The sequence below is a fragment of the Limoniibacter endophyticus genome (assembly GCF_014652835.1).
GTDB lineage: Bacteria > Pseudomonadota > Alphaproteobacteria > Rhizobiales > Rhizobiaceae > Limoniibacter > Limoniibacter endophyticus.
In genome coordinates, this window is record NZ_BMZO01000005.1 from 115535 (window position 1) to 172507 (window position 56973).

At 62.2% G+C, this 56973-nt stretch carries 57 protein-coding genes (1 of these 57 running past the window's edge); 54 read left to right on the plus strand and 3 right to left on the minus strand.

All coding sequences use genetic code 11. The annotated features are described in order from the left end of the window. Positions 1-71: 71 nt before the first annotated feature. From IE151_RS08530 to IE151_RS08555, 6 genes are all read left to right on the plus strand, one after another. Positions 72-1355 (plus strand): RsmB/NOP family class I SAM-dependent RNA methyltransferase, encoded by a 1284-nt coding sequence (locus IE151_RS08530; protein ID WP_189489586.1) that lies wholly within the window; start codon positions 72-74, stop codon positions 1353-1355. 56 nt (positions 1356-1411) lie between these two features. Continuing rightward, entirely contained in the window at positions 1412-1864 is a 453-nt protein-coding gene (locus tag IE151_RS08535; RefSeq protein ID WP_189489587.1) for a TspO/MBR family protein, read from the plus strand. 84 nt (positions 1865-1948) lie between these two features. Next, positions 1949-2407, plus strand: coding sequence for a PaaI family thioesterase (locus IE151_RS08540; RefSeq protein WP_189489758.1), 459 nt, complete (start codon positions 1949-1951; stop codon positions 2405-2407). Beyond that, on the plus strand, positions 2404-3066 hold the full coding sequence (locus IE151_RS08545) for a 5'-methylthioadenosine/S-adenosylhomocysteine nucleosidase (protein ID WP_189489588.1): 663 nt from the start codon (positions 2404-2406) through the stop codon (positions 3064-3066). Before IE151_RS08540 ends, IE151_RS08545 begins: the two co-directional genes overlap by 4 nt. 69 nt (positions 3067-3135) lie before the next feature. Then, the gene (gene guaA / locus IE151_RS08550) at positions 3136-4698 is read left to right on the plus strand and encodes a glutamine-hydrolyzing GMP synthase (protein WP_189489589.1); all 1563 of its coding nucleotides are present in this window, start codon (positions 3136-3138) and stop codon (positions 4696-4698) included. 293 nt (positions 4699-4991) lie between these two features. After that, positions 4992-6248 carry a tyrosine-type recombinase/integrase gene (locus IE151_RS08555; protein ID WP_104960301.1) on the plus strand — a complete coding sequence of 419 codons (1257 nt, stop codon included), beginning with the start codon at positions 4992-4994 and terminating at the stop codon, positions 6246-6248. On the opposite strand, the gene IE151_RS08560 is transcribed toward IE151_RS08555, so the two are convergent. Further along, positions 6220-6498: a helix-turn-helix transcriptional regulator gene (locus IE151_RS08560; RefSeq protein ID WP_121583338.1), complete on the minus strand. Its 279-nt coding sequence runs from the start codon at positions 6496-6498 to the stop codon at positions 6220-6222. The two genes, IE151_RS08555 and IE151_RS08560, sit on opposite strands and share 29 nt — an antisense overlap. Before the next feature lie 263 nt (positions 6499-6761). On the opposite strand from IE151_RS08560, the gene IE151_RS08565 reads away from it, so the two are divergent. The 12 genes from IE151_RS08565 (at position 6762) to IE151_RS08620 (ending at position 21230) form a co-directional block, all read left to right on the plus strand. Next, complete coding sequence (locus IE151_RS08565; RefSeq protein WP_189489590.1) at positions 6762-7721, plus strand: ArdC family protein; 960 nt, start codon at positions 6762-6764, stop codon at positions 7719-7721. Next, a complete protein-coding gene (locus IE151_RS08570; protein WP_189489591.1) occupies positions 7718-8122 on the plus strand; it encodes a DUF2958 domain-containing protein in 405 nt (134 codons plus the stop codon). Before IE151_RS08565 ends, IE151_RS08570 begins: the two co-directional genes overlap by 4 nt. 124 nt (positions 8123-8246) lie before the next feature. Beyond that, complete coding sequence (locus IE151_RS08575) at positions 8247-10373, plus strand: ParB/RepB/Spo0J family partition protein (protein ID WP_189489592.1); 2127 nt, start codon at positions 8247-8249, stop codon at positions 10371-10373. A 424-nt stretch (positions 10374-10797) separates the two neighbouring features. Then, the gene (locus IE151_RS08580; protein WP_104959421.1) at positions 10798-10962 is read left to right on the plus strand and encodes a hypothetical protein; all 165 of its coding nucleotides are present in this window, start codon (positions 10798-10800) and stop codon (positions 10960-10962) included. Positions 10963-11156: 194 nt separating this feature from the next. Continuing rightward, positions 11157-11705, plus strand: a complete 549-nt coding sequence (locus tag IE151_RS08585; RefSeq protein ID WP_104959420.1) for a hypothetical protein — start codon at positions 11157-11159, stop codon at positions 11703-11705. A gap of 64 nt (positions 11706-11769) precedes the next feature. Next, entirely contained in the window at positions 11770-12186 is a 417-nt protein-coding gene (locus tag IE151_RS08590) for a hypothetical protein (protein ID WP_104959419.1), read from the plus strand. Beyond that, a complete protein-coding gene (locus IE151_RS08595; protein WP_132010642.1) occupies positions 12179-12823 on the plus strand; it encodes an antitoxin of toxin-antitoxin stability system in 645 nt (214 codons plus the stop codon). Before IE151_RS08590 ends, IE151_RS08595 begins: the two co-directional genes overlap by 8 nt. Positions 12824-12973: 150 nt before the next feature. Beyond that, complete coding sequence (locus tag IE151_RS08600) at positions 12974-17293, plus strand: strawberry notch-like NTP hydrolase domain-containing protein (protein WP_189489593.1); 4320 nt, start codon at positions 12974-12976, stop codon at positions 17291-17293. Continuing rightward, positions 17293-18330, plus strand: coding sequence for a DUF7146 domain-containing protein (locus IE151_RS08605; RefSeq protein WP_189489594.1), 1038 nt, complete (start codon positions 17293-17295; stop codon positions 18328-18330). The genes IE151_RS08600 and IE151_RS08605 overlap by 1 nt, the downstream gene beginning before the upstream one ends. A 342-nt stretch (positions 18331-18672) precedes the next feature. Beyond that, entirely contained in the window at positions 18673-19599 is a 927-nt protein-coding gene (locus IE151_RS08610; protein ID WP_189489595.1) for a DUF2493 domain-containing protein, read from the plus strand. A gap of 266 nt (positions 19600-19865) precedes the next feature. Continuing rightward, positions 19866-20306 (plus strand): hypothetical protein, encoded by a 441-nt coding sequence (locus tag IE151_RS08615; protein ID WP_189489596.1) that lies wholly within the window; start codon positions 19866-19868, stop codon positions 20304-20306. 597 nt (positions 20307-20903) lie between these two features. After that, positions 20904-21230: a DUF736 domain-containing protein gene (locus tag IE151_RS08620; RefSeq protein WP_189489597.1), complete on the plus strand. Its 327-nt coding sequence runs from the start codon at positions 20904-20906 to the stop codon at positions 21228-21230. A gap of 65 nt (positions 21231-21295) precedes the next feature. On the opposite strand, the gene IE151_RS08625 is transcribed toward IE151_RS08620, so the two are convergent. Next, complete coding sequence (locus IE151_RS08625) at positions 21296-22537, minus strand: type II toxin-antitoxin system HipA family toxin (RefSeq protein WP_189489759.1); 1242 nt, start codon at positions 22535-22537, stop codon at positions 21296-21298. Continuing rightward, on the minus strand, positions 22530-22835 hold the full coding sequence (locus IE151_RS08630; protein ID WP_189489598.1) for a helix-turn-helix domain-containing protein: 306 nt from the start codon (positions 22833-22835) through the stop codon (positions 22530-22532). The genes IE151_RS08625 and IE151_RS08630 overlap by 8 nt, the downstream gene beginning before the upstream one ends. Before the next feature lie 307 nt (positions 22836-23142). Here IE151_RS08630 and IE151_RS08635 point away from each other — a divergent pair, with 307 nt between their 5' ends. From IE151_RS08635 to IE151_RS08810, 36 genes are all read left to right on the plus strand, one after another. After that, the gene (locus IE151_RS08635) at positions 23143-23391 is read left to right on the plus strand and encodes a helix-turn-helix domain-containing protein (protein ID WP_047166147.1); all 249 of its coding nucleotides are present in this window, start codon (positions 23143-23145) and stop codon (positions 23389-23391) included. 117 nt (positions 23392-23508) lie between these two features. Next, the gene (locus tag IE151_RS08640; RefSeq protein ID WP_189489599.1) at positions 23509-23769 is read left to right on the plus strand and encodes a DNA -binding domain-containing protein; all 261 of its coding nucleotides are present in this window, start codon (positions 23509-23511) and stop codon (positions 23767-23769) included. A gap of 176 nt (positions 23770-23945) precedes the next feature. After that, the gene (locus IE151_RS17715) at positions 23946-24221 is read left to right on the plus strand and encodes a transcriptional regulator domain-containing protein (protein WP_189489600.1); all 276 of its coding nucleotides are present in this window, start codon (positions 23946-23948) and stop codon (positions 24219-24221) included. A gap of 46 nt (positions 24222-24267) precedes the next feature. After that, positions 24268-24711: a DUF2285 domain-containing protein gene (locus IE151_RS08650; protein ID WP_244636666.1), complete on the plus strand. Its 444-nt coding sequence runs from the start codon at positions 24268-24270 to the stop codon at positions 24709-24711. Between the two features lie 135 nt (positions 24712-24846). Then, on the plus strand, positions 24847-25128 hold the full coding sequence (locus IE151_RS08655) for a helix-turn-helix transcriptional regulator (protein ID WP_189489601.1): 282 nt from the start codon (positions 24847-24849) through the stop codon (positions 25126-25128). Positions 25129-25148: 20 nt separating this feature from the next. Continuing rightward, positions 25149-26297: a replication initiator protein A gene (locus IE151_RS08660; RefSeq protein WP_189489602.1), complete on the plus strand. Its 1149-nt coding sequence runs from the start codon at positions 25149-25151 to the stop codon at positions 26295-26297. Further along, positions 26294-26947 carry a ParA family partition ATPase gene (gene parA / locus IE151_RS08665; RefSeq protein ID WP_189489603.1) on the plus strand — a complete coding sequence of 218 codons (654 nt, stop codon included), beginning with the start codon at positions 26294-26296 and terminating at the stop codon, positions 26945-26947. Before IE151_RS08660 ends, parA begins: the two co-directional genes overlap by 4 nt. Beyond that, positions 26944-27198: a ribbon-helix-helix protein gene (locus tag IE151_RS08670; RefSeq protein ID WP_189489604.1), complete on the plus strand. Its 255-nt coding sequence runs from the start codon at positions 26944-26946 to the stop codon at positions 27196-27198. The genes parA and IE151_RS08670 overlap by 4 nt, the downstream gene beginning before the upstream one ends. After that, positions 27195-27716: a DUF2840 domain-containing protein gene (locus IE151_RS08675; protein WP_189489605.1), complete on the plus strand. Its 522-nt coding sequence runs from the start codon at positions 27195-27197 to the stop codon at positions 27714-27716. The genes IE151_RS08670 and IE151_RS08675 overlap by 4 nt, the downstream gene beginning before the upstream one ends. Further along, positions 27713-28258: a S26 family signal peptidase gene (locus IE151_RS08680; protein ID WP_189489606.1), complete on the plus strand. Its 546-nt coding sequence runs from the start codon at positions 27713-27715 to the stop codon at positions 28256-28258. The genes IE151_RS08675 and IE151_RS08680 overlap by 4 nt, the downstream gene beginning before the upstream one ends. Before the next feature lie 66 nt (positions 28259-28324). Beyond that, positions 28325-28663 (plus strand): DUF736 domain-containing protein, encoded by a 339-nt coding sequence (locus IE151_RS08685; protein ID WP_189489607.1) that lies wholly within the window; start codon positions 28325-28327, stop codon positions 28661-28663. 3 nt (positions 28664-28666) lie between these two features. Continuing rightward, positions 28667-29443 (plus strand): lytic transglycosylase domain-containing protein, encoded by a 777-nt coding sequence (locus tag IE151_RS08690; RefSeq protein ID WP_189489608.1) that lies wholly within the window; start codon positions 28667-28669, stop codon positions 29441-29443. Between the two features lie 243 nt (positions 29444-29686). Then, positions 29687-31426, plus strand: coding sequence for a relaxase/mobilization nuclease domain-containing protein (locus IE151_RS08695; RefSeq protein ID WP_189489609.1), 1740 nt, complete (start codon positions 29687-29689; stop codon positions 31424-31426). A gap of 23 nt (positions 31427-31449) precedes the next feature. Further along, positions 31450-33432: a conjugal transfer protein TraG gene (locus IE151_RS08700; protein ID WP_189489610.1), complete on the plus strand. Its 1983-nt coding sequence runs from the start codon at positions 31450-31452 to the stop codon at positions 33430-33432. 5 nt (positions 33433-33437) lie between these two features. Beyond that, a complete protein-coding gene (locus tag IE151_RS08705) occupies positions 33438-33869 on the plus strand; it encodes a CopG family transcriptional regulator (RefSeq protein ID WP_189489611.1) in 432 nt (143 codons plus the stop codon). A gap of 405 nt (positions 33870-34274) precedes the next feature. Then, the gene (locus IE151_RS08710) at positions 34275-34715 is read left to right on the plus strand and encodes a MarR family winged helix-turn-helix transcriptional regulator (RefSeq protein WP_189489612.1); all 441 of its coding nucleotides are present in this window, start codon (positions 34275-34277) and stop codon (positions 34713-34715) included. A gap of 18 nt (positions 34716-34733) precedes the next feature. Further along, the gene (locus tag IE151_RS08715; protein WP_189489613.1) at positions 34734-35468 is read left to right on the plus strand and encodes an NADPH-dependent F420 reductase; all 735 of its coding nucleotides are present in this window, start codon (positions 34734-34736) and stop codon (positions 35466-35468) included. 94 nt (positions 35469-35562) lie between these two features. Continuing rightward, entirely contained in the window at positions 35563-37038 is a 1476-nt protein-coding gene (locus IE151_RS08720) for a DHA2 family efflux MFS transporter permease subunit (protein ID WP_244636667.1), read from the plus strand. A gap of 30 nt (positions 37039-37068) precedes the next feature. Continuing rightward, a complete protein-coding gene (locus IE151_RS08725; protein ID WP_189489614.1) occupies positions 37069-37638 on the plus strand; it encodes a flavin reductase family protein in 570 nt (189 codons plus the stop codon). After that, positions 37635-38951 carry an NtaA/DmoA family FMN-dependent monooxygenase gene (locus IE151_RS08730; RefSeq protein ID WP_189489615.1) on the plus strand — a complete coding sequence of 439 codons (1317 nt, stop codon included), beginning with the start codon at positions 37635-37637 and terminating at the stop codon, positions 38949-38951. The genes IE151_RS08725 and IE151_RS08730 overlap by 4 nt, the downstream gene beginning before the upstream one ends. 52 nt (positions 38952-39003) lie before the next feature. After that, positions 39004-40869, plus strand: coding sequence for a tannase/feruloyl esterase family alpha/beta hydrolase (locus IE151_RS08735; RefSeq protein WP_210310876.1), 1866 nt, complete (start codon positions 39004-39006; stop codon positions 40867-40869). Positions 40870-41339: 470 nt separating this feature from the next. Then, on the plus strand, positions 41340-42344 hold the full coding sequence (gene trbB / locus IE151_RS08740; protein WP_189489616.1) for a P-type conjugative transfer ATPase TrbB: 1005 nt from the start codon (positions 41340-41342) through the stop codon (positions 42342-42344). Next, positions 42341-42673, plus strand: coding sequence for a TrbC/VirB2 family type IV secretion system protein (locus IE151_RS08745; RefSeq protein ID WP_189489617.1), 333 nt, complete (start codon positions 42341-42343; stop codon positions 42671-42673). Before trbB ends, IE151_RS08745 begins: the two co-directional genes overlap by 4 nt. After that, positions 42673-42954 (plus strand): VirB3 family type IV secretion system protein, encoded by a 282-nt coding sequence (locus IE151_RS08750; protein WP_189489618.1) that lies wholly within the window; start codon positions 42673-42675, stop codon positions 42952-42954. Before IE151_RS08745 ends, IE151_RS08750 begins: the two co-directional genes overlap by 1 nt. Positions 42955-42963: 9 nt before the next feature. Next, the gene (gene trbE / locus IE151_RS08755) at positions 42964-45456 is read left to right on the plus strand and encodes a conjugal transfer protein TrbE (RefSeq protein WP_189489619.1); all 2493 of its coding nucleotides are present in this window, start codon (positions 42964-42966) and stop codon (positions 45454-45456) included. Then, entirely contained in the window at positions 45453-46235 is a 783-nt protein-coding gene (gene trbJ / locus IE151_RS08760) for a P-type conjugative transfer protein TrbJ (RefSeq protein ID WP_189489620.1), read from the plus strand. The genes trbE and trbJ overlap by 4 nt, the downstream gene beginning before the upstream one ends. A gap of 20 nt (positions 46236-46255) precedes the next feature. Then, positions 46256-46540, plus strand: a complete 285-nt coding sequence (gene trbK-alt / locus IE151_RS08765) for a putative entry exclusion protein TrbK-alt (RefSeq protein ID WP_189489621.1) — start codon at positions 46256-46258, stop codon at positions 46538-46540. 6 nt (positions 46541-46546) lie between these two features. Next, a complete protein-coding gene (gene trbL, locus IE151_RS08770) occupies positions 46547-47911 on the plus strand; it encodes a P-type conjugative transfer protein TrbL (protein WP_189489622.1) in 1365 nt (454 codons plus the stop codon). Beyond that, positions 47908-48597: a conjugal transfer protein TrbF gene (gene trbF, locus IE151_RS08775; RefSeq protein WP_189489623.1), complete on the plus strand. Its 690-nt coding sequence runs from the start codon at positions 47908-47910 to the stop codon at positions 48595-48597. The genes trbL and trbF overlap by 4 nt, the downstream gene beginning before the upstream one ends. Next, positions 48594-49610 (plus strand): P-type conjugative transfer protein TrbG, encoded by a 1017-nt coding sequence (gene trbG, locus IE151_RS08780; RefSeq protein ID WP_189489624.1) that lies wholly within the window; start codon positions 48594-48596, stop codon positions 49608-49610. Before trbF ends, trbG begins: the two co-directional genes overlap by 4 nt. Then, positions 49607-50746: a TraB/TrbI/VirB10 family type IV secretion system protein gene (locus tag IE151_RS08785; RefSeq protein ID WP_244636668.1), complete on the plus strand. Its 1140-nt coding sequence runs from the start codon at positions 49607-49609 to the stop codon at positions 50744-50746. Before trbG ends, IE151_RS08785 begins: the two co-directional genes overlap by 4 nt. Positions 50747-50748: 2 nt before the next feature. Beyond that, entirely contained in the window at positions 50749-50979 is a 231-nt protein-coding gene (locus tag IE151_RS08790; protein ID WP_132010913.1) for a DUF2274 domain-containing protein, read from the plus strand. Positions 50980-51116: 137 nt separating this feature from the next. After that, on the plus strand, positions 51117-51977 hold the full coding sequence (locus IE151_RS08795) for a BrxR family helix-turn-helix transcriptional regulator (RefSeq protein ID WP_189489625.1): 861 nt from the start codon (positions 51117-51119) through the stop codon (positions 51975-51977). Then, complete coding sequence (locus tag IE151_RS08800) at positions 51961-55233, plus strand: helicase-related protein (RefSeq protein WP_189489626.1); 3273 nt, start codon at positions 51961-51963, stop codon at positions 55231-55233. Before IE151_RS08795 ends, IE151_RS08800 begins: the two co-directional genes overlap by 17 nt. Further along, entirely contained in the window at positions 55230-55979 is a 750-nt protein-coding gene (locus IE151_RS08805) for a DUF4391 domain-containing protein (protein WP_189489627.1), read from the plus strand. Before IE151_RS08800 ends, IE151_RS08805 begins: the two co-directional genes overlap by 4 nt. 10 nt (positions 55980-55989) lie before the next feature. Continuing rightward, positions 55990-56973, plus strand: the 5' end (the start) of a protein-coding gene (locus IE151_RS08810; RefSeq protein WP_189489628.1) for a site-specific DNA-methyltransferase. Its footprint extends 1032 nt past the window's final position; 984 of the gene's 2016 nt are visible here — the first part of the coding sequence; its start codon is at positions 55990-55992; the stop codon falls past the right edge of the window.

A 56973-nucleotide genomic window follows, 5' to 3' on the forward strand; every position in this document is an offset into this window, starting at 1 on the left:
GCCATTCCCTAAGGTGAAAAATTACGCTAGCTAGGCGCTATCACGGTTCAACCGAAGAGGGGTAGCCCGACATGCGTATCGGCGGCAGGCTGGCAGCAGCCATTGAAATTCTCGAAGATATTGAAACACGGCATCGGCCGGCGTCAGATGCGTTGCGCGATTGGGGGCTGTCGCATCGTTTTGCCGGCTCCGGCGATCGTGCGGCTATAGGCAATATCGTCTACGATGCATTGCGCCATCGCCGCTCGGCAGCTTGGCTGCTGGACGATGCGAGTCCGCGGGGCCTGGCGCTTGGCGCGCTCCTGTTGGAATGGGGCTACGATGCAGATACGCTTGATGCGGAACTGGTGGATGACCGTTTCGCGCCATCGGCCCTGAGTGAGAAGGAGCGGGCAGCGATAGCTGAGCACTTCGGCAAACAGCCATCTGACGATATTCGCTCCGATGTGCCGGAATGGTGCGAACCACTGCTGCAAAAGACTTATGGTGATGATTGGGGGAAAGAAGGCGAGGCCTTCTCGCAGCGTCCGCCGCTCGATTTGCGCGTCAATCGGCTGAAATCGGACACGTCTAAAGTGTTGGCTGCGTTGCACGGAACAGGTGCCAGGAAGGCTGCGATCGCGCCTTTCGGCATCCGCATCGAGAAGGTCGAGGGTCGCGGTCGTCATCCGAATGTGCAGGCTGAGCCCGGTTTCCAGAAGGGCTGGTTCGAGGTGCAGGACGAGGGGTCGCAGATCGTCGCCGAGCTTGCCACGCCGGATCAGCCAAATCAGGTGCTCGACTATTGCGCTGGCGCGGGAGGCAAGACGCTGTCGCTCTCCGCCGCTTTCGACAACAAGGGGCAGATATTCGCCCATGATGCCGAGAAGGCGCGGCTGTCGCCTATTTTTGATCGTCTCAAACGTGCCGGTGCGCGTAATGTACAGGCCATCACGGCGCAGCCCGCTCTGGATGCACTGGAAAACCAGATGGACCTGGTTCTGGTCGATGTGCCCTGCACCGGTTCCGGCACGTGGCGTCGCAGGCCCGATGCGAAATGGCGCCTGACTGAGCGCCAGCTCGAAGTGCGTATGTCGGAACAGACCCAGATCCTGGATCATGTTACGCGTTATGTGAAACCGGGCGGCACACTGGTCTACATTACCTGCTCGATTTTCCGCGAGGAAAATCAAGAGCAGATCGAAGCATTCCTGACGCGCCACCCCGATTTTGTCGCCACCGATCACCACGCGCTGTGGGCCAAAAAGTTTCCGCACGCCAAAGAGCGTGCGATGGTCGATGCACATGGCATCATGCTGAGCGCTGCGACAAGCGGTACGGACGGCTTCTTCTTCTGCGCGATGACTCGCAACTGACGCGGGAACCAAACGGGTCGCATGCGAATTTCTCTCAACAGGTTCTGAGGAATAACATGCGGCGCGTTCTCTCCCTTATCATCTTTCTGGTCATAACCGTTGGTGGGGGGCTGGCCATCGGGCTCGCGACGCTTCCTGGCGAATGGTATGCGCAACTCGAAAAGCCTTTCTTCAACCCGCCGAGCTGGATTTTCTCGCCCGTCTGGACGGTTCTCTACGTTCTGATCGCTTTTGCCGGCTGGCGCACTTTCGAGCAGGCGCGCAGCTCCGCCGGTATGAAGCTTTGGTTTGCCCAGCTGGTGCTGAACTTTCTTTGGTCGCCTTCCTTCTTCGGTGCGCAGCGTATGGACCTCGCGCTTTTCGTCATCATCCTGTTGCTCATTACGATTCTTTTCTTCATTCGTGAGCGGTGGGGGAAGGACCGGATCGTCGCATACTGCTTCATGCCGTACGCCGCATGGGTGGCATTCGCTACACTTCTCAATGCATCGCTTTTGATCCTCAACTGAGGACGCACTCACTGATGCGGCAAACTTGTTTGCCGCATTTGCCTCTGCCATAGTCGAGCCGTTCAAATATGAAGGTTCATGTTTATGGCAGATGTCTTGACGCCCGATGCGAATTTTGAGCCGCGCGTGCGTAATTCCTTTGAGCGTCAGAAGGTGATGCACACACTGGGCGCGACGTTGACGCGTGTCGAGCAAGGCACCGTCGAAATTGAGTTGCCATTTTCCGAGGATCTAACTCAGCAGCATGGTTTCATCCATGCCGGGATCATTTCCACAGGCCTGGACAGCGCGTGCGGCTATGCGGCCTACACGATGATGCCTCCGGAGGCAGCCGTTCTCACCGTCGAATTCAAGATCAATCTGCTTGTCCCGGCAAAGGGAGAGCGCTTTCTATTTCGGGGATCCGTGACCAAGCCCGGACGTACCATTCTTGTCGCCGATGGCCAGGCTTTTTCTTACAGCGAGGACGGGGAGGCGCGTCTCATCGCGACCATGACGGCGACCCTGATGACAATTACCGGGCGCGAAGGACTGGAAGGATGACTTTCCAAGAAACCATCGCGGGCGCGGGTACTTTGCGCACCATTGGCAACAGTTCCGTGCTTTATGTCATGGCGGTCGACGCCGAATATGGACCGCATTTGCGCGAACGTATCGACCCGCTCATGACCGGGGTTGGTCCCATCGAGGCTGCGATCATCGTCACCGAACGGCTGGCACGGCTTAAGGCGGCGGGCAGTCTTCCAGATCTGCTGGTTTCACTTGGCTCTGCCGGTTCGCGCGTTCTGGAACAGACAAAGGTTTATCAGGCGTCGCACGTATCCTGGCGCGATATGGACGCAAGCGCGCTCGGTTTTGAAAAGGGATGTACGCCATTTATCGACCTGCCTGCCATGGTGGCGCTTGATCTCGTTGTCGAAGGCCTGCCGCAAGCCTCGCTTTCCACCGGGGCCAACGTCGTGTCGGGTGCAGATTACGATTCGATTGACGCGCATATGGTGGACATGGAGACGTTCGCAACATTGCGCGCCTGTCAACGCTTTGGCGTCAAGCTCATTGCGCTGCGCGGCATTTCAGACGGCAAGGCCGAACTTACCCACGTTGATGACTGGCGCGAATATCTTCACGTGGTCGATAAGAATCTGGCAGGCGCGGTTGAGAAGATCGAGCAGGCGGTGGCCGAGGGGCTTTTGTCGCGATAATATGGGATTCCGCGTTTCCATTGCGACGCAACCATTGCAAATGATGCGAAATTTCTTTAATCGCCCGACATGAGCACGAGCACCCACCCAGATTCCGTCCTTATCCTCGATTTCGGCAGTCAGGTAACGCAGCTGATCGCGCGCCGCGTGCGCGAGGCAGGCGTGTTTTCTGAGATCGTGCCGTTTCAGTCCGCAGCCGAAGGTTTTGCCCGCATTAAGCCGAAAGCGGTCATCCTGTCGGGTAGCCCGCACTCGGCCGTCGATATTGGCAGCCCCCGCGCGCCGCAGGAAATCTTCTCCGCCGGCATTCCCGTTCTTGGCATATGCTATGGTGAACAGACCATGTGCGCCCAGCTGGGTGGCAAGGTCGAGAGCGGCCATCATCGCGAGTTTGGACGCGCCTTCCTTGACGTGAAGGAAAAGAGCGCGCTGTTCGATGGCGTGTGGGAGAGGGGCTCGCGTCATCAGGTCTGGATGAGCCACGGCGACCGCGTCACTGCTCTGCCAGAAGGCTTCAAGGTTATTGCCACGTCGGAAGGCGCCCCTTATGCGGCGATTGCCGATGAAGGGCGTCGCTTCTACGCCGTACAGTTTCATCCGGAAGTCGTGCACACACCGGATGGCGCAAAGCTGCTTTCGAATTTCGTGCACAATATCGCCGGCATCAAGGGCGACTGGACCATGGCCGCCTACCGTGAGCAGGCCATCAATGCCATTCGCGCCAAGGTCGGTTCCGGTAAGGTCATTTGCGCGCTTTCGGGCGGCGTGGACTCCTCCGTCGCGGCTTTGCTCGCGCATGAAGCCATCGGCGATCAGCTCACCTGCATTCTGGTTGACCATGGCCTGATGCGCAAGAACGAGGCGCGCGATGTCGTGGCTATGTTCCGGGAGCATTACAATCTGCCGCTCATTCTGGTCGATGCTGCCGATCGCTTCATCGGCGCGCTGGAGGGCGAGGCCGATCCGGAAGTGAAGCGCAAAACCATTGGCCGTCTGTTCATCGAAGTGTTTGAGGAAGAAGCCAAGAAGCTCGGCGGCGCCGATTTCCTTGTGCAGGGTACCCTTTATCCGGACGTCATCGAGAGCGTTTCTTTCACCGGCGGTCCGTCGGCAACGATCAAGTCGCATCATAATGTGGGTGGTCTTCCCGAGCGCATGAACATGCAGCTCGTCGAACCCTTGCGGGAGTTGTTTAAGGACGAGGTCCGTGAGCTTGGTCGTGAACTCGGTCTTCCCGACAGCTTTATCGGTCGCCACCCTTTCCCGGGTCCGGGTCTTGCTATTCGCTGTCCCGGTGGCATCACCCGCGAAAAGCTCGAGATCCTGCGCGAAGCCGATGCGATCTACCTTGACGAGATTCGCAAGGCCGGCCTCTATGATGCGATCTGGCAGGCATTCGCTGTGCTGCTGCCGGTCCAGACCGTTGGTGTCATGGGGGATGGTCGCACCTATGAGTTCGTCTGCGCGTTGCGCGCTGTCACTTCCGTGGATGGCATGACGGCGGATTTCTATCACTACGATATGGATTTCCTCGGCCGCGCTGCCACTCGCATCATCAATGAGGTGCGTGGCATCAACCGCGTCGTCTACGACGTCACGTCGAAACCTCCCGGCACCATCGAGTGGGAATGATTCAGGCCCATCCAAACGCCGCCGACAACGCGCCAGAATTTCCCCTAACACTCTGATTAAAAATATTTTTTTATCCGCCACCTATCGAGACCTATCGGTGGGTAGCAATCACAAGTACCGTCACGATTGACGGTGCTCGCTCATATTGATCACGGCCGTCTCAGAAAGTACCGTCGCAAGAGTTGAGGATCGTGACGGTACTTTTTTCAACATAAGTCACTGATAACAAAGTGATTTAGGCGTCACGAACCTCCCAAAACCGCATGACGGTACTTTTCGGAGGCTGCGCGAACATGTTGACGGACGCTGCGCTTAAGGCGCTGAAACCAAAAGACAAAGTCTACAAGGTGTCAGACAGGGACGGCATGTATGCCCGTGTCACGCCGACAGGTCTGATCTCATTCAGCCTGGATTACCGGCTGAATGGGCGCCGCGAGACCGTCTATCTCGGCAGGTACGGACGTGACGGCATTTCGCTCGCACGGGCTCGCGAACTCTGCCTGGACGCCAAACGCGCAGTCCGAGAGGGCCGCTCACCCGCAATTGAAAAACAGCGCGAGAAGCGCCGCCTGAAAGAGGCCAAGAGCTTCGGTCAGTTCGGCGAGAAGTGGCTGGACAAGGCTCCGATGGCGGACAGTACCAGAGCGATGCGGCGCTCGATCTTCGATCGAGAGTTGCTGCCCGTCTGGCGCAACCGGCTGCTGCGCGAAATCACCCCAGATGATCTGAGAGCTCTCTGCGCCAAGATCGTCGATCGCGGTGCGCCTGCAACGGCCATCCACGTCCGCGACATCCTCAAGCAGATCTACAGTTTCGCGATCCTGCACGGCGAGAAGGTGCCCAATCCCGCCGATGAAGTCGGCCCAGCTTCGATTGCTGCATTTCGGCCCAGAGACCGTGCGCTTTCACCGACAGAGATCCGCATCATGCTGAGGCAACTGGAGCATGTCCCGACTTTGCCGACCATTCGCCTCGGCATGAAGCTCTTCCTGCTGACGATGGTTCGTAAAAGCGAGCTGCAGGACGCCGTATGGGACGAAGTGGACTTCGAGAACGCGGTTTGGAGCATTCCGAAGGAGCGGATGAAGCGCTCCAAGCCACACAATGTGTATCTTTCCCGACAGGCGCTCGACATCATGATCGCGCTCAAGACCTGTGCCGGCAATTCCCGGTATCTGCTGCCCTCGCGTTACGATGCGGATGCCCCAATGTCGCGGGCGACGTTCAACCGCATCACCTACGCGGTGGTCGATCTGGCGCAGAAGGAGGGGCTGCCGCTCGAGCCGTTTACAGTCCATGATTTGCGACGGACCGGCTCAACGCTGCTGAATGAACTCGGTTTCAACAGCGACTGGATCGAGAAATGCCTCGCCCACGAGGACGGGCGATCTTCGCGCGGCGTCTACAACAAGGCAGAGTACGAGGTTCAGCGCCGCCATATGCTCCAGGAATGGTCGGACGTCGTTGACGCATGGGTGGAAGGTCGCAAGCGGCCTGTCACCCTTCTCCCCCCGACCATGCCTATGCTTGAGCCCGACCCTGCCCTTTGACCGGCCGGAACTTCCGCTGGGCGACGTCGGGGTGTTTGGCGCGCGGGATTGGCCGCGTGCGCCGGCTTTCGAGCCACGCTTCGACCTCGGCAAGATCCCAGACGACGCATCTGGGTGAAAGGGCAAAGCGGCGAGGAAATTCTCCGCGCTGCTCCATTTCGTAAATGGTGCTGTCCGCCAGAGGAACGATTTCTCGCAGTTCATTCCTCCGGATCGAACGTTTGACGGGGCGGTCGCTAACGGATGGCATCTGCAGCTCCTGATCGTGGTGCGCTGATGCGATTGGAGCCGATATGTGCCGATAAGGGCCAGCAGAAATTGGCCGCGGCGTATGGTCGGCGGCCATGGCGTGCAGATCGGACAGGCTTGATGCTGATCGCGGTCTCTTCTCAGGCGGGTTCCCTCCTTTTAGGCCCCACCGCGGTTCCTAGAGTGAGAGTGCAGACGGGGTTTGCCGTGACGGGTTGAAGGTCGGGAGAGAGGCTTCCGGCGCCCGTCGCGGAGACAATCCCGATGGCCAGACAGAACCACGCCGCACGCGGCGGCGGCGACCGCACCAATCTCTATGACGAGATCACCGCGAAAATCATCAACGAGCTGGAGCAAGGGCGGTTGCCCTGGGTCCAGCCCTGGGGCACGGCGGCGAAGGCACCGCTCGCGATGCCGAGGAATGCCGCGACGGCCCGGCAATATTCCGGGATCAACATTCTGATCCTCTGGGGCGCCGTTGTTCAATACGGCTATCCGACCCAGCATTGGCTGACTTTCCGCCAGGCCCTGTCGCTCGGCGGCAATGTCCGGAAAGGTGAGCGCGGCACGACCGTCGTCTATGCCGACCGCTTCACGCCCGAGGATGAGAAGCGCCGCGCGCGGGAGACGGGGGAGGAAGCTGGCAGCATCCCGTTTCTCAAACGCTTCACCGTGTTCAACACGGCGCAATGCGAGGGCTTGCCTGAGGATGTTGCTATCGAGGCGCCGCCACCGCCGCCCCACATGATCGAGCCAAGGGTCGAGGCGCTGATCCGGGCGACCGGAATCGACTTTCGCATCGGGGGGAACCAGGCCTTCTATGTTCCAGCGCACGATTATGTTCAGGTGCCGCCGCCACAGGCCTATTTCGAGCCGATCGACTGGCACCGGACCGCCTTGCACGAGCTGGGGCACGCCACCGGCCATGCCTCCCGGCTTGGGCGGGATATGTCGGGCCGCTTCGGCACCAGGAAATACGCATTCGAAGAACTGGTCGCCGAAATGAACGCGGCCTTCTGCTGCGCCTCGATCGGCGTTGTGCCGACCGTACGCCATGCCGACTACATCGGCTCCTGGCTCGAGGTGCTGCGCGAGGACAACCGCGCCATCGTCCGCGCCGCTTCCCAGGCCAGCAAGGCAGCCGATTGGCTGCTGGCGCATCTGCCCGCCGAAGACACTGGCGAAGCGGATACAGCGTCGACGGATCGGAGGGCCGCGGCATGATCCTCCTGACCAGCACCCAGCGCGAGCAGCTCCTCGCCAATGGCCGCCAGAGCGATGTCGACCATGTCCCCGTGGTAAAATTCTTCAATCCGTTGGGTAGCGGCGTCTGGCTTGCGACCGAATTGGATAGCGACGGTGACACCCTTTTCGGCCTTGCCGATCTGGGGTTTCCAGAGCTTGGAAGCTGGAGCCTTGGCGAAATGCAGGCGATCCGCTTGCCCTTTGACATGAGGATCGAGCGCGATCTGCACTTCACCGGCGATTTCCCGATCTCGGTCTGGGCTGACATGGCGCGGCGGGCCGGTGGCATCCGCGAGGCCGAGCGCATTCTTTACTCCGGCGCCCGAGCCGCCTCCACGCCGACCCGGAAACAGACCGATACACAGAGCCGGAAACACTGAATCCCGCTTCTCCGGCTTTACGATTTTGCGCCGCTCTCTTGAGAGGAAGAGGGCGGCGCTTTGCTTCGTGACGGGTTGGTGGCCGGAGAGAGAGGCTCCCGGCGCCCGTCATGGAGTAAGGCATATGGCTACTGCCGTTCAGAAGATCACCCTCGCGTCCTCGCGCGATATTCCGTTCAACAAACTGGCGCTGAGCCAGGCCAATGTCCGGCGCGTCAAAGCTGGCATCTCGGTCGAGGAACTGGCCGAATCCATCGCCCGCCGCGGACTGATCCAGTCTCTGCATGTCCGGCCTGTTCTCGATGCCGAGGGCAAGGAAACCGGCATGTTCGAGGTGCCCGCAGGCGGTCGCCGCTATCGGGCCCTGGAATTGCTGGTGAAGCAGAAGCGTCTCGCAAAAACTGCACCGGTACCGTGCGTCATATCCGAGGCCGATGCCGACATCCTGATCGACGAAGTCTCGCTCGCGGAAAATATCGAGCGCGCGCCGCTTCATCCGCTCGATCAGTTTCGGGCCTTCCAGGCGCTGCGCAACAAGGCGATGAGCGAGGAAGCCATCGCAGCCGCCTTCTTTGTCGACCCGAAGGTCGTCAAGCAGCGCCTGCGTCTTGCTGCGGTCTCGCCCGTGCTTCTCGACGTTTACGCCGAAGACGGCATGACGCTCGAACAGCTCATGGCCTTCACCGTGTCGGAAGACCATGCCCGGCAGGAACAGGTCTGGGATGCGATCAAGGATTCCTGGCAGAAAGAGCCGCACTATATCCGCCGTCTCCTGACTGAAACCGCAGTGCGCGCCTCTGACAGGCGAGCGCTTTTTGTCGGTATCGAGGCCTATGAAGCCGCCGGCGGCTATGTGCTGCGCGATCTCTTTCAGCGCGACGACGGCGGCTGGCTTCAGGATCCGGAGCTGCTCGATCGCCTAGCAGGCGAAAAGCTGAAAGCCGAAGCCGAGTCCATTGCGGCCGAAGGCTGGCAGTGGGTCGAGGTAGCGGTGACCTTTCCCTATGGCCACGACCACGGCCTGCGGGAACTCGAGGGCTCGGTCGCCGATCTGACCGACGATGAGCGCGCCACCCGCGAATCCCTGCGCGAGGAATATGACCGGCTCGAAGCCGAATATGCCGAGGCCGACGAGCTGCCCGATGAGGTCGATCAGCGGCTTGGTGAGATTGAGCAGGCGTTGGAAGAATTCGAGCGCAGGCCGATGATCTATGATCCCGAACAGGTTGCGCGGGCGGGCGTCTTCGTCAGCATCGATGGGAACGGCAAGCTGCGGGCCGAACGGGGTTATGTTCGGCCCGAGGATGAAGCGGCGATTGATGGCGAAGATCCCGATGGCTCCTCCGGCCCGGCCACAGAGGGCGCAGTAGCTAGTGTGTCGCATGCGGTTGTCCAAGTCGGTGGCGGCAGCGAATCTCCGGAGGACGACGATGAGGCCGAGATTGTGCGGCCGCTGCCGGACCGGTTGATCAGCGAGCTGACCGCGCATCGCACGCTCGCGCTGCGCGATGCTGTTGCGATGAATCCCCATATTGCGATGACCGCGCTGCTGCATCGGCTGGTGATGGACACCTTCCTGCCGCAGCCCGCCAGGGGATGCCTCGAGGCCCATGTCCGCCAGGTTCACTTGCCGGCACAGGCTGAGGATTTGCGCGACAGCGTCTCGGCGCGGTCTGTTACCGAACGGCACGAACGCTGGGGCGATCACATCCCGGCTGACGATGAGGCGCTCTGGAACTGGCTGATCGATCTCGATGAGGAGTCTCGCATGGAGCTTCTCGCCCATTGCGTCAGCTTTGGCATCAACGCCCTTTACGAAAAGCCCAATCCCTATAGCGGCACGGGCGTCAGCCAACACGGGCTGGAGGTGCGTCTCTCCCAGGCGAACCGTCTGGTGTGCGCTACCGGTCTCGACATGGTGGTGGCGGGCTGGAAGCCGACCGTCAGCAACTATCTCGGCCGTGTGACCAAGCCGCGCATCCTCGAGGCGGTTCGCGAAGGTGCAGGCGAACGGGCATCGGAGCTGATCGGGCATCTCAAGAAGGGCGACATGGCCAAGGAAGCCGAGCGCCTGCTCGCCGATACCGGCTGGCTGCCCGAGCCGCTGCGCACGATCGATCCTGCTGCGGAGCCTGACGCTTCGGCGGAAGGCGATGTCGATGTGGACCTTCCTGAATTCCTCGCAGGCGACGCCGAGGATGACATTGTCGACGAAGAGGATGAGGCGCAGCAGGTGATCGCCGCGGAATGATCGTCACGCGGGGCGGCTCCGGCTGCCCCGTCTCTTCCTGACGCAATCGGGATGGAGCAAGCCGCGTCAGGGTCGCCCCAGGATCAATCCCCGTCATGGCTGGCGCAATGGGTGCCGTCCCCGGGGCTGAAGGATCATCGCTTATTGCCCGCGTGGTAACCAGGCTGGCGCGGCGAACCGATCCGCAACGGATATGCGGATTCCTGTCAGAGGCAGAACACCCCCCCCGCTTCCATTCGCAAACCTTGGTCTGAGCCGTCGTCTTTGCATTCAACCCGCAAGGGGTCGGCTTGACGCTTTGCGTGCCGCCCTCGCGGATCCGGACAAGCCGAACGCGCGAGGGTGATTGCAGATCCGGTCAGACACTTCGGGCGCCTGTCGCGCGGGGGATGGTCCCCCGCCTCCAAAACAGGAGCCGGAACCCATGTCCTATGCAGATGCCACCGCCTTTGCCGCCAGCCTCGCCACCACGCTGATGACTGTGATCGTCGTGTTCCAGGCCGGGGACGGCACCCATGGCGCCATGCCCGCCAATGAGTTCGATGGCGACGAAGAGATGGTGAAACTCGAACTTGATCCGTGGATCTGAGGCACGAGAAGAGCCTCATCCCGATGGCCCGGCGCGCAGGCAACGCAGCCGAGCCATCGCTTTGCGGATAATCTCTCACTGCCGGCGGTAGCGGCCATACCGCGATACGAAAGAGTTAGAGTGCGGGCCGGTTGGCCGTGACGGGTTGGTGGCCGGAGAGAGAGGCTCCCGGCGCCCGTCGCGGAGTAGTTCCCATGTCCCTCCACCGCTCATCCGGCTTCCGCCCGATCGGCGAAATCCTCGCCCGGCAGGTGCTGCCCGGGCTGCGTAGCGCCCTTCGGTATCCGCTACGGGTTTCCTGCCTCGGCACTGTCAGTTTCGTCGACGATCACGATACCAGCCAATTCGACCGGACTATCGTTCTCGGTGAATGTACCACTCCCGAAGACGCCATGACGATCGCGGCACAGCGCGTTTCGCGTGACGATATTCGCGTTGGAGAGGACGACACGCTGCGCTTTGAGGCGCGCATTGCCGCAATTCATGACTCGACCTACGGTCTGGTCCTCGCCGGAGAAATCCGGGCTCGGGCCATTGTCTGGCAGCAGCCAGTCATCTCTGACGCGCAAGCCCGCCGTATCGTGAGCGAGGCAAGCCGGTTGCGCGGCAGCGCCTCGGCGGCTTGCGATGCCCGGTCGGCGCGGAACCTGCGCTACCGCGCCAGTCTGCTCGAAACACGCCTGGTCGATCGCGGCTGGCGGGAGACCGCTGCGGAACTGCTTAGCCTGCCCCGCGCCGCCTGATTTTCACCTCTTCCACGCAATCGGCCTGGTCCTGCGCCAGGCCTCCTCATGTCCGGAGGCCGTCATGGCTGACTATTACACCCATTTTTCCTGCCTGCTCGATGTAGGCACCCCTGAGAACGCTGTCCGTGCGCTCGAACTCTATAATGCGCTGGCGGACGAAAATGCAGCCGAAGATCCCTCATCGGATGGCTTCCTGCTGTCGATCCAGCCCGAACATGGCGGTACGCAGCTCTGGATACGCGACGATCCCACCGGCGATCCCGAGCACGTTATCCAATTCGTCAGGCGCTGCGCCGCCGTGTTCGAGCTCAAGGGCCGGTGGGGCTTCCAATATGCCAACACCTGCTCGAAGCCGCGCCTCGATGGCTTCGGCGGTGGCGCACACGTACTCGATCTTTCGACCGGCGAGACAGTGGATTGGATCTATACCGACGGCTGGCTCTCGACCGTGCTGGAGGGAGGCGATCCCCATGCCTGAAATCATCGAAACCACAGTCTATCGCCTCGACGAACTTTCCGAAACGGCGAAGGACAAGGCCCGCGCCTGGTATCGTGAAGGCGGCTTCGACTACGATTGGTACGACGCCGTTTATGAGGATTTCCAGCGCATCGCCGAGATCCTCGGCATCCGCCTCAAGACCCGAACCGCTCGCCTGATGGGCGGCGGATCGCGGCAGGAACCCTGCATCTGGTTCCGGGGCTTCTGGTCGCAAGGTGACGGCGCGTGCTGGGAGGGGTTCTACTCCTACTGCAGGAACGCCTCTGCCGCGATCCGGGCTTACGCGCCGCAGGACGAGATGCTGCATGGCATCGCAGATGCGCTTCAGGATGCCCAGCGGCGCAACTTTTATCAGCTTCGCGCTGACGTCGGTCATCGCGGCCATTACTACCACGAATACTGCATGGACATTGCGGTAGAGCGGGCCAGCCCGAACTGGCAGGACATGACCGCCGACGCGGAGGACGTCGTCGCCGAGGCGCTGCGTGATCTCGCCCGCTGGCTCTATCGCCAGCTCGAGCGCGAATATGACTACCTGTCCTCGGATGAGGTGGTGGACGAGACCATCCTCGCCAATGGCCACACCTTCACCGAAGGCGGACTTCGTTTCGGCTGATCCCGCTTGAAGCATCCCCGCCTCATGGTCGGGGCGCTCTTCATGTCGCTCCAGCCAGAGTGAGAGGGCCGCCGGAATGGGTGAGCCTGGGCGGTCGAGAGAGAGCGCAGTCCGGGCTTTCCCGTTTCCGCTCTCCCGAGGTTCCCTTCCATGAATATGGTGTCTCCCGTGACCGATCCGGTCACGTCCTTAGCCGCAGCGCCCGCCATCCTCGCTGCGGCAACCACACTCCTTGGCCATCTGGAACGCGGCCAGCACGTCAGTGCCGCCACGCTTCGCGATGCGATGGAGGCGGCTTTCGGCGCTTCCGATTCGACCGGCGCCTGGGACTGGAAGATGGGTTATGAGACTTGCGAAGTCGCCACAGTCCTTTTCCTACGCAAATACGGAAAGGCGCTTTTCCGGAAAGCCGCGTCTCCGGCTACACGGTTTTCCGCAATTGCCCGGATCGTGGACCGGTTGCCGACCCACACGCGCCGATCCGAGGAAGGCCAGGCGCTCCAGCAATTCTCGACGCCCGCGCCGCTCGGTCTCGCGGCCATGGCAGCCGCCGCAATCACCCCCGGTGACGTGGTGCTGGAACCGTCGGCCGGAACCGGCCTCATGGCGATCCTGGCCGAGATTGCCGGCGGCAGGCTGGTGCTGAACGAGCTCGCCGATACCCGCGCTGAGCTGCTTTCTTCCCTCTTTCCGGCTGTTTCCACAACCCGCTTCGATGCCGCACAGATCGACGATCACCTCCAACCGGCAATCGTCCCCTCGGTCGTGCTGATGAACCCGCCATTCTCGGCGATGGCCAATGTTTCGGGACGAATGGCTGACACGGCGTTCCGCCATGTTGCTTCTGCTTTGGCGCGGCTGGCCGATGGTGGGCGGCTCGTAGCCATAACAGGAGCGAATTTTGCTCCTGATCAAGCTGGCTGGCGGGATGCTTTCGTCCGCTTGCAAGAGCATGGCCGCCTTGTCTTCAGCGCTGCCATCGCCGGATCGGTATACGCAAAGCATGGCACGACCTTCGCGACGCGCCTGATCGTTATCGACAAGACGCCGGCCGAAGATCCATCTCAGTTCTCTCCCTCATCCGGCACTGCGCCCGATGTTGCGACGCTGCTCGCTTGGATCGAGGCGCAAGTTCCACCACGCTTGCCGGTCGCAAGCCCGAAATGCCGGGAATTCATCCCGGCGGCCGCGCCAAAGACAGTGCGCGGCTATCGCACGGGCGTGGCCCCGGTGCGATCCGTCACCGATACAGTTGGCGATCCCGAGGGCGTCGAGCTCGCTTATGAGACGGTGGACTGGGCACCGCCCGAGGGCACGCGACTAAGCGATGCGATCTATGAGCAATACGGATTGCAGTCGATCCGGATTCCCGGTGCACAGCCACATCCAACCAAGCTTGTCCAATCGGCTGCGATGGCGTCGGTTGCACCACCAAAGCCGTCTTATCGGCCGATCCTGCCTGCCGACATCCGCGAGCGCCTCTCCGATGCCCAGCTCGAGACAGTGATCTATGCCGGTGAGGCCCATGCCGATTATCTGGCCGGCGCCTGGTCCGTGGACGAAACCTTCGAGACGGTCAGCGCGGCGCCCGCGGACGCAGAAGGCGCTGTACGGTTCCGCCGGGGGTTCATGCTCGGTGATGGCACCGGAGCCGGCAAAGGCCGTCAATCGGCCGGGATTATCCTCGACAGCTGGCTGCGCGGGCGGCGCAAGGCGGTCTGGATCAGCAAGTCGGACAAGCTGATCGAGGACGCGCAGCGCGACTGGTCGGCGCTCGGCATGGAGCGACTTCTGATCACGCCGCAATCGCGCTTCTCGCAGGGCAAGCCGATCACGCTGTCGGAAGGCATCCTTTTTACCACCTATGCCACGCTGCGCTCGGATGATCGCGGCGAGAAGGTTTCGCGCGTCCGGCAGATCGTGGATTGGCTGGGATCGGATTTCGACGGTGTCATCATCTTCGACGAGAGCCATGCCATGCAGAACGCCGGTGGCGGCAAGGGAGAACGCGGGACTATCGCGGCATCGCAGCAGGGGCGTGCCGGGCTGCGGCTCCAGCACGCCTTGCCCGATGCCCGGATTGTCTATGTCTCGGCCACGGGCGCAACGACGGTGCATAACCTCGCCTATGCCCAGCGGCTCGGCCTCTGGGGCGGCGAGGATTTCCCTTTTGCCACCCGTGCCGAGTTCGTTGAGGCGATCGAGGCTGGCGGCGTGGCGGCGATGGAGGTGCTGGCGCGCGATCTGCGTTCACTTGGGCTCTATACCGCGCGGTCCCTTTCCTACGATGGCGTCGAATATGAACTGGTGGAGCATCGGCTGACGGACGAGCAGCGCCGCATCTATGATGCCTATGCCGGCGCTTTTGCGGTCATTCACAATAATCTCGATGCGGCGATGGAGGCGGCCAACATCACTGGCAGCGACGGTGCGCTGAACCGCCAGGCCAAAAGCGCCGCCCGATCCGCCTTCGAATCCGCGAAACAGCGCTTCTTCGGGCATCTGCTGACCAGCATGAAAACCCCGACATTGATCCGGTCCATCGATGCCGATCTTGCGGCCGGGCATGCCGCCGTCATCCAGATCGTCTCGACCGGCGAGGCGTTGATGGAGCGCCGCCTCGCCGAACTGCCGGCTGAGGAATGGAACGACGTCCGCGTCGACATCACGCCAAGGGAATACGTACTCGATTATCTCGCCCATTCCTTCCCGGTGCAGCTCTACGAACCCTTCACCGATAGCGAGGGCAATCTCTCCTCGCGGCCGGTATTTCGCGATGGCCAGCCCGTCGAATGTCGGGCGGCCGTTGCCCGGCGCGACGCGATGATCGAGCACCTGGCCTGCCTTCCGCCCGTTCCCGGCGCCCTGGACCAGATCGTGCAGCGGTTTGGGACCGATGTCGTGGCCGAGGTCACGGGCCGTTCGCGCCGGATCATCCGCAAGTGCGAAAGCTCAGCGGCAAGGCTGGCGGTCGAGAACCGCGCACCCTCCGCGAACCTTGCCGAAACCGCCGCCTTCATGGACGATCGCAAGCGCATTCTGGTCTTTTCCGATGCGGGCGGCACCGGGCGCAGCTACCATGCCGATCTCGGGGCGCGGAACCGGCGCCTGCGGGTCCACTATCTTCTCGAACCGGGCTGGAAGGCAGACGCGGCCATTCAGGGGCTGGGCCGCACCAATCGCACCAACCAGGCGCAGCCGCCGCTGTTCCGACCCATCGCGACCGATGTGAAGGCCGAGAAGCGTTTCCTTTCGACCATCGCACGGCGTCTCGACACGCTCGGCGCGATCACGCGCGGTCAGCGCCAGACCGGAGGTCAGGGCCTCTTTCGGCCCGAGGACAATCTGGAAAGCCCCTATGCCCGCGATGCCTTGCGGCAGCTCTATATGCTGATCGTGCGCGGCAAGGTGCAAGGCTGTTCGCTCGGACGTTTCGAGCAGATGACCGGTCTGAAGTTGATGGATGCGAACGGCATCAAGGACGACCTGCCGCCGATCACCACCTTTCTCAACCGGCTGCTGGCGCTGACCATCGACCTGCAGGCCATCTTGTTCTCGGCTTTCGAGCAGCTCCTCCAGGCGCGAGTCGACGGGGCTATCGCCTCCGGCACATACGATCTTGGTCTCGAAACGCTCCGCGCCGAAAGCTTCACTCTGACCGGCCGTCAGGTCATTTACACCCACCCCGCGACTGGCGCTGAGACCCGGCTGCTTTCAATCAGCGAGCGCAAGCGCAACAGGCCGATGTCGCTCAATGCGGCCCTGCGTGAACTGACCGATCCGCGGGCAAAACTGCTGGTGAATGAACGCTCGGCCCGCGCCGCCGTCCAGGTCCCCACCACCAGTGTCATGCTGGACGATGGCGAGATTGAGCCGCGCGTACGACTGCTCCGGCCGATGGAAAGCACGACCTTTGCTCTTCGGGCGATGGGCGAAACGCGCTGGATCGAAGCCGATCGGGACAGCTTTGCGGCCATGTGGAACCGGGAAGTCGCGCAGGTACCGGCCTATTCCGAGGGCACCCTTTACATCGTGGCGGGATTGCTCTTGCCGGTCTGGAAGCGGCTGCCGCAGGATTCCACCCGTGTTTATCGGCTCCAGACCGATGACGGCGAGCGCATCATCGGCCGCCGTGTCTCGCCGGCATGGGCAGCCAGCGTTGCCACCACAGAAAGCGTCAGCCTGACAGCCAATGAGGCTTACGCCGCTTTGATCGACGGGCGCACAATCCTCGACCTGGCCGAAGGGCTGCAACTGCGCCGCGTCCGGGTCATGGGGGCTCACCGCATTGAACTTACAGGCTTCAGCGATGCCATGCGCGAACGCCTGCGCGCTTATGGGCTCTTCAGCGAAATCATATCGTGGAAATTGCGCTTCTTTGTGCCGGTCGGGGCAGCCGGCACCGGGATTATCGGCAAGCTTGTCGAGCGCTTCCCGATCGAACGCATTGCCGAACGGGAGGCGGCCTGATGTCCCGTCTTTACGCCACCGATCTGGCGCAGCGTCTCGGCCGGCAGGCCGAGTCGGTTTGCCGTCACTACCTCTCGAATGGCCATAAACAGGGCCATTACTGGCAGGTCGGCGACGTCCGCAATTGCGCGGGACGCTCGATGTTCGTGCGGCTGCATGACAGCGCCAGGGGGCCGGCGGGTAAATGGTCCGATGCCGCCACCGGCGAACATGGTGATTTGCTCGATGTAATCCGCGAAAGCCTCGGTCTCCTCGACTTCGCCGAGGTCGCTGCGGAAGCCCGCCGCTTTCTGAGCCTTCCCCATCCAGAATCAGTTCCCACCGGGCGGCGTCGCGGAACCCCGGCTATATCGGGTTCGGCAGAAGCCGCACGCCGGCTCTGGCGCATCGCACAACCGATCACGAGCACGCTCGCAGAGACGTATTTGCGGAGACGCGGCATTACGTATTTGCAGGGGACCGGCGCGCTGCGCTTCCATCCGAACTGCTACTGGCGGCCCGAGCATGAAGGGCCGACCGAGACCTGGCCGGCGATAATCGCGGCGGTCACCGATCTCGATGGCGACATAACCGGCGCCCATCGTACCTGGCTCGCGCGTGACGGGTCGGGCAAAGCGCCGCGTGATCCGCCACGCAAGGCCATGGGGGACTTACTTGGTAACGCCGTCCGGTTCGGAAAGGCACAAGATGTCATCGCGGCGGGAGAAGGCATCGAGACCATTCTGTCGCTGCGGCAATTGCTGCCGCAGATGCCGATGGCCGCCGCACTCTCGGCCGGGCACCTCGCTGCTTTCCTGTTCCCGGCCCATCTGCGCAGGCTCTATATCGTGCGCGACAATGATCCGGCAGGCGACAGCGCACGAGACAGGCTCGTCGAACGGGCGCTGGCGGCCGGAATCGAGACCATCACGCTCTCGCCGATGATGGGTGACTTCAACGAAGACCTCACTTCGTGCGGGCTGGATGCATTGCGGGCACGGCTTCACGGGCAACTGGCTGCAGACGACGTCGGCCGCTTCATGGCTTTGGCTGCATAGCCGGGATGAGAAGCGGGCGGGCGCTCGTGTTCCGTAGCGGCATACAAGAAGCCTTCTCTATTCGGCAGGGGACCGCGCCTCGGCCTTCGAGAGGGCGAGCGGCCCACAAACGGCCCGGCCGGGCAATGGCGGCGCCCGACTGATTTCCGTCGGCGGCCCGCCACCCCACGCGACTAGTCGCGTGGGGACCCCGTCTCGCCCGCCTTTACAGCGCGAAGCAAATCAGCCGGGCTTTGCCATCGAGACCCTCGCGAAAGGCTCGGGCTGCCTGGCCGGACCGCCTGCGGGCTTGTCGTCGCCATGAGGCCGCGACGGTCGCGGTCCTTGCCATCGGAGCCTGCCATGTACACCTATGACGAACGCGAACCCGATCACGCGACATCTGCCACCGGCCATGCCATCGAGGAGCTTGAGCTTTACGGCTATCGTCCGTCAGAGGACAAGCCCGATCCCCGGATCTCGCCCGAGGATCACATCATCCAGAGCGCGGTCGCTGATATTTTCGACGCCCTGATCTCCACCATGGCCGACACCAGTCTCGATTTCGACCTTGCCGAGATCCTCTGGTCGAGCGTCAATACCTTCCACCGTGCTGTCGAACGGATCGAAAAGAAGCTCGACGACAACGAGCAGGCCCAGAAGCGCCTCCAGTGCGAACAGGACGGGTCCGAGGTGAAATCCGTCCAGCTCGAGACCCTGATCGGGATCGGGCAAAGTCTCATCGAACGCCGTGACAGTCTTGAGCTTTTCCGCGAGACCGCTGCCGATATCTATCTGCGCACCCTCGGTACGCCCTGGTCGCAGCGCTCGGGTTCACGGGTCAATCATCGCCAGATGACAGCGGCCATGATCGATAGCCGGGACTTCATCGCCGCCAAGCGACGCGCTGACAATGAGGTGCTGCTACCGGCCGGCACGAAGATCGCCTTTTCGGGTGGCGAGACCACCGATCATCGATTGATCTGGGACAAGCTCGACCAGGTTCATGCCAAGCATCCTGACATGGTGCTGCTGCATGGTGGATCGCCGAAGGGCGCCGAGCGCATCGCCGCCACCTGGGCCCACAATCGCAAGGTGCCGCAGGTCGCCTTTAAGCCCGATTGGGCCAAACACGCCAAGGCTGCGCCCTTCAAACGCAACGATCAGATGCTCGGCACGATGCCGATTGGGGTCATCATCTTTCCCGGCACCGGCATCCAGGACAATCTCGCCGACAAGGCGCGCAAATTGGGCATTCCTGTCTACCGCTTCGGGACGGGCGGCGCGTGAGCGCTGCCCGCCATTCCTCAAGGCCGTCGACGAACCGGAAGCGCCTCGACGGCCTATCATGCCGGCGAAACACATCGCCTGTAGGACGATGGGCCGCCGGATCCGACCATGTCCAGGCAGAACAAGGAAGATGGCCGGACAGGGTCAGGGGATCTCTTTGATCCCTATTTGTTCTTAATGATCGCGGGCACTTCTGCTACTGTTCCGATCGCGCCGTGGAGGTGGTGGCAGGCGCACCGTCCAATCCATTGCACGGAGACACCACCATGACCTTTCTCGGTATTCTCGTCGCCATGGCCGCCATAGGCTTCATGTGCTGGCTGCTGTTCAACCTTGCCGTCTTTGCGTTGCCCTTCTTCATCGGGGTGAACGCCGGTATCTGGGCCTACGGCACCGGCGCGGGCTGGCTTGGGGCTGTTCTTGTCGGATTACTCGCTGCCGGCCTGACCTTGGCGGCAGCCCAAGGCCTGCTCATTCTGGTCCGGCCTCTATGGGCGCGGTTGCTGATCGCACTCGCCTTTGTCGCTCCGGCAGTCGTCGCCGGCTTCTACGCCACGCTCGGCATCGTCAAACATATGATGCCGTCCGAGACCTGGCAGCTCATCTTCTCGGTCATTGGCGCAATTGCCGTGGGAGTGACGACCTTCCTGCGGCTCGCGGCGAGGGCGTCTGCCGAGTCTGCTGGCACGGGCCATGCGCGCATCTAGCTGCGTGCAGAATCTGGTTGGAAGCCAGAACAGAGAGATAAACTCGCCGTCCTCAGAGATAAGGGGCGCGGGATCGGCGTAATGAACTCACATCAATCTAGTGGAGTGATGCGGCACATATCGGGAGCAGGACGGGTGGCGCGAATTTCGCGGGCACATTGCGGAACCCAGGCGGGATGAGCTCTCGCCGACTTCGATTGGGTCAAATAGCGGTACGCGTGCCAAGGACAGGGGCGACGTCACGGGCATCCGTCGCCACCGGTCTGGCTGAACTCGAATGCGCCAGACTCTGCGCTCTTCTCGTATCTTTGACCGCTCCAAACGGCCTCTTCCATGGCCTGATCTGGCCGAAGACCAGCGCGCGGCGCGCGCTTCGATCGCTTTGGCGCAACAGCGTCGTCACAACTTTCTTCCCCTGACGGCCCGCCCCATGTTCCATGGGTCCCCGGGGCGCGTCATTCCTCGCGCGAGCAAGAAAGTCCCTCCTGTGCTGTCCAGTCCCCGCAAACGGGGATGCGCCAGCGATCGTCTCCGTCCCGTCGATCGCCATCGAGGCCGCAATGGTGCGGGCTCGAAAACGGAAAACGGAGATTTGAAATGGCGACCATCGGTAGCTTCAAGAAGACCGGTTCGAACGAATTCACCGGCGAAATCGTGACCCTCAGTGTCCAGGCCAAGGGCGTGCGTATCGTTCCCGACATCCGCGCAAACGGCGAGAACGCTCCCAGCCACCGGGTCCTGGTCGGCCGCGCCGAGATCGGTGCCGCCTGGTCCAAGCGCTCGGGCGAAGGCCGCGATTATCTGGGTCTCAAGCTCGATGATCCGAGCTTCACCGCCCCGATCTACGCCAACCTCTTCGATGACGAGGAAGGCGAAGCCTACTCGCTGATCTGGTCCCGCCCCAACCCGCGCCGCGGCGACTGAAGCGCAAATGGCCTCGGCGACACAGCCGGGGCCATTTCTCTGTCAGCCGCACCAATGAACGGCGCTCAGTCCAAGAGGACAGGCATCATGGCCCTCACGTGGGCGTCGATCCGGTCCAGAACGATCGTCGGGACGGCATCACGCTCCGGCAATTGCCACCAATGCGCATCGATACGTCTGGCTGTTTCGCTGACAGTTTTCAGGACGGCGGGCTCTGGAAGCCGCGCCCGATTGGCGAAAGCCTTCCACCGCGGCAGCGTCAGTGCCTTGAACGCGCGTTCGCCGCCAAGTGACAAAGCCAGATTGTCAGCCGGGATATAGGGGACCGTCGAAAGCACGTCGTAGATCGGTGCCAGGGCGGGCGAGTTGCCGTCACCGGGATAGACCAGCGACCAGTTTTTCAGGTGCATGTCGCCATTGCCCATGACCACCGACAGGGTCAGGCGGCGGACGAACTCCAGCGCCGCTATCGGCGAGATCGCCACATTCAGCGCCGCGGCAATGTCGTGATAGGCCGCGCCTTCGTATTTCCGTGTCGGATAGATGCCGAAGACCTGAGCGAAATCCTCGATATGAATTCGTCGCGCGCCGGCGGCGCGATCGAACCGCCGGATAAGAAGGACCAGCCCCTCGGCCAGGGTCTCGAACTCTTCAGGGATGCCTTCGAACTGGTCTTTGCCCACCAGCTCGCGTTCGGGCACGTCCATGCCGATGGCTTCGGCCAGCGCGAGATTGGCGAACTCGTTCTCCGACACGCCTGGAAAGGCGGTCGAAGGAAACTTGGCGATGTACTGACCGTCGCTGTCCCCGAGCGGCACTGTCAATCCGCCGCCCTTGCCGGTGTTCTTCATCACCGAAAGCTTCATCTGCACGCCGGCGAGCGAGAAACGCGCTTTCGGCTCGCCCTCAACTGCAGCGGTTGCAGCGACGATATCTCCGTTACTCGGGATAACACGCACGGCACCCGGCAGGTCGGCACCCAGCGCGGCCAGCAGATCGAAATCATTGCCGGGCCGGACGGTCCGGACGTGATGCTTTTCCATCGCCGCGCGCAGCTTGTCCTCGGGCAGGAGGTTGGCAAAGAAGGCCGGTAAGGCGCCTGCCACCGGGCGCGGATCCTTGCGCAATCCTCCTGTTGCCGCGCGGAAGGACAAGCTCAACACGGGATGTCCTCCGCTCGCGCGGTAGGCAGGATCGAAGCTGAAGGCGTTGAAGTCGCCCGGTGTCCTGACAATCGTGCCGACCTTTACCTCGTTGAGGAGAACATCGAGAGACAGGACGGTTTCGGCGGAGCGGGCTCTATTCATCATCACCTTCCGCTTGCGGGCTGAAAGCCGGCCGGTCGTCCTCGCCCTGCGGGCTGAGCAGCGCCTCAATGGCCGGGACCATCGCCTGAGGAACCAGCATCATCTCCAGGCCAAGCGCCCTTGCAACATTGATCAGAGTCGTGGCGCGTGCCGCTGCAGCTCCGGTTTCGACGTCGCGATAGCGGGGACGGGATATGCCGGCGAGATCGGCGACCTGCTCCTGCGTCAGGCCCGCCGCTAGCCGTGCGCGCCGAAAATGGTCGCCGATCATATCCAGAGCCTCTGCTTCGGTTTTCATGTGAATCCTTTACAGATCAATTTGCTCGATTTGATCCAGAAACGTATCACAGGGCGGTCTGGAAGGCAAAAATTTGATCCGCAAACATATCTCAGTAGGATGGATTGATACGTTTGAGCGTCATTCAGTGTTCTTTGGTGGGCCAATCCCATCAGCCTTGGGCGGCCGAATCAGTCGTCCGACAACAAAGGTCAGCGACGCCATAGCTGAGGAACAGAGGCCCAATTATCGATGACTATTTGCCCAGAACGACTATTATAGTCGTAGTTCTGGAGTGCGCGCCGGTCGCAATGGGAGGTGATCATGCATGATCACCGCCCGACAGTCGCGGGCCGCGCGCGCCTTGCTGGGTTGGACACAGGAGACGCTTGCTGACAAGGCCCGTGTATCACTGACCGCGCTCAAGCGCCTCGAATCCGAAAGCGGCCTCGAGGTGTACGAAAGCACGCGCGATCAGGTCCGTCGGGCTCTCGAAGCAGCCGGTGTCGTCCTCCTGTCGACCGAGCGTGGACACGGAGTGCTGCTGGTCCATGATGGTGGTGACAAAAAGCGCTGACGGGCAAGCGGCAGACGCCGTATTCCCTCCAGGCGATATTCTCCCAAAACACACAATCCTGGAGTATCTGATGTTACCCCGCGTCCTGCAGTGGGCAGCACGCATCAGGCAATTGACATGCCCCCGATAGAACCCTTCGAGGATGCACCGCCGGTCTCCAGCGAATTAACCGCCTACGACCGTGCCCATATCAAGCTGTACATGCGACTGCTGGATGCCGCTGCCGATGGTGCCGAGTGGACCGAAGCCGTTCATATCCTGTTTGGCATCGACCCCAATCTCGAGCCGGATCGCGCGCGCCGTGTCCATGATGCTCATCTGGCGCGCGCCAAATGGATGGCGCAGACCGGTTACCGTCATCTTCTGTGGAAGCGATAGGTCTGAAGTTCGCGTCCGGCGCGGCGCACGGAGACGCGCGGGCGAGATACGGCGTTTCGCGGCCTGTCGGCAGATTTTCCGCATTGCCGGCCGCCCTGTCATGCCGCTGCAACAGATCTTGTCGTAAATAGCTCGGCGAAAAATCTGACCTGCGCTTTGCACGTGAGGAGGGACGGGTGCGACCGGACACTTCCCATTGGCGAGACGGTCGTCGCTATGAATTCTTCGACACGCTCTCAGTCGAAGGGCTCGCATGGGAATGTTTGCGGCGGTTTGAACGCTACCAGGAGCATTATGGCGAACTCGTCGCCATGAAGGCCGAAGATCATCCCTATTCAACCGACGCCCAGCGTCACTGGGGGTTGCGATTTCCCGGCTCGTCCGAGCCTTTCCGCGCTTCGTCAGGACGTCCTATGGTCGCCGCTCGCCAATCCGGCGGTCTTGCTCGCTGACGACGCTCCGGAATTTCTGCCTCCGTCACCATCTCCGTCGCCGGCCGTGTCTGCTGCCGTTCGCCCGAGTCCGGAAGGTCTTCATGCCATCCATCGCGGCGGCATCGTCGCGCAGATCCTGCTGCTGTCGGGCCGAAAAACCGATAGAGCCTCGGCCGTTATCCTGCCAATCGACGACGATCTGCCCGACCGGGTCGAGGCAGTGCTGCGGCTCTGGCAAGCGCTGAACGCGCGATCCGTTACGCGCGACGGACGCATCACGCCGTACCAGCGTCGACGTATCCGACTGATGATGCGAGCCGCCGACGGCCGGGCCAATGGCGCGACCTATCGCGAGATCGCCATCGCTCTGTTCGGTCCCGAGCGGGTCGCGGCCGAGCCCTGGAAGACCTCATCCTTGCGCGATGCCGTGATCGGGCTGATCGAAGGTGCCGGGCCGCTCATCAATGGCGGCTATCGCAAATTGCTACGGCATCGTCGCCGATCTTGAGTGCGCTTCGATGTCGGGGTGGGGATTGTTCGCCTGTTATCTTCCCCATCCACCCCGCCTGCATTCCTTCGCCACCGTGATCGCGATCCGCCGTTGCTCCGCAGCGGCGCTCGGCAACGCCACGGAGGCCCGACAATGCGACCCAATCTCGCCGCCCTGCCGCCACGCTACCTGCGCACCAAGGAAGCGGCGGTATTTCTCAGCCTTTCGGCGCGCACGCTGGAAAAGCACCGCACCTATGGAACCGGCCCGGCCTATCGGAAGCTCGGCGGGCGCGTCGTCTATTCGGTAGCTGATCTCGAAGCCTGGGCTTCGCGCGGCGCGGTTACTTCAACCTCCGATCCGCGCGGACAGGTTCTGCCAGCCAAACGGCACACGTCAGCGGCCTGTGGGTCGGCCGGTGGCATCAATCGCTGACCGTCGCGCGAGGATTACCCATGGCGATCCGGCGACGTTCCCCGTCCGAGCGCGGGCAGCTCGACCTGTTCAGAGCGCTTCCCGGTGACTTCGCACCGCGGGACGCGCAGGACCTCATGGCGTATCCATTCTTCTCGCTCGCCAAATCACATCGCATCACCCCGATCGACTTCACCGCCGGAAAAATTGCGATCCGCGTCGAGGCGGTTGCCGACCACGGCATGGCAACGATCTGGGACGCCGATATCCTGATCTGGGCTGCCAGCCAGATCGTCGAAGCGCGCGATACAGGCCTCCGCACCTCGCGGCTCATGGCGGCAACGCCCTATGAGATTCTCACCTTCATTGGCCGCGGCACCAGCCTGCGCGATTACCAGCGTCTCAAGGCAGCGCTCGACCGGCTGCAATCCACCACCATCTCGACCACGATCCGCCAGCCCGCTGAAGGGCGGCGACACCGCTTCTCCTGGATCAACGAATGGCAGGAACGAACCGACGGCGCCGGCCGCCCCGATGGTATCGAACTGATCGTGCCGGACTGGTTCTATCGCGCTGTCCTGGACGATGCGCTGATCCTGACCATCGATCGGGCCTATTTCGATCTGACCGGCGGGCTCGACCGCTGGCTTTACCGGCTCGTGCGCAAGCATGGCGGCCGCCAGAAGGGCGGATGGCGGTTCGATTTTCGTCATCTGCACCAGAAGTCCGGCTCTCTCTCGCCCTATAAGCGCTTTGCCTTCGAACTGCGCGATATCATCCGCCGTCAGCCGCTGCCCGGCTACAGGCTCTTTACCGAGATCGAGACCGGGCGCCGGGCGCTGCTCGCCTTCGAGCCATGGCCGGCCTGTGGAAAAGCTGTGGACGGCCTCGTGCTATCGGGAACCCGAACTATCGTGCCATCGGGAACCGGTGGCTCGTGCTATCAGGAACCCGATCCGGGTTTAAGGCACGGAGATCGTTCGGCAAATCGCGCCCGTAACAGAGAGTCTAACACAGAATCTAACCTTGAAGAGCGCAGGCGCGATGTTGAAAACCTCATCGCCCGCACCGGCCAGGCGCTCAGAGCGACGGCGAACCGTCGGCCGCCAACGCCATCCGATCACACATCAGAAATCCGCTTCGACACCATGCGCCCGCTGCGCGGTGAGCGTGAGGACGGTCAGCGATGATCGTTGCTCTGCTCAACCAGAAGGGCGGTGTCGGCAAGACGACACTGGCGCTGCATCTCGCCGGAGAATGGGCCGGAAGGGGGCAGAGGGTCACTTTGGTCGACGCCGATCCGCAAGGCTCGGCGCTCGACTGGTCTGAGCAGCGCGGTCATGAGGGGCTGCCGAGGGTGTTCGGTGTCATCGGTCTTGCGCGGGACACGCTACACCGGGAAGCGCCGGAACTGTCCCAGCAGGCCGATCATGTCGTCATCGATGGGCCGCCGCGTGTCGCCGGTCTCATGCGCTCCGCTCTGCTCGCCGCTGACCTGGTGCTGATCCCGGTGCAGCCTTCGCCATTCGATGGCTGGGCTTCCGCCGAGATGCTGTCGCTCATCGCCGAAGCGCGCATTTACCGGCCCGATCTCCTCTCCCGCTTCGTCCTCAATCGCTGCGCTGCGCGCACCATCCTTGGCCGCGAAACCGCCGCTGCGCTCGCCGATCACGATCCTCCGGTGCTCGTGAGCCGGATCGGGCAGCGTGTCGCCTTCGCCAGCGCTGCCCAGACCGGCCGTCTCGTTCACGAACTGGACGGCGCCACAGCCGCGGCCAATGAGATCGCAGCGCTGATTGATGAAATCGAGCGGCTCCCGCGCACACGGAGGGCGTCATGAGCGCTCGATCGCCCAGGAGCGGCTTTGCCCGCCGGCCGGCCGATCCCGAAACCTGGGTGAGAGCCGCAAAAGAGCTGCCGGCCGGTAGGGCGGACGGCGCTGCGAACACGGCGCGGCTCACCATCGATGTGACACCGGCGCAGCGCGGCCGCATCAAGATCGCGGCCTTCGAGCGCGGCATGACCGTCGCCGACATGCTGCGCGCGCTTCTGGAGCGTGAATTTCCACCCGCCGGAGACGCTGGGCAATGACCGGCTTGGCGGGACATCGAACGCTGGCAGCCGAGGGCGCGCGCTCCTCATCGGCTACAGCGCTGACCGAAGTGGAGCTGATCTGGATCGAGAAGTCGCTCGAATATTGGGTGCGGTTCGGGAATCCGGTTCAGGAGCGCATCATCGACCGCAGACGCCGTGTCCTCGGCTTTCGTCCCGGGAGCCTTTTCGCCTTCGTGCGCTGGACGGCGAATGACTATGGCACCGTCGCTTCCCATCTCGACATCCTGCGCGCGGTCGCGCCGCACGAAGCCTACCAGACCGTTCCCGCCGTCACGCCGGGCGGCGAACTTCTGCTGACAGTCTCTGCCTGGCCGAAAGTCGAGCGCGTGCTGCAGCTCATCGATGCGATCGAGGCGCGCGGCATCGACGGGGCCGATGTCGCGCCCGATCACTGGCGCCACGTTCATAACCGACTGGCGGCCGGGGAAAGCCCCCGCGTCTACACGCAAGCGCAGCACCGCGCCTGGATCAAGCGGCGGAGCATTCTCCCATGACCCGGCGCGCCATTTTCGCCTCCGCTCTGGTTTCGGTCGGGCTGGTCGTCGCCCCGGTCCTCACCGGGCACGGTCCGCGCTTCATCTGGAACGCCTCGGCCAGTGCGCCCATCGGCCTCTACGCCGTCGAGCCGGCCGACCCAATCGAAGTCACCGATCTGGTCGCGGTCCAGCCGCCAGACGCGCTTGCCGAGCTGCTTGAAGCGCGCCGCTATCTTCCGCGCGGCGTGCCACTGATCAAGCGTATCCTGGCGCTCCATGGCACGAGAGTCTGCCGCCATGGCACGGCCATTACCGCTTACGACCACCTTTATGGCCATGCCCGTGAGCGCGACCGGATGGGCCGCGACCTGCCCTCCTGGCAGGGCTGCCGCGTGATCGCCAAGCGCGATGTGTTCCTGATGAACTGGGACGCCGCCGACAGTTTCGATGGCCGCTATTTCGGGCCGCTTCCGCTTTCAGCCGTCACCGCCCGCGTCGTGCCGATCTGGACCGATGTGAATGGTGACGGCCGCTTCGAATGGCAGGCGTCAGCGCGGTGAACGCCTGTCCGCGGGCGGGCGCAATGTCCGCCCGATCGTCTTCACCGCATAGGAAAGGAAACGGCCATGCCGCAGATCGGTGAATTTACCAGGCAAAAGACCGGCTTTGCCGGGCGCATCCAGACGCTCACGCTCGACCGCGAGATCGCCATCGTCGCGGTGGATCCGGCCGATGTCGAGAACGCCCCCGACCACCGCGTCCATCTCGGCGAAGACGACACCGGCCCCGAGATCGGCGCGGCCTGGACACGCACCGGCGAGAAGGCCGGGGAATATCTCTCCATGCTGATCGACGATCCGGCTTTGCCGCACCCGATCCGCGCCGCCCTGTTCCAGAACGGCGCCGATGCGGCTTCCTGGTCGCTGCACTGGAACCGGCCGCCCAAACGCGATGCAAAGGACTGAGCGATGCCGCGCTGTCGCCTCGGGCATGGCCACTCCGGTGCGATCGGGCGTCACCGCGCCGCCCGATCCATTGCCTTCCTTCTCCTTACCGGCCTGTTCTGCAACCCGATCGGCGTCGCGGCGCAGGCGCAACCAAGTCCGCTCGCGCCGCGCGTCCTGCACGATGCATATGCCGACCATGTCGCCGAAGCTTCGCGGCGTTTCGACATTCCCGAGACCTGGATCGATGCGGTCCTGCAGGTCGAAAGCGCGGGCAATGTGCGCGCCATATCCTCGGCTGGGGCGATGGGCCTGATGCAGATCATGCCCGCCACCTGGTCGGCGCTGCGGCAGCGCCATGGCCTGGGCCGCGATCCTTACGAGCCGCGCGACAATATCCTCGCGGGGGCGGCCTATCTGCGCGCGATGTTCGATCGCTACGGCAACGTCGCGGCGATGCTGGCGGCCTATAATGCCGGGCCCGGACGCTACGATGAATATCTTTCGGCGGGTCGCGTTCTGCCCGCCGAAACGCGCGCCTATGTCGCCAAGCTCGCACCGATTCTGGGGGACGCGACGCCGTCTCACGGCGCCTCCATGCCCGCTGCGCGTCCGCCCGATTGGCGCGAGGCGCCGCTCTTTGTTGCGCGCAGCGGCAATCGACAGAGCGTTATCGGCGACGCGCCCGCTCCGCCGGACGGCAACACTCGCATCCCCGTTCCGGATGCGACCGGCGCGCCTGACCGGCGACAGCACGAGGCCATTTTTGTCACTCGAGCCGATAGCGGTGCTACGCCATGAGACGGTTTTTGCTCGATCGCACGGCATCGTGCGCCAGCGCGTCATGGCGTGCTGGCTGGCTGGGCAGGACCACAACAACCGACCGATGGCAGGATAAAAGGCCGCACAGTGTCGGCCAGGCGGTCGGTTGTTATTGCTTGGGTTTTTCTGCGATTCCGCACCTTGTGACCCGAGGGCGCAATGTGCGCGCAATGCAGGATCCTTCGTTTTTGCTCCGGTTTCCACACATTGCGAGGCCGCGTCATGTCCGATGAGCGCGAGTTCCGCATTCGTCCGGGGCGCATCCGTTCGACACGCGCTCAGCAGGCGCGGCCCTTCATTGCCCAGGCACTGGCGGCGGCCAAAGAGGCCGGGGGCGGCGTTTCGCGCTCGGGCCGGATCGTCTCGGGTAGTCGTTCGCGGTTCGGGCATGGCCAACGCGCCAGCATTCAGGCCAATCGCTTTATCACCGCCCGCTCGCGCGGGGCCGTGGTCAAGGCCCGTGTCGTGCGCCATGCCGCGCGCCGCGCATCGCTTGGCACCCACCTCGACTATCTGCGCCGCGATGGCGTCACCCGGGACGGAGAAAAGGCGCGGCTGTTCGGGCCGGACGTCGACGCGGCGGATGCCGGGACATTTGCCGAACGCTGCGGCGGGGACAGGCATCATTTTCGCTTCATCGTCTCGCCCGACGACGCGCTGGACATGGCGGACCTCAAATCCTTTACGCGCGAGCTGGCCGGACAGATGGAAAAGGATCTCGGCACCCGACTCGATTGGGTGGCGGTCGATCATTGGAACACCGAGCATCCCCATGTCCATTTGATCGTGCGTGGGGTGCGCGATGACGGCCAGGATCTTGTCATCGCGCGCGACTACATCAAGGAAGGGATGCGCGACCGGGCGCGCGATCTCATCACCCAGGAACTCGGGCCGCGAACCGAACGCGACATTCGCCGAACGCTCGAGCGCCAGATGGCTGCAGAACGCTGGACTGGTCTTGACCGTCAGCTTGTGCGCGACGGACGCGGCACCGGGATCATTGATGTCGCTCTGCGGGCTGGCGAAACGCCCGACGAGTATCGGGCGCTAAAGCTCGGGCGGTTGCGCAAGCTCGAAACACTTGGTCTGGCCGAGCAGATCGGTCCCGGCCAGTGGGCGATCGACGACAAGGCGCCAACGGTGCTGCGCGAGCTTGGCGAGCGCGGCGACATCATCAAGCGTATGCACCGCGCGCTGACCGAGCGCGGCATAGAGCGCGGTGCGGCAAGCTATGTGCTCGCCGGCGAAAGTCTGGATGCGCCCATCATCGGCAGGCTGGTCGCGCGCGGGCTCGATGATGAACTCAAAGGCACTGCCTATGCCGTGGTCGATGGCGTCGATGGGCGAACCCATCACATCAGGCTTCCCGATCTCGATGCCGCCGGTGACAGCGCACCCGGCTCCATCGTCGAGTTGCGCGGCTTCGACGATGCCAGAGGACAGCGGCGGGTCGCGATCGCGGTCCGCTCCGATCTCGATTTGCAGGCACAGGTCTCGGCACCGGGCGCGACCTGGCTCGACCGGCAGGCCTTGGCGCGCGATCCGGCTGCGCTGTCCGCGGGCGGTTTCGGGGGCGAGGTCCGCCAGGCCATGGAGGAACGCGCCGAGCATCTGGTGGGTGAAGGGCTGGCCACGCGCCAGCATCGCCGGATCATCTTCAACCGCAATCTGATCGAGACCCTGAGGCGGCGCGAACTCGACGCGCTGGGCGACAGGCTGTCGCGAGAAACCGGCCTTGCGTTCAACCGCGCGGTTGAGGGCGACTATGTCGCCGGCACCTACCGCCAGCGTCTCACGCTCGCCTCGGGCCGCTTCGCCATGATCGATGACGGGCTCAGCTTCCAGCTCGTCCCCTGGTCGCCCTCGCTCGAAAGACATCTCGGCCGCCATGTCTCAGGACTCGCCCGCGGCAATGGCGGGGTGGACTGGAGCTTCGGGCGCAAACGCGGGCTCGGCCTCTGAGAGCCACGACGAAAGGACCTGCCATGTCAGCGACGAAAATCCTCTGGGGCCAGATCCTCACCGTCTTCCTGATCATCCTCGTGACGACATGGGCGGCCACGCAATATGTCGCCTGGGAGCTCGGGTTTCAGACTCAGCTCGGAACCCCGTGGTTTCGCCTTGCGGGCTGGCCCGTCTACTATCCGCCGGCAATCTTCTGGTGGTGGTATTTCTACGAGGCCTATGCTCCGGAGGTCTTTGCCAAAGGCGGCATGATCGCCGCCTCGGGCGGGTTCATCGCCATCGCCGTCGCGATCGGCATGTCGGTTTGGCGCGCCCGCGAAGCCAAGAACGCCGAAACCTACGGGTCGGCCCGGTGGGCGAAACCGCAAGAGGTAAAGGCGGCGGGCCTGCTCGATCCTGACGGCGTGGTGCTCGGCCGTTTCGAGGGCAGCTATCTTCGCCATGACGGGCCCGAGCACGTGCTGTGCTTCGCGCCCACCCGATCCGGCAAGGGCGTCGGCCTCGTCGTGCCGTCGCTCCTGACCTGGCTGGGCTCGGCCATCGTTCACGACATCAAGGGCGAAAACTGGCAGCTCACCGCCGGCTTCCGCACGAGGCATGGCCGCGTCCTGCTGTTCGATCCCACCAATCCGAAATCGTCGGCCTACAATCCGCTGCTCGAGGTCCGCCGCGGGGAATGGGAAGTGCGGGATGTCCAGAATATCGCCGACATCCTGGTCGATCCCGAAGGCAGTCTCGAAAAGCGCAATCATTGGGAAAAGACCAGCCACGCGCTTCTGGTCGGCGCGATCCTGCACGTCCTCTATGCCGAAAAGGACAAGACTCTCGCCGGGGTTGCCGCCTTCCTTTCCGATCCCAGACGGCCGATCGAGGCAACGCTCGCAGCGATGATGAAAACTGCTCATCTCGGGGAAGCCGGACCGCATCCGGTCATCGCCAGCGCGGCGCGCGAATTGCTGAACAAATCAGATAATGAGCGCTCGGGCGTGCTTTCGACCGCCATGTCCTTTCTCGGGCTTTACCGCGATCCGGTCGTCGCGGAAGTCACGCGCCGCTGCGACTGGCGCATCGGCGATATGGTGGACGCGAAAGCTCCGACAACGCTCTACCTCGTTGTGCCTCCCTCCGACATCAACCGCACCAAGCCGCTGATCCGCCTGATCCTCAACCAGATCGGGCGCCGGCTGACCGAGGATCTCCACACCAATGGGGGCCGCCACCGGCTGCTCCTGATGCTCGACGAGTTTCCGGCGCTTGGGCGCCTGGACTTTTTCGAAAGCGCGCTGGCCTTCATGGCCGGTTACGGGCTGAAGAGCTTTCTGATCGCGCAATCGCTCAACCAGATCGAGAAGGCCTACGGGCCTAACAATTCGATCCTCGACAATTGTCATGTGCGCGTCAGCTTCGCCACCAACGACGAGCGCACCGCCAAGCGCGTGTCCGACGCGCTGGGCACCGCGACCGAGATGAAGGCGATGAAGAACTATGCCGGGCACCGGCTGTCGCCCTGGCTCGGGCATTTGATGGTCTCGCGATCCGAAACCGCCCGGCAATTGCTGACGCCGGGCGAAATCATGCAGCTTCCGCCGACGGACGAGATCCTCATGGTCGCGGGAACCCCGCCCATTCGGGCGAAGAAGGCGCGCTACTATGAGGACCGCCGGTTCACCGAACGCGTTCTGCCGCCGCCGGAGCTGGTTGCGTCCGCCGCGAAGCAGTCAGACGACTGGAGTGCTTTGCCTCTGCCGGGAAACCCACGTGCCGCGACCGAACCGGTGATGGCTGACGAGGATGAGGATCCCACCCAGTCCGAGCCCCGGCAGCAGCCGGAATTGAGCCGTGTCAGTCCGGACGAGAAGAAGGCTCCGATCGAAAACGAGTTCGACCCCTTGTCCTTTGACGGCAGCGACGATGATGCCGCCCGCAACCAGCGACTGACCCGCGTGATGCGCGGCGTCGCGCGGCAGATCTCGATGGATCCCGGCGACGGCATGGAGCTGTGAGTATCATGGTTCGCCGCAAGAAGAAGGTGCAGGTCTCGGTCTACCTCGACCCCGAGATCATGACGATGCTGGCGGACTATGCTGCCCGCCGGGACCAGTCCCAGTCGATGATCGCGGAAGCCGCTATCGCGTCCTTCCTGTCGCCCGACGCCGACGAGAGAAGAGAAGCGGCCATCGCCAAGCGGATCGACCAAGTCGACCGTCGCCTGATGCGCCTGGAGCGCGATCTCGGTATCAGCGTTGAGACTATGGCAGTCTTTATCCGCTTCTGGCTCTCCTCGACACCGGCGCTGCCCGAACCCGCCGCCCAAGCAGCGCGGGCCAAAGCGGCCGAACGCTACGATGCTTTCGTAACCGCGCTTGGGCGGCGCCTCGCGCAAGGGCCAAAACTACGGCAGGAAATCAGCGAGGACATAGATCCAGCCGAAAATAGCTGAGGGCTCTGCTCCAGCTACAAGCATAGGTCGTTCTGCCACCGGCTCGTTCTCATCAGGGGGAACTAACTCCGAATGGGCGCGCGATCCGACAGCTTCCGACCCCATTTCGGTCGTTCAATATCTCAACAGACATCCCCGCAAGCAGCCGTAGATCGCCCAGCTTCTAACGCGGTTGAATGTCAAAGGTGCAGGGCGACCCTGGGCACTTCACGCGATCAGCGTCTTAGCATCGCTGAAGTCCCTGTCGGGAAGCGACCCATCTCGGCTGTTCGCAGCAAGGATGAACCATCCCGCCAGCTGCCGTTGCAGAAAATGGTCCGGCAAGGGTTGCAAAGTTCCGGCTCCCCCTTTATCTAGTGCGCTATATAGTAGTTCATCAGAAGCCTGGTGGATAGGAAAGTCGCCATGTCCGAACCAAAAACTGCCTCTCGTCTGGTCAGGAAGCAGATCTCGTTCGCCGTCTATGGTGCAGCGGGCCGTATGGCACGCATGCACAAGCCATTTCTTGACCCCATTGGCCTGACCTTTCCCCAGTACCTGGTGATGCTCGAGCTCTATACGGATGCACCCCGAACAGTCGGCGATCTCGGAAACGCTCTGGGCATGGACACCGGCACGATAACTCCGCTGCTCAAGCGGCTTCATGCGAGCGGGATGATCAGTCGAACACGGGACCCGGAAGACGAACGTCGGGTCATCGTCGACCTCACGCCTGCCGGGCTGGCCATCCAGGAGGAGGTCTGGGGCGTCTCCGAGAAGATCAAGTCTGCCTGTCAGATGACCGAAGATGATGTGGTCGCGCTTCGCGAGACCCTGCACAATTTTGCCCATCCGGCAAAAGCCTGAACTACAAAGGATCAGAATATGAAAATCGGAATTATTGGTGCCGGCAACATCGGCGCGCTCGTTGCCAAGAAGCTGAACGCTGCCGGCCACCAGGTGAAGCTAGCCAACTCTCGCGGACCCGAAAGTCTCGCCGATACGGTCGCAGGAACGGGCATTGAGGCGGTTACCGCAGAAGCCGCGGTCCGGGATGCCGAAGTGATCATCCTTTCGGTGCCATACGCCAAGAACCCCGAGCTCGCTTCGGTCCTGGCCGGTGCGCCCACAGATGCCATCGTCGTTGACACCTCCAACTACTATCCGGCTCGCGATTCCAAAATCGCCGACGTGGAAAGCGGCAAGCCCGAGACCGTCTGGGCCAGCGAGCAAGTAGGTCGTCCCTTGGTCAAGGCTTGGAATGCCCTCCTGGCGCAGACCCTGGCCGACGCCGGTACAGAGCCCGGCACCGCGAACCGCATCGCTATCCCGATCTCGGGCGACGACGACGCTGCAAAGAGCCTCGTCTCCGATCTCGTCAGCATAACCGGTTTCGACACCGTGGATGCCGGCACCCTGGAAGAGTCATGGCGCCTGCAGCCCGGCACCCCGGCTTATTGCACCGAACTTACCGCCGAGGAACTCAAGGCTGCCCTGGCGGCTGCCGATAAGCAGCGTGCGCCCAAGAACCGCGACGCCATCATGGCCTCTTTCTCCAAACCCGATGCTGAGTTCACCCGGACCATTGCCGTCGAAACCAATCGGTCCCTGTCTGCCTAAGCTAGTCTCGGTCGTCCGCTGATAGCGGGCGACCATCAACTTACACCCTCTATACTGCCAATTACCTAGTGCACTAGATTATAGGATAATGTCTATGGCCGATATCGCCATGCCCTCTGCCGCAGACATCAAAGCCGCAGAGCAAAAACTCGCCCCTGGATCTGCCATCGCCATTGCTGTCCTTGTCGCATCCACGTTTACCGTCATTCTCAACGAGATGCTGATGGCGGTGGCACTGCCACGGGTCATGACCGACCTGAACGTGACCGCCTCGACGGCTCAATGGCTGACGACCGGTTACATGCTGACAATGGCCGTGGTCATCCCCACGACCGGGTTTCTGACCGAGCGCCTCCGCATGCGGACGGTTTATACGCTCGCCATGTCGCTGTTCGTTCTTGGGACCATCGTAGCCGCTGCCGCTCCCGACTTCAGCGTCTTGCTGATCGGTCGTATCATCCAGGCTGTTGGCACGGCTATCGTGACGCCACTGGCGTTCACGGCGGTAACAGCTCTTGTTCCTCCATCCCGAACGGGCAGGATGCTGGCTCTGCTCACCATCGCAACGTCGGTCGCACCGTCACTCGGGCCAGTGGTTGCTGGGGCGATCCTGTCGGTCGGGAGCTGGCGCTGGCTGTTCATTACCATTCTGCCAATCGCAGCGATCTCGCTCATAGTCGGCAATATGATGATCCGTGTTCCGAGCACTCCCCGCGAGGCCAAGCTCGACATCCTGTCAGTGGCTCTATCAGGAACCGGTTTTGCAAGCCTGGTTTACGGTTTGGCATCGCTGGGTGAAGGAGGCGAGGGCCATGCCGTGGTCTCGCCATGGACCGCCCTCGGTGTAGGAGCACTTCTTGTCGCTGTGTTCGTGATCCGGCAGGTACATCTACAGAAATCTGACCGCGCTCAGCTCGATATGCGCCCGTTCCTGAACCGGACCTTCAGTGCCTCGGCATTGCTTGCCCTCTTGTTCATGACCGCTGCATTCGGGATGTCGACCCTGTTGCCGGTCGTCCTGCAAACATCCTACGGCCTTAACACGCTTCAGGCAGGACTGTTCATGGCACCGGGTGGCATTACGATCGCGATCGTTTCCACCATTGTGGGACGATACTATGATCGCATCGGACCACGTCCTTTGATGATCGCCGGCGCCATCATCGACGCTGCTGCGCTGTGGTTCCTGTCGACACTCGGGCTGGGTACCCCAATCTGGCTCCTGCTGGTGACCTTCATCGCGATTATCGTTGGGCAGGCCTTTATGTGGACCCCTGTCTATGCTGCGTCCCTCAGCTCGTTGGACAAGCACCTGCTTCCCCACGGCAGCGCCATTATCAGCACCATCCAGCAGCTGGCCGGCGCGGCGGGCATCGCGATCATGTTCTCGATCTCCGCAATAGCAAGCGCCCGCTATGTGGCAGGTGGCGAAGCCTCTGGTCTGGCCTTGGCTCACGGCGCTCAGCAGGCCTTCTTCGTGGGAAGCCTGTTTGTCCTGGCCGCCCTGGTGGTCGCCCTGTTCGTGCCGCGCAAGGTCGCTGCCGGCGGCGCCCCCGTCGTCATCCATTGACTTGATCCAGACCTATCCGGAGTCCACTAAATGAATGCCATCTGGACACAAAACGTGCCTGTGGAACCGAGCTTAACCAAGCACAACGACCCCGTTCCGCAGGCGATGCGATCGGCAACATCAGCCTTTCCCACTGGCGTCGTACTGCTTGCTGCCAAGGTCGACGGCTTGCCCGTAGGCATGCTCGCCAACTCCTTCACCTCGGTCTCGCTCGACCCACCCTTGGTATCGCTCAATATCGCCCGGACCTCGCGGACATGGCCGGTGCTGAGCAAGGCCGAGCATTGGGGGATCAGCGTCCTTGCCGAAGAGCAGGAAACAGTCTTTCGGCAACTTGCTGGCAAGGCCGGGGAGCGCTTCGCGGGCTTGGACTGGACCGCTGAAGCTGACGGCAGCCTGGTCCTCGGCGGCGCCAGTGCAACCTTCATCGTCGGCCCCGCAGCCCAGTTCGATGCCGGTGACCATATCCTCGTGCTGATGCACGTGCTCGGCCTTCAAAGGTCCCCCGAGCGCCGGCCTCTCGTTTTCCATGGCAGTCAGACTGCACGCCTAGCGATGCCAGATACCGCCTCCCCAATTTTGAACCGAGTACTCTCATGACCAAGCAAATGATCATCGGCATGCACCTGGGAAACGGATACGGCTCCCAGCCTGGCGCCTGGCGCATGCCCGGGGTTGATCCCAAAAATTTCGCCAGCTTCGATGCCAAGGTGCGCTATGCCCAAGCCGCCGAACGCGGCAAGATGCAGTTCCTGTTCCTGCCTGACGGTCCAAGCCACGTCGGCGACATCGGGAACGAAGCACCGCATTTCAACCTCGATGTCATGATGACCCTGGCAGCCATTGCACGGGGCACCGAGCGCATCGGTCTGGTGGCGACGGGCTCCACCACTTTCAACGAGCCCTATAATCTTGCTCGCTCCTTCAAGGCCTTGGACATCATGAGCCATGGCCGGGCCGGCTGGAACGCTGTGACGTCCAGCGGTGAGGATGTTGCCGCCAACTATGGCCAGCGCATTCCGTCCAGTGCCGATCGGTATGGGCGTGCCCATGAGACTGTGCAACTGGTCCAGGCCCTATGGGGCAGCTGGGGCAAGGACGCCTGGGTTCATGATGTCGAAAGCGGACGGTTCGCAAACGAGGATCAGATCCAGCCTATCAACATGGGTGGAAAATACGTTGCTTCTCGCGGGCCGCTTTACATTCCGCCATCCGAGCAGGGGCAGCCCGTTATTTTCCACGCCGGCGGTAGCCCGAATGCACACGCCCTTGCTGGTCGGTTCGCGAATGTCGTCATTGGTGCCACGTTCACAATTGAGGACGCGAAGGCGCAGAGGCAGGCATTTCGCGACGCCGCTGAGCACGCCGGTCGGGATCCTGATGAAATCAAGTTCATCGCCGGCATGATGACGACGATCGCGGCTGATCGTCGTGCTGGTCTCGATCGGAAAATCGCGCTCACCGGACGCACATTTCCTCAGCGCGTTCGATATCTTGAGCAGATGTTGGGTGTTCCCCTCGATCCGAGCCGACTGAATGAGCCGTTGTCGAAACAGCAACTTGCCGCTGCTCGCCCGTCCCCCATGGATCCGCGCTCCCGCAACGCGTTGAAGATCGCCAAGGAGGGCTGGAGCCTGAGCGACATCCTTGCCCACGGCGTTATCGACTATCATCCGTCCATTGTCGGCCCGGGTGTTGAAGCCGCCGATCACATGCAGGAATGGTTCGAGGCCGGTGCCGTCGATGGCTTCTGGATATCACCGGACGTCTATCAGGATGGCGTTGACGCATTCGTCGACGGGGTAGTCCCCATCCTTCAGGAACGTGGCCTTTTTCACCGGGACTATGAGGGCGCGACCTTGCGGGACCATGTGGGCGCCCCCGCCCAGTATGGCATCGACCCACGGGTGTAGGGCTCAAATCCCGCCCGCTGGGCTGCTCATCTATCCACCAGGAGTACGGAAAATGAAGTTACCCAACCAAGGCAGCATGGCATTGCAACATGCTGCTCGACGTAGTTCCGCGAAGCTACTCACAAGAGGCTTGACGCTCGCCACCATGGGCATGCTGACGGCCATGCCAACCATTCCGGCACAGGCCCAGCAACCATCATTGGCAGGTTTATCCTGTGATGATGGAATAGCGAACGCACTGTCTGGGGTCGAGGACACAAAGGTGCTGCTCGTCCGCCATTTCGAACAGGGCGAGTCCTTGATATTGAGCGATGGCGCCGATGCTGCGGCATCAACTGCAGTTGAAGGAACCGGGGCGGCCACACCGCCAATCGCCGGTGTTGATCTGTGTCTCGTCAAGCTACTCGTCGGACCTGGCGTTCCGGGCCCGGCTGATGCCCCTTCCACCTCAGCCGGTATCGGAATCGAAGTGCTTTTGCCGACTCATGAGACCTGGAACGAGCGCATCCGTGCCTATGGAAACAGCGGCTGGGCCGGCACGCCGCAAGCTAACCTAAATGTGGTTGCCAGCGACGACATTCACGTGGCTGCCACGACAAAAGGCTTTGTCGTTGCCACGTCGGACCATGGCCATGTCGGTTCGCCGATCGATCCTTCCTTTGCCATGAACCCGGACGGCAGCATCAACACGGTGGGTTGGAATGACTTCTCCGAGCGAAGCCTGCATGAGGTGGCCGAGAAGACGAAGCTGCTAACCAAGCTCTACTATGGCCGCGACCATACCTATGCTTACTGGGACGGTTTCTCGACAGGTGGGCGGCAGGGACTGAAGCTCGCGCAGACATTCGCCGAGGACTTCGACGGCATCCTGGTTGGCTCGCCCGCCATCAACTGGACGAAGTACCACACCGCGGGTCTCTACGGGCAGATCGCGATGCAGCAGGACCTTGGTAACCTAATTGAACCAGGCAAGCTCACCGCCGCAACAAACGCCGCCATTGCTGCCTGTGGCGGCGCGGAGTTGGGGTTCCTGATCGACCCTCTATCCTGCGAATACGATGCCGCCCAAGACGCGGCCAACCTATGCCAGGGCCAAGCCAGCAATGGTCCGACAGGCACCAACACAGCCGATACCTGCCTGACGGCTGAAGAAGCCCAGGTCATCAACAAGATCTGGTACGGACAAACCGCTGATGGTGCGGCGCCCACGCCAACTGAAGACAACGGCGGTTCCAATGAGCTCGTCGACGGTCGCATCTGGTTCGGCTGGACCCGTGGTACCGACCTGGCCACCACCCCTGCCGGAGGTGCGCCGGGTATTATCCTGGCAGCCGATCAGACTGCTCTGGAACTGCAAGACCCACAACTGGGCAGCGACTTCTTCGTCAACGCCACAGGCACAGGCGAGAACAGCTGGCTGCAATCCTTGGATTATACTGGTCTTGCCGACGCTCAGGCGAAGGGCGTGGAACTGCAATCAGAATTCAGCAACATCAACACCGATAACCCCGACCTAGCAGCCTTCGCCGCTGCAGGTGGCAAGTTGGTGATGTATCAGGGGCTCGCTGATGAATACATTCCGGCACAAGGCGCGATCAACTATTACGATCGGGTGCTGGAACAGATGGGCGGCGCCCAAGCGGTGCAAGAATTTTATCGCTTTTATCTCGTTCCCGGCTTCACCCACAGCGGGCGCCAGGAAGGTCTCCCCACGGTGCCAGTGCCGCAGCCAGCCAATGGCCGCGACGAGATGTTCACAGCATTGCAGGATTGGGTTGAGAACGCACAGGCACCACAGGAGATTGAGCTGACTTCAAGTGACGCGAGCGTTGCACTGCCGGTCTGCGTCTATCCGCAGAAAGCCACCTATGGCGGCACTGGCCCGGTGAAGTCTGCGGCAAGCTATAGCTGCAGCTAGCTGATCGATATTGTAGGTCTCGGCAAGCTGAAAGCTCGCCGAGACCTGGCACTGGCACCCCAGACCTTCTAGCATGCTAAGCTCTTGGCCGCTTTGCTAGGTAGTTAGCCACAAGCAGACAGTCAGCTACCCACCCCGTTCAGGGCGCTAGAAAATCGAATTGGCAAGCTCCACGCAGCCGGCAACGCCCAGTTGCGCTGCGGTGCTGCTGGCTGCATTTACGCCTGCCACAGTTGACTGCGCGCGAAAGTTTAAGCTGCATCGGCACCGGGTGGCGTCTTGGCTAAGCTCCACGCGCCTCCAACCCTCTTCGCTACAGGATCCAGCCGACCGCACCCTACGCTTTTCCCTGTATTTGCACGCCAGGCTTCGACGCCGCCAAGCAGATGTTGAATTGGCCCGGTTTCGGGTTCTTTTAATCGTCCCCGTCGGGACAGGATCGTCTTGTTTCCGGCCAGAACGGGGACACGATGGCTACCTCTCATCACAACAGCGAAGGACATGCGCGCAGTTCGCGCATGCTGCGCACCGCGCTCGGGAGTGCGATCACTGGACTCCTCGATGACCCCAGCGTCGTCGAAATCATGCTGAATCCGGATGGCCGCATCTGGGTCGATCGTCTCTCCGAAGGTCTCGCCGACACCACAGAACGCCTCTCGCCCGCCGATGGCGAACGCATCATCCGCCTGGTCGCCCATCATGTCGGCGCGGAAGTTCATGCCGGAGCGCCGCGCGTCTCGGCCGAGCTGCCCGATAGCGGCGAGCGCTTTGAAGGTCTGCTGCCGCCGGTGGTGACGGCACCAGCTTTTGCCATCCGCAAGCCCGCCGTCGCGGTGTTCACCCTCGATGATTATGTCGCCGGCGGGATCATGACGGCGCTGCAGGCCGAAGCGCTGCGCGTTGGGGTTGCCGAGCGGGCCAATATCCTCGTCGCAGGCGGCACCTCGACCGGCAAAACGACGCTGGCCAATGCGCTGCTCGCTGAAATGGCGCGGACGTCGGATCGGGTGGTGATCATCGAAGATACGCGCGAACTGCAATGTGCGGCGCCCAATCTTGTCGCCATGCGCACCAAGGACGGTGTCGCTTCGCTGTCCGATCTGGTGCGCTCGTCGTTGCGCCTCCGGCCCGACCGCATCCCCGTGGGCGAGGTGCGCGGCGCCGAAGCGCTCGAACTGCTCAAGGCTTGGGGCACCGGCCATCCCGGTGGCGTCGGTACCATCCATGCCGGAAGCGCCATCGGCGCGCTACGGCGCATGGAGCAGCTGATCCAGGAGGCGGTGGTCACCGTTCCGCGTGCGCTAATCGCCGAAACCATCGACCTCGTCGCGGTCCTGTCTGGCCGTGGCTCAGCGCGCCGCCTCGCGGAACTCGCGCGCATCGAGGGTCTCCGGCCGGACGGGGACTACCGCGTCGTGCCCGCCTGCGAGCCTTCTGCTGCCCATCCCGAAATCCTTGAGGAACCCCAAGCATGACCCATGCCTTGCGCACCCTTCGTCGCCATTTGTCGCTTGCCGGCTCCGTCATCGCGCTCAGCATGATGATGGCGCCAGCGGCCCATGCTTCCGGGTCATCGATGCCCTGGGAAGCGCCGCTTCAAAGTATTCTGGAATCGATCGAAGGTCCGGTCGCCAAGATCATCGCGGTGATCATCATCATTGTCACCGGCCTCACCCTGGCCTTCGGCGATACGGCGGGCGGCTTTCGGCGGCTGATCCAGATCGTTTTCGGCCTGTCGATCGCCTTTGCCGCCAGCTCCTTCTTCCTCAGCTTCTTCTCATTCGGCGGTGGAGCGCTGATCTGATGGCGGTGGGTCTCGAACAGCTTGGCGAGGTGCCGGGTTTCTTGGTTCCGGTCCATCGCGCACTGACCGAACATATCCTGCTCGGCGGTGCGCCGCGTTCGATCGCCATCATGAATGGCACGCTTGCCGGAGCGGTCGGGCTCGGCCTGCGTCTCTGGCTGGTTGGTCTTGCTATCTGGGCGATTGGACATTTCGCGGCGGTCTGGGCTGCCAAGCGTGATCCGCTCTTCGTGGAGGTCGGCAGGCGCCATCTGCGCATCCCGTCCTTTCTGGCGGTGTGAGGCAGAGCCATGATTAACCTCGCCGAGTATCGCAGCCGCAATGCCAGACTGGCCGACTATCTGCCCTGGGCGGCACTGGCCGCCCCAGGCGTGGTGCTGAACAAGGACGGTTCGTTTCAGCGCAGCGCAAAGTTCCGCGGTCCCGATCTGGATTCGGCCGTGGCCGCCGAACTGGTCGCGGTCGCCGGGCGCATCAACAATGCCTTCCGCCGGCTGGGTTCGGGCTGGAGCATATTCGTCGAAGCGCAGCGCTTCGAAGCCGCGACCTATCCTGAAAGCCTCTTTCCCGATGCCGCGTCTGCCTTGGTCGACGCCGAGCGCAAGGCCGGGTTCGAGGAAGCCGGGGCGCACTTCGTGTCCAGCTACTTTCTGACCTTTCTCTGGTTGCCGCCAGCGGAAGACGCCGCTCGTGCCGAAACCTGGCTCTACGAGGGTCGCGAGCAGTCGGGCGTAAACCCTTACGAATTGCTGCGCGGCTTCATCGATCGCACCGACCGGATACTGGCGCTGCTCGACGGGTTCATGCCCGAGTGCCGCTGGCTCGATGACACTGAGACGCTGACCTATCTCCACTCGACCGTTTCGACGAGCCGCCATCGTGTGCGCGTGCCCGAGACGCCGATCTATCTCGACGCGCTTCTAGCCGATCAGCCTCTCGCGGGAGGGCTGGAGCCTCGTTTGGGCGAGCAGCATCTGCGTGTCCTCACCATCATCGGGTTTCCGAGCACGACGACACCGGGTCTTCTCGATGAAATGAACCGGCTGGCGTTTCCCTATCGCTGGAGCACCCGCGCAATCCTGCTCGACAAGCTTGAGGCGACGCGGCTGCTGACCAGAATCCGCCGCCAGTGGTTTGCCAAACGCAAATCCATCGCCGCGATCCTCAAGGAAGTCATGACCAACGAGGCATCCGCTCTGGTGGATACCGATGCGGCCAACAAGGCCGCCGAGGCCGACCTGGCCTTGCAGGAACTCGGCGCCGACACCGCCGGCATGGCCTATGTCACGGCCAGTGTCGCGGTCTGGGATGCCGATCCGCACATCGCCGACGAAAAGCTGCGACTGGTCGAGAAGATCATTCAGGGCCGCGACTTCAATACCATGACCGAGACAGTCAATGCGGTCGATGCCTGGCTCGGAAGCTTGCCCGGACATGCATACGCCAATGTCCGGCAGCCACCGATATCGACGCTCAATCTCGCTCACATGATCCCGCTGTCGGCCGTGTGGGCGGGGCCGGAACGGAACGAACATCTCGCAGCGCCCCCCTTGCTTTACGGCAAGACAGAGGGATCAACGCCGTTCCGGCTCTCACTGCATATCGGCGATGTGGGCCATACCCTGGTCGTCGGCCCGACCGGCGCGGGAAAGTCCGTGTTGCTGGCGTTGATGGCGCTGCAGTTCCGTCGCTACGCGCGCAGCCAGATTTTCGCGTTCGACTTCGGCGGTTCGATCCGCGCCGCCGCGCTCGCCATGGGCGGTGACTGGCATGATCTCGGCGGCGGGCTGACCGAGGGGTCGGATGCGTCGGTCTCGCTGCAACCGCTCGCCCGCATCGACGAGTCGCACGAACGCTCCTGGGCCGCCGAATGGATCGGCGCGATCCTGCTGCGCGAAGGCGTCGCCAGCACGCCAGAGGTGAAGGAGCATATCTGGACGGCACTGACCTCGCTCGCCTCGGCGCCCGTCGAGGAACGCACCATCACCGGGCTCGCAGTGCTGCTGCAATCCAGCGATCTCAAACAGGCGCTGCGGCCGTACTGCGTGGGCGGTCCTTATGGACGCTTGCTCGATGCTGAAACCGAACATCTCGGTTCTGCCGACGTCCAGGCCTTCGAGATCGAGGGTCTGGTCGGCACAGGCGCGGCGCCGGCCGTCTTGTCATACCTCTTCCACCGAATTGGTGACAGGCTCGATGGCCGCCCGACACTGCTCATCATCGATGAGGGTTGGCTGGCGCTGGACGATGAGGGATTTGCCGGCCAGCTGCGCGAATGGCTGAAGACGCTGAGGAAGAAGAACGCCTCGGTCATCTTCGCCACACAGTCGCTATCGGACATTGACGGTAGCGCCATCGCCCCGGCCATCATCGAAAGCTGCCCGACGCGGCTGCTCTTGCCCAATGAGCGCGCCATCGAGCCGCAGATTACCGCGATCTATCGCCGCTTTGGATTGAACGACCGGCAGATCGAGATCCTGGCGCGGGCTACGCCCAAGCGGGATTACTATTGCCAGTCGCGGCGCGGCAATCGGCTGTTTGAGCTGGGGCTGAGCGAAGTCGGGCTCGCGCTCTGCGCCGCATCCTCCAAATCCGATCAGACCGCCATCGCGGGCATCCATGCCGAGCATGGAAGCGATACCTTTCTTGAGGCGTGGCTGCGTCATCGCGGCATCGATTGGGCCGCTGACCTCATTCCCGATCTCACCAATCTCGCAAGCCGGCCGGAATTGACGGAGCCCGCCGTGCTTGGTGGCGAGCCAGAAAAGGAGACCAACCTATGATCCGTATCCCCATCGCCCGTTTCGCCAGGAGGTCGACCGTGGCGTTTGCGCTCGCCGTGCCGGTCGCGCTTGCGCCAATCGCATCGAGCCCGGCTCATGCCCAGTTCGGGTTCGGGCGCATCGTCTATGACCCGACGAATTATGCGCAGAACGTTCTCACCGCCGCGCGTACGCTCGAGCAGATCAACAATCAGATCATCTCCCTTCAGAACGAAGCGCAGATGCTCATCAATCAGGCCCGCAACCTCGCCAGCCTGCCATATTCCGCGCTCCAGCAGCTTCAGCAAAACGTGCAGCGCACCCAGCAGCTTCTGGGCCAAGCGCAGAACATCGCGTTCGAGGTCGGCCAGATCGATCAGGCGTTCGAGCAGCAATACGGCCAGATCTCGCTCTCTGCCACCGATCAACAGCTGATCGCGGATGCGCGCAGGCGCTGGGGAAACACCGTGGGCGGCCTGCAGGATGCGATGCGCGTCCAGGCCGGCGTGGTCGGCAATATCGACACCAACCGCGCTGAAATGGCTACCCTCGTTGGGCAAAGCCAGAATGCGAGCGGCGCGCTGCAAGCAACTCAAGCAGGCAACCAGCTTCTCGCGCTGCAGTCGCAGCAGCTTTCCGATCTGGTCGCGCTGCTGTCGGCCAATGGCCGATCCGAAGCGCTGATCGAGGCCGAGCGCGCCACCGCCGCCGAGCAGGGACGCGTCCAGCGTGAGCGCTTCCTCACGTCGGGCTCGGGCTACCAGCCCGGCAATGCGCAAATGTTCGGCAGCGGCAATTAAAACGCTGGGGAGGGGCGGCCATGGACAGCAAGATGCTGGTCCGGCTGGGGGCGGTCATATTCGTCGCCATCGCGATTACCGCCACGGTGATTGAGCTGACGCGGCAGGAGGATACCGCGCGTGTCAGGACCGCACCGCAGCTTCAGCCTTCGGCGGACCCATTGAAGGCGATGCTTCGCCGCTGCCAGGGACTTGGCGAAGCCGCCACCCGTGATGGCGATTGCCTGTCGGCATGGGCTGAATCCCGCGACCGCTTCTTGGGCCGCACGCCCGTGCCCGCCGCGCCGCAACCGGATGAGAGATAGTGACCCATGGGCGGAACCGGAGTCATCGACAATTTCCTGGGGGTCTTCACCAGCTACATCGATTCCGGTTTCGGTCTGCTTGGCGGCGAGGTCGCTTTCATCGCCACCACCCTGATCGTCATCGATGTGACGCTGGCGGCCCTGTTCTGGAGCTGGGGCGCCGATGACGACATCATCGCGCGCCTCGTCAAGAAAACGCTGTTCGTCGGCGTCTTCGCCTATCTCATCGGCAACTGGAACAATCTGGCGAAGATCATTTTCGAGAGCTTTGCCGGGCTCGGGCTGCAAGCCTCGGGCACCGGCTTTTCCGCCGCCGATCTCATGCGGCCCGGCCGCGTGGCGCAGACCGGTCTCGACGCGGGCCGCCCGCTGCTCGAATCCATCTCCGGCTTGATGGGTTACTGGTCCTTCTTCGAGAATTTCATCCAGATCGCCTGCCTGTTTTTCGCCTGGGCGCTGGTGCTGCTCGCCTTCTTCATTCTCGCCGTCCAGCTCTTCGTCACCCTGATCGAGTTCAAGCTGACGACTCTTGCGGGCTTCGTTCTCATTCCCTTCGGGCTTTTCGGCAAGACGGCTTTCATGGCCGAGCGTGTGCTCGGCAATGTCGTTTCCTCGGGCATCAAGGTGCTGGTGCTCGCCGTCATCATCGGCATTGGCTCGACCCTGTTCGGCCAGTTCACCGCGGGCTTTGGTGGCGCCATGCCGACCATTGACGATGCCATGGCGATCGTCCTGGCGGCGCTGTCGCTTCTGGGGCTCGGCATTTTCGGGCCAGGCATTGCGTCCGGGCTGGTTTCGGGCGGACCGCAACTGGGCGCAGGATCGGCCGTTGGCACCGGCCTTGCCGCCGGCGGCATGATGGTCGCCGGAGGCGCTGCCACAGGCATGGCGGCGAAAGGCGGCCTTGCAGCGCTTTCGGGAGGAACCGCCGCTGTCCGGGGTGGTGCGGCCGCCGCGGGCGCTGCCACATCCGCCTATAGCCTTGGCTCGTTCGGTCAGACTGGCGCGGCCGGCGTTGTGTCCGGTGTCGGCGGTGTTGCCCGGGCGGCGGGCTCGGCCGCCATATCGCCGTTGAAAAACGCCGTCTCCAGGGCTTCGCAAAGCGTGAAGTCCAGCTTCTCCGATGGCGCGCGTGCCGGCCTCGGTCTGACCGGAGGCTCATCCTCCACGGGCGGAGCCGGTGGTGCGAGTGCCGCTCCAGGGGCGGCAGAATCGTCCCCGCCGGCCGGTGGCCCGCCCGCTTGGGCACGGCGGATGCAGCGGCGGCAAGCGCTCAGCCACGGCACCACCATGACCGCCCATGCCGTCCGCTCCGGCGACAGCCATGGCGGCGGCTCTTCCGTCTCCGTCTCCGAAAGTGACCGATCATGAGCTTGTTTAAACGCCCGGCCGTCCATTACGGCAAATCCCCCGAGCCTGAGACACCCTATCAGAAGGCCGCGCAGGTCTGGGACGAGCGCATCGGCTCGGCCCGCGTCCAGGCGCGCAACTGGCGCTATATGGCATTCGGCTCCCTGATCCTTACCGCCGGATTTGCCGCGGCTCTCGTCTGGCAATCGGCGCGCGGGACCGTGGTGCCCTGGGTGGTGCAGGTCGATAGTCTCGGCCAGGCGCAAGCGGTCGCGCCGGCTACAGCCGACTACCGGCCAACAGACCCGCAAATCGCCTGGCACCTCGGCCGCTTTATCGAGCAGGTGCGCTCAATTCCGGCCGATCCGATCATTGTGCGACAGAATTGGCTGCGCGCCTATGAATGGACGACCGATCGCGGGGCGGCGGCCTTGAACGATTATGCCCGCGCCAACGACCCGTTCACCCGTGTCGGGCGTCAGCAGATCGCCGTCGAAATGTCCTCAGTCATTCGCGCTTCACCGGATTCCTTCCGCGTCGCCTGGATCGAGCGGCATTATGAAAATGGCCAGCTCTCCACCACCGAGCGTTGGACCGCGATCCTCACCATCGTGATCCAGACACCGCGCGATGCCGAACGCCTGCGTGCCAATCCGCTTGGCATCTATGTCAACGCCATCAACTGGTCGCGGGAGATGAGCCAATGATCTCCGCCATCCGTACATCCGCAAGTCCGGCTTTCCGTAAACCCGTATCGGCAGCTTTGCTGCTCGGCGCGACCCTGCTCGCGGGCTGTGCCACAAACCGAACGCCGCAGTTCAGCTACGATGCTGACGTGCCGCCGCTGCCGGCAGTCCAGGCCTCCGTCACCGATGATCGGCAGCGACCGCTGCACACGCCCCCTGGCTGGACCGTTGCGCGCGGCGGAGAACCTGCGAGCACCGCGGCCGGCCGCGTTGAAAACGCCAACGCTGCCGCGCGCGTCGAGCCGCGCCGCGCGGGCTATTACAATGCCATTCAGATCTACCCCTGGTCGCAGGGCGCGCTCTACCAGGTCTATGCCGCGCCTGGGCAGATCACCGATATTGCGCTCGAGCCGGGCGAAAGCCTGACCGGCGCGGGGCCGATTGCAGCGGGTGACACCGCCCGCTGGATTATCGGCGATACGACGAGTGGGTCGGGCAATGCCGCACAGGTTCATATTCTGGTCAAGCCGACGCGGCCGGAGATTTCGACCAATCTGGTCATCACCACCGACCGGCGCACTTATATGATCGAACTGCGGGCTCGCGAGGCGCTCTATATGCCGGCGGTGGCCTGGGCCTATCCAGCGCCGCCACCCGGGCAGCGCCAAAGCGCGCCTGCCGCGCCGATCATCCCCAAGGAAGCCGCGCGCAACTACCGCTACGGTCTGACCGGCGACAGCCCGCCATGGCGTCCTATCTCGGTCTTCGATGATGGCCGCCGCGTCTATGTCGTTTTCCCGCGCGGCATCGTGCAGGGCGAGATGCCGCCAATCTTTGTTCTTGGCGCCGATGGCGAGCCGCAGATCGTCAACAGCCGCGTCCACCACAATATCCTGATCATCGATCACCTCTTCGGTGCGGCCGAGCTTCGCCTTGGCAGCGGTGATCGCCAGCAAACGGTCCGGATCGTCCGCATCGAGCAAAGGCAAGCTGCGGCATCGTCCTCTTCTGCGACCGGAGGCGCCCCGTCATGACGGAAGCTACTACCCCCAAGGACGCCGCAGCTCCAATGCGGCTGCGCGCGGAGCCGCCCCGGGTCACCCGTCTGTCCCGCAAGATGCTCGCCGCTATCGGCGGTATCGCACTTCTCGGCATTGGCGGTGCGCTCATCTACGCGCTGCAGACGCGCGATGCCGAGCCTGGAGGCGACGAGCTCTATTCTGTCGAGAACCGTCCGACGGCAGACGGGCTATCCGAACTGCCGCGCGACTATACCGGCCCGGTTCTTGGACCGCACTTGCCGGGTGATCTCGGCGGTCCGATCCTCGATGCCCAGAACCGGGGGAAGCCAGTCGCGCCGCCTGCAATCACAGCGCCGGCCGTCGATCCCGAGGAGCAGCGCCGTTTGGCCGAAGAAGAAGCCGCTCGCACCAGTCGTGTGTTCTTTCAGACCGCTCCTGCAACTGGAGCCACACCGAGTGCGGCTGTATCCAGCCTTGCCGGCCTCGATCTTGGGGGCCTGCCTGCCGCACAGGACAGACACACCGCTTTCCTCAATGAGCCCGTCGATCGGCAGACAGTCGCCCTCGATCGCGTCATGGCACCTGCATCGCCATACATCCTTCAGGCGGGAGCCGTGATCCCAGCGGCGATGATCACCGGTATTCGTTCCGATCTGCCGGGACAGGTCACCGCCCAGGTGACCCAGAACGTCTATGACAGCCCGACCGGTAGCCTGCTTCTGATCCCGCAGGGCACCCGCATCATCGGCGAATACGATGACGACGTGACTTTCGGTCAGCGGCGCGTGCTGCTGGTGTGGAACAGGTTGGTCTTTCCCAATGGCCATTCGATCGTGCTGGAGCGTCAGCCCGGCGCGGACGCCGCCGGCTATGCCGGACTTGAAGACGGCGTCGACTATCATTGGTGGGATCTGATGAAGGCCGCCGGGCTCTCGACATTACTCGGCATTGGAACCGAACTCGCGACCAGCGACGAAGACCGGCTGATCCGCGCCATCCGTGACGGCGCGCAGGACACCATCAATCAGGCTGGGCAGCAGATCATCCAGCGGCAATTGCAGGTCGAGCCAACGCTCACCATCCGCCCGGGTTTTCCGGTTCGGGTAATCGTCACCCGCGACCTCGTGCTCGAGCCTTACAGGAGCTGATCATGGCGAAGTTGAAACTGGGTCCCATCGTCGAGGACAAACCCGTTAAGGTGACAGTGGCGCTGCCCGGGCCGCTCCATCGGGATCTGGCCGCTTATGCCGAAGTGCTGGCCCGTGAGAGCGGTCAAGCCGCGGCGGATCCGGTGAAGCTGATCGTGCCGATGCTCGAGCGGTTCATTGCCACGGATCGCGGCTTTGCCCGGGCCAGAAGGGGCTCCCCAACCACGTCCTGATCCGCGCGATTTGAAACAGCCGCCGACATTCGCATTCCTCGTAGATTGACCAGCCATCCAGATGGGGATAATAACTTAACGGGTCACGTCGATATTCCCATAGGGTCTTTGTCTCTATCGACTTTGGGATGCTTGCGATGCCGGGGGGCAAAACGGTGCTGAAATGGGGCGTAGAGCGCCGGCTCGAATTCATTGAGTTTCGCCTTTATTGGGAAGGCGGGGTCAACCGGTCCGATATCGTCGAGGCCTTCGACGTGTCGGTGCCGCAGGCCTCGAAAGATCTGACGCTCTATCAGGAACGCGCCCCGCACAACGCGGTCTATGACAAAAGCGCCAAACGGTACGTGGCGAGCGAGACGTTCCAGCCCTGCTTTTTAAAACCTGACGCCGCCCATTATCTCACGCAGCTGCGATCTGTTGCCGAAGGTATATTGCCGGCCGCGGCGTCGTGGATCGCACATTTCCCGCCCTTTAGCGGCCCACCTGTTCCCACGCGGGATGTCACGAACGAAACGCTGCGGACCGTGCTCGGCGCCATTCGCGACAACCTTGCCATCGAGATCAAATATCAGTCGCTTTCGCGGCCGGAGCCCCGCTGGCGCTGGATCGCGCCGCACGCCATCGGCTTCGATGGCTTTCGTTGGCATGCGCGGGCCTTCTGCTGCATCGACCAAACCTACAAGGATTTCCTCCTCGCTCGGATTGTCGAAACGCGTGCTTCCAAACCCGGTGTGGTCGAGCCCGGTACCGACACCGACTGGAACGAGGAAATCACGCTTGAGATCGGACCGCATCCCGAGCTGTCCGAGACGCAGGCTAAGGTGATTGCACTCGATTATGGCATGCGTGTCGGCAAGACGAAGATCAAGGTGCGCAAGGCGTTGCTCTATTACGCGCTGAGGCGTCTCGGGCTTGATACCGATCCGAACGCGCGAAGGCCTGAGGATCAACAGATCGTTTTGTTGAACAGGGAGGTGGTCGATGAAAATCATCGATAATACCTCTCAGCTTCTCGGAGATGATCTGAAGAGCACGATCGGGCGCGGAACACGGCTAAAAATCGCCGCGTCGTGCTTCTCGATCTATGCCTTCGAAGCGCTGAAATCAGAGCTTTCCAAGATTGATAGCCTGCAGTTCATTTTTACCGCTCCCACATTCATACCCACCGAAGCCACCGATCGCTTTCGCAAGGAGCGGCGAGAGTTTTTTATCCCAAAGTCGCGGCGGGAAAGTGGGCTCTATGGGACCGAATTTGAAATCCAGCTGCGGAACAAGCTGACGCAGCGTGCTGTGGCTCGCGAATGCGCCGAGTGGATACGCAAGAAAGCCAAATTTCGATCGAACACCACGAAAGCTCCGATGCAGCAGTTTCTGCACGCCGCGAGCAACGATGGAGGGGTGGCCTATATGCCCATCAGCGGCTTTACGGCCGTTGATCTCGGCTACCAGAAAGGCGACGCGGTCTCGAATTTCGTGACCCGGTTCGACGATCCGAGTCACACGCAAATGTATCTTCATCTGTTCGATCAGATTTGGTCGGATCCGGAGAAACTCAACGATGTCACCGCCGCTGTCTGCGACCATATCGCGTCGGTCTACCAAGAGAATTCGCCAGAGCGCGTCTATTTCCTGATGTTGTACAACATCTTTCAGGACTTCCTGGAGGATGTTGACGAGGACGTTCTGCCGAACGACCTCACTGGCTACCGCGACAGTCTCGTCTGGAACAAACTCTTTAACTATCAGAAGGATGCCGCCACAGGCATCATTAACAAACTCGAGACCTATAATGGCTGCATTCTTGCCGACAGTGTTGGCCTTGGAAAGACCTTCACTGCCCTGGCGGTTGTAAAATACTACGAGCTGCGCAATCGCTCCGTGCTAGTGCTTTGCCCGAAAAAACTCGCAGACAACTGGCGCAACTATAACACCAATCTGACCACCAATATCTTCGCCAAAGACCGGTTCAATTACGACGTCCTGGCGCATACCGATCTGTCGCGAACATCGGGCGAGTCCTTCGGCATACCGCTCAATCGAGTGAACTGGGGCAACTATGACCTGGTAGTCATCGACGAGTCCCACAATTTCCGGAACAATGACGTCTATAAGGACCGGGAAACTCGTTATCAAAAGCTGATGAATAAGGTCATCCGCGCCGGCGTGAAGACCAAGGTTTTGATGCTTTCCGCAACGCCCGTGAACAACCGTTTCACCGATCTCCGGAATCAGCTCGCGCTCGCCTATGAGGGGCAATCAGAAAAGCTCAGCGAGAAGTTGGGTACGCAGGCCAGCATCGAAGAAATTTTCCGGCGGGCGCAAAGGGCCTTCAACGACTGGTCAGCACTTCCGCCCGAGGAGCGGACAGCGGCTTCAATCCTGAAGGCGCTGGATTTCGACTTTTTCGAATTGCTCGACGCGGTGACCATCGCGCGCTCGCGCAAGCATATCGAGACCTTCTACGACACGACCGACATTGGCAAGTTTCCGGAGCGGCGCAAACCGCTCTCTTTCCATTGCCCGATTACGCAGCGGCCAGACGTAATGGGCCTGAATGAGATCTTCACGCAGCTGTCAGTGCTGAAGCTCTCGGTCTACGCCCCCATCAGCTATATTTTGCCGAGCCGGCTGCGCAAATACGAGGACATCTACGATACGCAGGTCGAGGGCGGCGGCGGCAAGCTGCGTCAGGCCGACCGTGAGCGCAGCCTCCAGGCGCTGATGACCACCAACCTGCTGAAGCGCCTCGAAAGCTCGGTCGCGGCATTTCGGCTTACGCTGCGTTCTCTAGCTGGCAATATTTCACGCACGCTCGATGCCATCGACGAATTCGAAAGAACCGGCCGCAGCGGTAGCGTCGGCGACCATCTTGCAGAGATTAGCGATTTCGATCCCGAAGATGACGATCTGTCCGGCCTTGATGAATTTACCGTTGGCAAGAAGGTTCAGATCAGCCTCGGCGATATGGATTTGCCGTCGTGGAAGCATGACCTTTCGGCAGATTTGGCTCTGATCGACAGCCTGATTGCGTCGATGGACATGGTGGCGCCCGAGGATGATTCAAAGCTCCAGCACCTGCTTTCTCTGCTGAAACGGAAGATCGAGGAGCCGCTCAATCCCGGCAATCAAAAGGTCATCATTTTCACGGCCTTCGCGGATACGGCAAACTACCTCTTCGAGAATCTCGCCCCGGTTGCTCAAAGCCTGGGTCTAAACCTAGGTCAGGTGACGGGATCGGGTGCGCCGAAAACCACACTCCGAAAGTCCTATGATTTCCAGAGCGTCCTGACCCTGTTCTCCCCTCAATCGAAAGAGAAAGCTGTCGTTCTGCCCAATGAGCCGGCCGAGCTGGATATTCTCATTGGCACCGATTGTATTTCGGAGGGGCAGAACCTCCAGGACTGCGATTTCCTGGTGAACTACGATATCCATTGGAACCCGGTGAGGATCATCCAGCGGTTCGGTCGGATCGACCGCATCGGCTCACCCAACAGCCAGATCCAGCTAGTGAATTATTGGCCGGACATCTCGCTCGACGAGTATATCAACCTGAAGGAACGCGTTGAGAACCGGATGGTGATTGCGGACGTCACTGCCACGGGCGATGACAACGTACTCACCGCGAAGTCCAGCGACATTGCCTATCGCAAGGAGCAGCTCAAACGGCTCCAGGACGAGGTGATCGAGCTGGAGGATGTGAAGACCGGCATTTCTATCACCGATCTAGGGCTGAACGACTTCCGGATGGACCTGCTCAACTACGTCAAGGTGCATGGCGAGCTCAACAACGTTCCCTTTGGGATGCACGCCGTCGTTCCGGCGCAGCCAGAGTTAGGCCTGCAGCCCGGCGCAATCTTTGCGCTAAAGAACATCCATGAGGGCGTGAACGTCAATCAGCAGAACCGCCTCCATCCCTTCTATCTGGTCTATATCGGCGATGACGGTGAGATCATTGCTGACCATACCGAGGTTAAGCGGCTGCTCGACTTGATCCGCAGCAGTTGCAAGGGACGGGCGGAGCCGATCCCGGACGTCTGCCGCATTTTCAATGAGCGGACGGAAGATGGGCGGCAGATGGGGCGTTATTCCGATCTGCTTTCCAGCGCGATCCGGTCCATGATCGAGGTGAAGGAAGAGAAGGACATCGACAGCCTGTTCAGCGGCGGGCGTACGACGGCGTTGACCCACACCATCAAGGGTCTGGACGATTTCGAGTTGATCGCCTTCCTGGTCATTGAAGGGGGTGAACCATGACCCTTTACGATTGGCCGCGCGCAGCCGCCCTCGGACGCGTGATCCCCAAGAGCAAGATCTATGAACACGCCGGGGTGAACACGAGTCTCAAGGACCTCTTCGTGCGCGAGGTCGATCAGATCGTCTGGTCGCACAAGCTGGCGCCCGAGACGGTCAATCTGGCGGCTACCAAGCAGGTAGCCGAGATACAGGTCTTCCGCATCACCGCGCGCACCGCGACGCTGGACCATGACGTGCTGCGCGCCATCGACAAAGCCATCCCCTTTCCGCTGATCTTCGAGGTGACCCATGGTGGCCGCGTCAGGCTAGCGGCGGCTTACAAGCGGCCGAGCGAGGCCGACCGCACCCGCTGGGTGGTGGGCGACTATTTCGAAGGGGATTGGTTGCCAGAGGACCCGCCGCGTGCCCCGCTTCCGGTGGCGCTGAACATGGGCGCGCTGTACGAGCGGCTGCTCGAACCGCTGGTGGTGGGGCAGACGGCCCGGCTGGTCACCGGCTTGGGAGAGGCGCCGCAGACGCCGATCACCCCTGCCGAGGCGGACCGCCCCGTGCCGCTGGAAGAGCGCATCGCGCAGGCCGAAGCAATCAAGGCTCAGGCGCGCGAGGTCGAGCGGATCAAGGCGCGTCTTGGGCGCGAGAAACAATTCAACAAGCGCGTGGCGATCAATGCCGAGCTGCGCGCGGCCAAGCAGGAATTGGAGCGGCTGACGGTGGGACACGCCGGCGCCGCCGTGACGAACGATTAAGAGGACGAGCATGGACAAGCTGAAGATGCACAGCCCTGACCTAAGCCAGGACAATATCGCGAAAATCCGCGAGCTGTTCCCCGGGTGCGTAACCGAGGCACGCGACGAGACGACGGGCGCGGTCCATCTAGCAGTGGACTTCGATCAGCTGCGTCAGGAGTTGAGCGACCACATTGTGGACGGGCCGCAGGAGCGGTATCGGCTGGACTGGCCCGGTAAGAAGAACGCACTCTTGCTCGCGAACGCGCCACTTTCGAAGACACTGCTGCCTCACCGCGAGGAAAGCTTGAACTTCGATGAAACGAGAAACCTTCTTGTCTCAGGAGACAACCTTGAGGCGCTTAAGCTGTTGCGAGAGACGTTTCTCGGAGAGGTGAAGGCTATCTACATCGACCCGCCCTATAATACTGGAAGTGACTTCATCTATAATGACGACTTCTCAGAGACGACTGAAGGATATCTGATTGCATCAAGGCAGTTGAGCGAGGACGGTTCTCGACTTGTGGCCAACCCAGAGTCGAACGGCCGTTTCCACTCGGATTGGTTGACTATGATGTACTCGCGCTTGAAGCTTGCGAGAAATCTTCTTGCAGATGATGGTGTAATATTTGCTTCTATTAGTGACGAAGAGTCTGCCAATATGAAGCGGTTGCTCGATGAAGTTTTTGGCGAGGACAATTTCATTGATACTATCGTAGTTGAAATGTCGACAACCTCAGGACCAAAGACGGTTAATGCACAGCAGGGCACCATCGTAAAGAACGCCGAGTTTGTGCACGTGTTTAGAAAGACGGCGGCTTTCGACAAGATTCGGCATACGCCATTGTTCGATGGCGTAGTCTCCTTCGATACTCACTATACGGCCTGGATGAACGACGATGGCACTTTGAGTACGCTTGCTCAGAAGATGATGGAAGATTACAAAGTCGGGGCAGATATAGAGAAATTTGGATTTTCTTCTCGAGGATCCTTCAGCGTCAACAATATGGATAGG

What these genes read in the sequence shown, in the direction of transcription:
- IE151_RS08540 (WP_189489758.1), top strand. Translation starts at nt 1,949, where the DNA reads ATGGCAGATGTCTTGACGCCCGATGCGAATTTTGAGCCGCGCGTGCGT.
- IE151_RS08805 (WP_189489627.1), top strand. Translation starts at nt 55,230, where the DNA reads ATGACCCTTTACGATTGGCCGCGCGCAGCCGCCCTCGGACGCGTGATC.
- IE151_RS08615 (WP_189489596.1), top strand. Translation starts at nt 19,866, where the DNA reads ATGACCTTTCTCGGTATTCTCGTCGCCATGGCCGCCATAGGCTTCATG.
- IE151_RS08580 (WP_104959421.1), top strand. Translation starts at nt 10,798, where the DNA reads ATGTCCTATGCAGATGCCACCGCCTTTGCCGCCAGCCTCGCCACCACG.
- IE151_RS08700 (WP_189489610.1), top strand. Translation starts at nt 31,450, where the DNA reads ATGTCAGCGACGAAAATCCTCTGGGGCCAGATCCTCACCGTCTTCCTG.
- IE151_RS08725 (WP_189489614.1), top strand. Translation starts at nt 37,069, where the DNA reads ATGAATGCCATCTGGACACAAAACGTGCCTGTGGAACCGAGCTTAACC.
- IE151_RS08795 (WP_189489625.1), top strand. Translation starts at nt 51,117, where the DNA reads ATGCCGGGGGGCAAAACGGTGCTGAAATGGGGCGTAGAGCGCCGGCTC.
- IE151_RS08690 (WP_189489608.1), top strand. Translation starts at nt 28,667, where the DNA reads ATGCCGCGCTGTCGCCTCGGGCATGGCCACTCCGGTGCGATCGGGCGT.
- IE151_RS08695 (WP_189489609.1), top strand. Translation starts at nt 29,687, where the DNA reads ATGTCCGATGAGCGCGAGTTCCGCATTCGTCCGGGGCGCATCCGTTCG.
- trbB (WP_189489616.1), top strand. Translation starts at nt 41,340, where the DNA reads ATGGCTACCTCTCATCACAACAGCGAAGGACATGCGCGCAGTTCGCGC.
- trbE (WP_189489619.1), top strand. Translation starts at nt 42,964, where the DNA reads ATGATTAACCTCGCCGAGTATCGCAGCCGCAATGCCAGACTGGCCGAC.
- IE151_RS08785 (WP_244636668.1), top strand. Translation starts at nt 49,607, where the DNA reads ATGACGGAAGCTACTACCCCCAAGGACGCCGCAGCTCCAATGCGGCTG.
- IE151_RS08555 (WP_104960301.1), top strand. Translation starts at nt 4,992, where the DNA reads ATGTTGACGGACGCTGCGCTTAAGGCGCTGAAACCAAAAGACAAAGTC.
- IE151_RS08530 (WP_189489586.1), top strand. Translation starts at nt 72, where the DNA reads ATGCGTATCGGCGGCAGGCTGGCAGCAGCCATTGAAATTCTCGAAGAT.
- trbF (WP_189489623.1), top strand. Translation starts at nt 47,908, where the DNA reads ATGAGCTTGTTTAAACGCCCGGCCGTCCATTACGGCAAATCCCCCGAG.
- IE151_RS08585 (WP_104959420.1), top strand. Translation starts at nt 11,157, where the DNA reads ATGTCCCTCCACCGCTCATCCGGCTTCCGCCCGATCGGCGAAATCCTC.
- IE151_RS08635 (WP_047166147.1), top strand. Translation starts at nt 23,143, where the DNA reads ATGATCACCGCCCGACAGTCGCGGGCCGCGCGCGCCTTGCTGGGTTGG.
- IE151_RS08600 (WP_189489593.1), top strand. Translation starts at nt 12,974, where the DNA reads ATGAATATGGTGTCTCCCGTGACCGATCCGGTCACGTCCTTAGCCGCA.
- IE151_RS08800 (WP_189489626.1), top strand. Translation starts at nt 51,961, where the DNA reads ATGAAAATCATCGATAATACCTCTCAGCTTCTCGGAGATGATCTGAAG.
- IE151_RS08655 (WP_189489601.1), top strand. Translation starts at nt 24,847, where the DNA reads ATGCGACCCAATCTCGCCGCCCTGCCGCCACGCTACCTGCGCACCAAG.
- IE151_RS08680 (WP_189489606.1), top strand. Translation starts at nt 27,713, where the DNA reads ATGACCCGGCGCGCCATTTTCGCCTCCGCTCTGGTTTCGGTCGGGCTG.
- IE151_RS08630 (WP_189489598.1), bottom strand. Translation starts at nt 22,835, where the DNA reads ATGAAAACCGAAGCAGAGGCTCTGGATATGATCGGCGACCATTTTCGG.
- IE151_RS08730 (WP_189489615.1), top strand. Translation starts at nt 37,635, where the DNA reads ATGACCAAGCAAATGATCATCGGCATGCACCTGGGAAACGGATACGGC.
- IE151_RS08620 (WP_189489597.1), top strand. Translation starts at nt 20,904, where the DNA reads ATGGCGACCATCGGTAGCTTCAAGAAGACCGGTTCGAACGAATTCACC.
- IE151_RS08565 (WP_189489590.1), top strand. Translation starts at nt 6,762, where the DNA reads ATGGCCAGACAGAACCACGCCGCACGCGGCGGCGGCGACCGCACCAAT.
- IE151_RS08560 (WP_121583338.1), bottom strand. Translation starts at nt 6,498, where the DNA reads ATGCCATCCGTTAGCGACCGCCCCGTCAAACGTTCGATCCGGAGGAAT.
- trbK-alt (WP_189489621.1), top strand. Translation starts at nt 46,256, where the DNA reads ATGGACAGCAAGATGCTGGTCCGGCTGGGGGCGGTCATATTCGTCGCC.
- IE151_RS08750 (WP_189489618.1), top strand. Translation starts at nt 42,673, where the DNA reads ATGGCGGTGGGTCTCGAACAGCTTGGCGAGGTGCCGGGTTTCTTGGTT.
- IE151_RS08625 (WP_189489759.1), bottom strand. Translation starts at nt 22,537, where the DNA reads ATGAATAGAGCCCGCTCCGCCGAAACCGTCCTGTCTCTCGATGTTCTC.
- IE151_RS08660 (WP_189489602.1), top strand. Translation starts at nt 25,149, where the DNA reads ATGGCGATCCGGCGACGTTCCCCGTCCGAGCGCGGGCAGCTCGACCTG.
- IE151_RS08535 (WP_189489587.1), top strand. Translation starts at nt 1,412, where the DNA reads ATGCGGCGCGTTCTCTCCCTTATCATCTTTCTGGTCATAACCGTTGGT.
- trbG (WP_189489624.1), top strand. Translation starts at nt 48,594, where the DNA reads ATGATCTCCGCCATCCGTACATCCGCAAGTCCGGCTTTCCGTAAACCC.
- IE151_RS08640 (WP_189489599.1), top strand. Translation starts at nt 23,509, where the DNA reads ATGCCCCCGATAGAACCCTTCGAGGATGCACCGCCGGTCTCCAGCGAA.
- IE151_RS08545 (WP_189489588.1), top strand. Translation starts at nt 2,404, where the DNA reads ATGACTTTCCAAGAAACCATCGCGGGCGCGGGTACTTTGCGCACCATT.
- IE151_RS08705 (WP_189489611.1), top strand. Translation starts at nt 33,438, where the DNA reads ATGGTTCGCCGCAAGAAGAAGGTGCAGGTCTCGGTCTACCTCGACCCC.
- IE151_RS08675 (WP_189489605.1), top strand. Translation starts at nt 27,195, where the DNA reads ATGACCGGCTTGGCGGGACATCGAACGCTGGCAGCCGAGGGCGCGCGC.
- IE151_RS08595 (WP_132010642.1), top strand. Translation starts at nt 12,179, where the DNA reads ATGCCTGAAATCATCGAAACCACAGTCTATCGCCTCGACGAACTTTCC.
- IE151_RS08575 (WP_189489592.1), top strand. Translation starts at nt 8,247, where the DNA reads ATGGCTACTGCCGTTCAGAAGATCACCCTCGCGTCCTCGCGCGATATT.
- IE151_RS08720 (WP_244636667.1), top strand. Translation starts at nt 35,563, where the DNA reads ATGGCCGATATCGCCATGCCCTCTGCCGCAGACATCAAAGCCGCAGAG.
- IE151_RS08590 (WP_104959419.1), top strand. Translation starts at nt 11,770, where the DNA reads ATGGCTGACTATTACACCCATTTTTCCTGCCTGCTCGATGTAGGCACC.
- trbL (WP_189489622.1), top strand. Translation starts at nt 46,547, where the DNA reads ATGGGCGGAACCGGAGTCATCGACAATTTCCTGGGGGTCTTCACCAGC.
- IE151_RS08610 (WP_189489595.1), top strand. Translation starts at nt 18,673, where the DNA reads ATGTACACCTATGACGAACGCGAACCCGATCACGCGACATCTGCCACC.
- IE151_RS08710 (WP_189489612.1), top strand. Translation starts at nt 34,275, where the DNA reads ATGTCCGAACCAAAAACTGCCTCTCGTCTGGTCAGGAAGCAGATCTCG.
- IE151_RS08605 (WP_189489594.1), top strand. Translation starts at nt 17,293, where the DNA reads ATGTCCCGTCTTTACGCCACCGATCTGGCGCAGCGTCTCGGCCGGCAG.
- IE151_RS08790 (WP_132010913.1), top strand. Translation starts at nt 50,749, where the DNA reads ATGGCGAAGTTGAAACTGGGTCCCATCGTCGAGGACAAACCCGTTAAG.
- guaA (WP_189489589.1), top strand. Translation starts at nt 3,136, where the DNA reads ATGAGCACGAGCACCCACCCAGATTCCGTCCTTATCCTCGATTTCGGC.
- IE151_RS08685 (WP_189489607.1), top strand. Translation starts at nt 28,325, where the DNA reads ATGCCGCAGATCGGTGAATTTACCAGGCAAAAGACCGGCTTTGCCGGG.
- IE151_RS08735 (WP_210310876.1), top strand. Translation starts at nt 39,004, where the DNA reads ATGAAGTTACCCAACCAAGGCAGCATGGCATTGCAACATGCTGCTCGA.
- trbJ (WP_189489620.1), top strand. Translation starts at nt 45,453, where the DNA reads ATGATCCGTATCCCCATCGCCCGTTTCGCCAGGAGGTCGACCGTGGCG.
- IE151_RS08715 (WP_189489613.1), top strand. Translation starts at nt 34,734, where the DNA reads ATGAAAATCGGAATTATTGGTGCCGGCAACATCGGCGCGCTCGTTGCC.
- parA (WP_189489603.1), top strand. Translation starts at nt 26,294, where the DNA reads ATGATCGTTGCTCTGCTCAACCAGAAGGGCGGTGTCGGCAAGACGACA.
- IE151_RS08670 (WP_189489604.1), top strand. Translation starts at nt 26,944, where the DNA reads ATGAGCGCTCGATCGCCCAGGAGCGGCTTTGCCCGCCGGCCGGCCGAT.
- IE151_RS08570 (WP_189489591.1), top strand. Translation starts at nt 7,718, where the DNA reads ATGATCCTCCTGACCAGCACCCAGCGCGAGCAGCTCCTCGCCAATGGC.
- IE151_RS08745 (WP_189489617.1), top strand. Translation starts at nt 42,341, where the DNA reads ATGACCCATGCCTTGCGCACCCTTCGTCGCCATTTGTCGCTTGCCGGC.